The organism is Embleya sp. AB8 (genome assembly GCF_049739465.1).
Lineage (GTDB): Bacteria > Actinomycetota > Actinomycetes > Streptomycetales > Streptomycetaceae > Embleya.
This window is the reverse complement of the sequence record NZ_JBMHHY010000026.1, coordinates 1-55,193: the sequence shown is the minus strand read 5'-3', so window position 1 is coordinate 55,193 and position 55,193 is coordinate 1. Positions and strand designations below refer to the sequence as shown.

Sequence of the window (55,193 nt, the reverse complement as noted above, 5' to 3'; positions counted from 1 at the left end):
AGCCGCCCGGCTGCGTCGCGCCGTTGCCGGCGGCGTCGGAGCCCGGTGGTTGCGGGGCGAGCGGCGTGGTGCCGGCGCCGGGGTGGGTCCCGGGAGCGGCCGGCGAGCCGCCGGGGTGACCACCCTCGGTGGGGGCGGACGACGTCTTGCCGGCGGTGCCCGCGATCGGCGCGACCTGCTCGTTGATCGCGGTGAGCAGGGTGCGGACCCGGTCCCGCTCGGAGGACAGCTGCGGGGGCAGCCGGTCGCCGATCCGCTCCATCCGCTCGTTGCCGGAGCGGGCGAAGTCGGCCAGGTTGCGCATCGAGCCGTCGCTGCCGCTTCTGCGGAAGTGGTCGGTGAGCAGCGCGCGACCCTTGTCGGCCTCGTCGCGCCAGTCGTCGAGCACCTGCCGCAGATGCCGCACGGTCGCCTTGTCGGCGGGAGTGCGGCCGGCCCGCTTGAGCAGTGCCTCGGCCTCGCCCATCCGGGTCTCGGCCTGCTGGAGATAACGCTCGCCGCGTTCGTGGTCGTTGTCCGCGAGCGAGATCTTGAAGTCTTCGACCGTGCGCTTGACGCCGTACGTCATATCGCCCGGCAGCGCGTCGGAACTGGCGTACGCCACGCCGCCGAGGCCGCCGCCGGTGACCACCACGAAGGCGCCGGCGATCGCCGCGCGGCGCTTCCAGCGCACGGTGCGCGGGGGGCTCGCCGTCTCCTTGCGGCGATGCGCGCCGCGCGGGGCGGGCACGGTGACCGCGCCGGTCGCGGGCAGCGCCGCGGCCTCGTCGAGCAGTCGTTGCCGTAGCGCGGTTCGAAAGTCCGGGCTCGGCGCGGGTGCCGACGCGGACCGGTCGCGCAGCAGCTCGGCGGTCCGCAACAGCGGGACCAGCGCGGGCAGCGGTTCCGCCGATCGGTTGTTGCGGTCGTTCTCGTCGAGGGCTCGCGCGAAGGCGTTCGCGGGTCGCCGATCCAGGGCCGCAATGCTCACAGGCCGCACCTCCTCTCCCCGGATGTACGTCCAGGGAAGTCTCCGGGTCGGGGGCCACAGGGCGGCTCCCCGCCGCAGCGATCCCCGAAGGGGGTCGCTATCGGGAAGAACGAGCCGCGGCCCCCGAAGGTTACGGAAGTGTGATTCACCGCACGTCCTCGGGCAAGAGCCGGGCGAGAGTCCGTACGGCGCGGTATTGCAACGTCTTGATCGCCCCCTCGTTCTTACCCATGATCTGTGCGGTCTCGGCGACCGAGAGTCCCTGGAGGAAGCGCAGGGTCACGCACTCCTGCTGCTGGGGGTTGAGCTTGTGTACTGCGTCCAGGAGGGCCGCGTTGGACAACGATTCGAGCACGCAGTCCTCGGGGCTGGCCTCGACCTCGTTCGCGTCGAGCATCTCCCCGGTGGTCACCTCCAGGCGGAACCGGCTGGACTTGAAGTGGTCGGCGACCAGGTTGCGGGCGATGGTCACCAGCCAGGCGCCGAAGTCGCGGCCCTGCCAGGTGAAGGTGCCGATCCGGCGCAGCGCGCGCAGGAAGGTCTCGCTGGTCAGGTCCTCGGCCACGGCACGGCCGCCGACCCGGTAGTAGATGTACCGGTAGACGGTGTCGAAATAGTTGTCGTAGAGCTGGGCGAAGGCGTCGCCGTCGCCGTCCTGGGCGAGTTCGACGAGGGCCATGATGCGGCGGGCCTCGCCGTCCGGACCCGGGCCCCGGGTGTAGCCGGAGCCTCGGGTGGGACGGGTCGGCTCGGTGGTGCCGGCGCGCGACGCGCGGGCCAGGCCCACGGGTTGGGTCGGGGTCGCGTAGCAGACCCCGGCGCCGTAACCGGCGGTGGTGGCGAGGCCGACGGACGGGGGGGCAAAGCTCGCGCACACCGCCGCACGCAGTGTCGCCAGCCCGGACACGTCAACCCGGACGATTCGGTGCACGGGACTCCCTGTTGCTTCAGCGGTAATTACGTTCGGTGCGGAATCGATCACCCATAGTAGGGAACTTGGATACCGCTGTGCGCCGATCGAGAGTAACGCTCAGTAAAGGAAGGGATACCAAGTGTGCCCATCGGCGTTGTGAAGCTACCGGGATGGACCGCTGTTGTGTGCTCTTTGCGTGTTTGTCGGGTTGCCGCGTGTCAGGTGTGCTATATGCGGACAACTCGCCGCTCGGCGGGTGTCATGGCCGGCCGAAAATCGCCCCCTTGCCGCAGGTCGCGGGGGGTGTGCGGGTGATCGGGCGGGCGGCTCAGGCCCGGTGCGGGGTGCGCCGTCGAACGGCGGTGCCGGCGGCCAGGGCGCCGGCGAGCGCACCGAGTCCGGCGGCGGCCGGCAGGCCGATCCGGGCGGCCCTGCGACCGGTGCGATAGTCCTTGATCCGCCACCCGTGCGCCCGGGCGTGGCGGCGCAGCCGGGCGTCCGGATTGACCGCGCACGGATCACCCACCAGGGTCAGCATCGGAATGTCGTTGGCCGAATCGCTGTAGGCCGAGCAGTCGGTCAGATCCAGCCCCTCGCGAGCGGCCAGCGCGCGCACCGCCTCGGCCTTGGCCTCACCGTGCAGCAGTTCGCCGACCAGGCGGCCCGTGTACACACCGTCACGGGTCTCGGACACCGTGCCCAGCGCGCCGGACAGGCCCAGCCGGCCGGCGATCGTGTCGGCGATCTCGATCGGCGCGGCGGTGACCAGCCAGACCTGGCGGCCCGCGTCCAGGTGCATCCGGGCCAGTCCGCGGGTCCCGGGCCAGATCTTGTCCGCCATGCACTCGTCGAAGATCTCCTCGCCGATCACCCGGATCTCCTCGACCGTGTGGCCCTTGGCGAAGGTCAGCGCGCTCTCCTGCGCGTCGCCCACATGCCCCATGTGTTCGCCGCCGAGTCGGAATCGGGCCTGCTGCCAACCGAACCGGGCGATGTCGCGGGTGCTCAGGAACCGGCGCGTGTACAGGCCGCGGGCCAGGTGGAAGATCGACGCGCCGCGCATCACGGTGTTGTCCAGGTCGAAGAACGCGGCGCCGATCCGGTCGGGCGGGGCGTCGTCGGCGGCGCCGTGCTCGCCGTGCTCGTCGGGGGTGCGGATCGGCCCGTTCGGGTGCGCCGCCGCCGCGGCTGCCGCGCCCGCGCGTACGGCGTCGTCGTCGGTGTTCTCGGTCGTCGCTCGCCGGCGCTTGAGAACCATGGTGTCGAGCCTAATCGCCGGGTATGGCGGGTGTGTGGCGCGAGCCTTGCCACGGCGCGCCCCGGCGGTGAAGTCGGCCCGCGCCCGGCGCGGCGCGGCTCGCCGACGGCGGGTGCGCGCAGCCGTCGGGGGAGCGCTCTTCTGACCGGGTCGGTGGTGGGGCGACAATCGAGGACGTGACTCTCTTTCGCCGCCGCCCCGACCCCGCGACCCGCACCGTGACGCTGCTCGGCAAGCCCGGTTGCCATCTGTGTGACGACGCCCGGACCATCATCGACCGGGTGACCGGGGAGCTGGGGGTGACCTGGACGGAGGTCGACATCACCGGGGACGCCGAGCTGCAACACAAGTATTGGGAGCAGATCCCGGTGATCTTCGTGGACGGCAAACAGCACGATTTCTGGCGAGTGGACGAAAAGCGGCTGCGTCGCGCCCTCGGCGGCTGAGCCGGCCGCGTCGGCCAACCGACCATCGGGTGTCGGGAGGGGGCCGACGGAGGGAGATCTCGCCGACACGTACGGTAGGGGAGCGTGCGCGAACGGACACCACGACTACTCATGGACCACACGAGGGTCACCTCATGTGATCGAGTTCACGCCCACGGCCGGAACCAAGGCGTGACGAGCATCACGACAGGCGCGCAAATCGGACACCTACTTTGTGCGTACGTTCACAAAAGCCTAACCTGGCAATCGAAATCCCAGGTCCCACCCACAGGAGCAGCGTGGCTACAGGGCGTACCGAGCGACCGACGCAGCGGGGACGTGGCATCCCCGAGGCGACGGTGGCGCGGCTTCCGCTGTACCTCCGGGCGCTCAGTGCGCTGTCGGAGCGGGGTGTTCCCACGGTCTCGTCCGAGGAACTCGCCGCTGCCGCCGGGGTGAATTCGGCGAAGCTGCGCAAGGACCTGTCGTATCTCGGCTCCTACGGCACCCGTGGTGTCGGTTACGACGTCGAGTATCTCGTGTACCAAATCTCGCGTGAACTCGGGCTCACCCAAGACTGGCCGGTCGCCATCATCGGCATAGGAAATCTGGGTCACGCCCTGGCCAACTACGGCGGCTTCGCCTCGCGCGGCTTCCGGGTCGCCGCTCTCCTGGACGCCGATCGGGCGGTCACCGGGCAGCGGATCGCGGGCATGGCGGTGCGGCACATGGACGACCTCGAGCAGATCGTGCGCGAGGACCACGTGTCGATCGGCGTGATCACCACGCCGGCGCCGGCCGCACAGGAGGTGGCCGATCGACTGGTCGCCGCCGGCATCACGAGCATCCTGAACTTCGCGCCGACCGTCCTCTCGGTGCCCGAAGGTGTGGACGTGCGCAAGGTGGATCTGTCCATCGAGTTGCAGATCCTGGCCTTCCACGAACAGCGCAAGTCCGGTCTCGACCCCGTCGCGGGGCCGGTCCCGGCGCGACCCTCGAAGCCCGGGGAACGCGGCGACCTCCCCGAGGTGATGCCCGCGTGACCGGCCGGCGCACGGGTGCCGCGCCCGCGAAATCGGCGAACAACGGTAGGAAGACACCATGAGTGTCCTGGCGGTCGGCCTCAGTCACCGGACGGCCGAGATCAGCCTCCTGGAACGGGTCTCGGTCACCGGGGCCGCCCAGGAGGCGCTCCTGCACGACCTGATCGCGGCCGAACCGGTCGGCGAGGCCGTGCTGCTCTCCACCTGCAACCGGGTCGAGGTCTACGCGGACGTGGACCGCTTCCACGGCGGCGTCACCGAGCTGGGCAACCTGCTGTCGCGACACACCGGCGTGCCGGTGTCCGAGCTGACCCCGTGCCTTTACGTGCACTACGAGGACCGCGCAGTCCAGCACCTGTTCTCGTTGGCCTGCGGGCTCGACTCGATGGTGGTCGGCGAGGGCCAGATCCTCGGCCAGATAAAGGCCGCGCTCGCGCTCGCGCAGACCCACGGCACCGCCGGGCGGGTCCTCAACGAGCTGACCCAGCAGGCGCTTCGGGTCGGCAAGCGGGCGCACACCGAGACCGGCATCGACCGGGCCGGCCGGTCGCTGATGACCGTCGCCCTCGACCGGGCCGAGCAGTCGATCGGCTCGATCGCGGGCGCCCGGGCGCTGGTGGTGGGCGCGGGCTCGATGAGCGCGCTGGCCGCCAAGACACTGCACCGCGAGGGCGTCGGGCACATCGTGGTGGCGAACCGGACCTACGAGCGCGCCGAGCACCTGGCCGAGTCGGTGTCCGGGCGGGCGGTGCCGATGTCCGCGCTGTCGGACGCGCTGGCCTCGGTCGACCTGGTGGTCTCCTGTACCGGCGCGGCCGGCCTGGTGATCGGCCGGGCCGAGATCGAGGCGGTGCTCGCGGCGCGGGCCGAGCGCGGGGTCGAGCAGCCGTTGGTGCTGATCGACCTGGCGCTGCCGCGCGATGTCGAGCCGAGCGTGCGCGAGCTGCCCGGTGTGGTGCTGATCGACCTGGAACTGCTCGCCGAGGTCTCCGCCGGTTCGGCCGTCGAGGCCGACGTGGAGCTGGTGCGCAAGATCGTCTGCGAGGAGGTGGCCGCGTTCGCGGCCGGCCGGCAGGCGCAGCAGGTGGCGCCGACCGTGGTGGCGCTGCGCAGCATGGGCTCGGACGTGGTCCGGACCGAGCTGGACCGGCTCGCCGGACGGCTCCCGGAGCTGGACGAGCGGGTGCGCGCCGAGGTCGAGCAGACCGTGCGGCGCGTGGTGGACAAGCTGCTGCACGCGCCGACCGTGCGGGTCAAGCAGTTGGCCGGCGAGCCCGGCGGCTCGTCGTACGCCGACGCGCTGCGGATGTTGTTCGACCTCGACCCGGGGACACCCGAGGTGGTCCGCCGGGCCGACGGCCCCGATGTTGTGGATGGTGCGGCGTGAGTGGCGCGAGTGGGATTGCCGGCGCGCCGTTGCGGCTGGGCACCCGGCGGAGCAAGTTGGCGATGGCCCAGTCGGGGCAGGTCGCCGAGGCCGTCACGCGGTTGACCGGCCGGGCCGTCGAGCTGGTGGAGATCACCACGCAGGGCGACACCTCGCGCGAGCGGCTCTCGCAGATCGGCGGCACCGGCGTCTTCGTCGGCGCGCTGCGCGAGGCGCTGCTCGCCGGCGAGGTCGACTTCGTCGTGCACTCGCTCAAGGACCTGCCGACCGGCGCCGCCGAGGGCATCACGCTGGTCGCGATCCCGCCCCGGCACGACCCGCGCGACGCGCTGGTGGCCCGGGACGGACTGGCGCTCGCCGAACTGCCCGCCGGGTCCCGGATCGGCACCGGTTCGCCGCGCCGCGCCGCGCAGTTGTTGCTGCTCGGGCTCGGCCACGAGATCGTGCCGATCCGCGGCAACGTCGACACCCGGATCGGCTTCGTGACGTCCGGCGAACTCGACGCCGTCGTTCTGGCCAGGGCCGGCCTCGGCCGACTCGGCCGTGCGGAGGAGGTCACCGAGACCTTCGATCCGCTCCACATGTTGCCTGCCCCCGGTCAAGGGGCATTGGCCGTCGAGTGCGCGGCTCACGATGCCGCCCTCGTCGAACTGCTCGCCGGTTTGGACGACTCGGACACCCGAGCCGCCGTACTGGCCGAGCGCACGCTGCTCGCCGTGTTGGAAGCCGGATGTTCGGCTCCGGTCGGCGCCCTCTGTGAGGTCGCCGAGGGCGAGCAGGTCACCGAGCTGTACCTGCGGGCCGTAGTCGTGAATGTCGACGGCACCGAAAGCGTACGGTTGTCCGCCACCGGAACCCTCGACGAGGCGGAGAAGATCGGTCGCGAACTCGCGACCGAACTGCTCGCCCGAGGGGCCTCCGGTTTGATGGGGGAGCGCGTCCCTTGAGCCCCAGAGCGAAGAAGAAGCCCAGCGGCATCGTGACCTTTGTGGGTGCCGGTCCCGGCGACCCACGACTGCTCACACTGCGGGCCATCGAGGTGCTGGCCGAGGCCGATGTGGTGGTCGCCGACGAGGCGACCCTGCGCCAGGTCCTGTTCCACTGCAAGAGCGGCGTCGAGGTCCTCGACCCGGTGACCGGTGACGACGGGGAACTCCTGTCGGCCGTTGCCCGGGCCAAGGTCGTCGTGGCCGCCGCGCGGTCGGGCAAGCAGGTGGTCCGGGCCGTGGCGGGTGACCCGTGCGTGGACCAGTCGGTCACGGACGAGGTCACCGCGGTCGCGAAGGCGAAGATCGTCTTCGAGGTCGTCCCGGGCGTCCCGGTCAGCACGGCCGTTCCCACGTACGCGGGCATCCCGCTGCACGCGGCCAAGGGCAGCGGTGGCGTGCGTGTCCTCGACATGGCCGAGGCGTCGATCGACTGGGCCACGGTCGGCTCCGTCGACGGCACCCTGGTGCTGCGCGGCGCGCTCGACTCGATCGCCGAGATCGCCCAGGAACTGGTCGCGGGCGGCCGCAAGCCGGCCACGCCGGTCGCGGTCACGGTCAATGGCACCACCACCGAGCAGCGCACCCTGGTGAGCACGCTCGCGCAGGTGGCCTCCGACGTGCGGACGGCGAAGATCACCCTGCCGGCCGTCGTGGTGGTGGGCGAAGTGGTGGCCCAGCGCGACACGTTGTCGTGGTTCGAGACCAAACCCTTGTTCGGCTGGAAGGTGCTGGTCCCGCGCACCAAGGAGCAGGCGGTCACGCTGTCCGAGCAACTGCGCTCGTACGGCGCGGTCCCGCACGAGGTGCCGACCATCGCGGTCGAGCCGCCGCGTACGCCGCAGCAGATGGAGCGGGCGATCAAGGGCCTGGTCACCGGGCGCTACGAGTGGATCGCGTTCACCTCGGTCAACGCGGTGCGGGCGGTGCGCGAGCGGTTCGAGGACTACGGCCTGGACGCGCGCGCGTTCGCGGGCATCAAGGTCGCGGCCGTCGGCGAGGCGACCGCGCGGGCGCTGATCGAGTTCGGCGTCAAGCCGGACCTGGTGCCCTCGGGCGAGCAGTCGGCCGCCGGGCTGCTGGAGGACTGGCCGCCGTACGACCCGGTCTTCGACCCGATCGACCGGGTGTTCCTGCCGCGTGCCGACATCGCCACGGAGACGTTGGTGGCGGGCCTGGTCGAGCTGGGCTGGGAGGTCGACGACGTCACGGCGTACCGCACGGTGCGCGCGGCGCCGCCGCCGGCGGACACCCGCGAGGCGATCAAGGGCGGCGGCTTCGACGCGGTCCTGTTCACGTCGTCCTCGACGGTGCGCAACCTGGTCGGCATCGCGGGCAAGCCGCACGCGGTCACGGTGATCGCGTGTATCGGCTCGGCCACGGCGAAGACGGCCGAGGAGCACGGGCTGCGGGTGGACGTACTCGCGCCGGAGCCCTCGGTGTCCGCCCTGGCCGAGGCACTCGCGGAGTTCGGTACGGCGCGGCGCGCGGCGATGGTCGAGGCGGGCGACCCGGTCACCCGGCCGAGCGAACGGCGGCCGGGGTCGCGGCGGAAGGCCAAGTAGGGCACGGCAGGCGGTTTTTGGTTCCGGTGTTTGTTCCGGTGTCTGATGTGCGGTGCGGTTCAGTTCAGTTCGGTTCGTGAGGAAGGCCGAGTAGCTCATGTCGTACCAGGCTGACGCGTCGTCAGGGTTTCCCGCGCACCGCCCCAGGCGGTTGCGCACGTCCCCGGCGATGCGCCGGCTGGTCGCGGAGACTCGGCTGCATCCCGCGGATCTGATCCTGCCGATGTTCGTGCGCGAGGGCGCGGGCGAGCCGGTGCCGATCTCGTCCATGCCGGGCGTGGTCCAGCACACCCGCGATTCGCTGCGCAAGGCCGCGCACGACGCGGTCGCGGCGGGGGTCGGCGGGCTGATGTTGTACGGCATCCCGACGGCCAAGGACGCGGTCGGCTCGGCCGGGTTCGACCCCGACGGCGTGCTCCAGGTGGCGATTCGCGACGTGCTGGCCGAGGTGGGCGCGGACACCGTGGTGATGTCCGACCTGTGCCTGGACGAGTTCACCGATCACGGGCACTGCGGCGTGTTGGCCGCGGACGGTTCGGTGGACAACGACGCGACCCTCGAGGCGTACGCGCGGATGGCCGTGGTGCAGGCCGACGCGGGTGTGCACATGGTCGGGCCGAGCGGGATGATGGACGGTCAAGTCGGGGCGATCCGGCGGGCGTTGGATGGCGCGGGCTATCAGGACGTGGCGATCCTGGCGTACAGCGCGAAGTACGCGTCGGCCTTCTTCGGGCCGTTCCGCGAGGCGGTCGAGTCGACGCTGCAGGGCGACCGGACGACGTACCAGCAGGACTCGGCCAACGCCGAGGAGTCGGTGCGCGAGGTGCTGTTGGACGTCGCCGAGGGTGCGGACCTGGTGATGGTCAAGCCGGCGATGTCGTACCTGGACATCGTCCGGCGGATCGCCGACGAGGTGCATGTGCCGGTGGCGGCGTACCAGGTGAGCGGCGAGTACGCGATGGTCGAGGCGGCGGCGGCGAACGGCTGGATCGACCGGGACCGGGTGATCCTGGAGACGCTGACGTCGATCAAGCGTGCGGGGGCCTCGTCGATCCTGACGTATTGGGCGACCGAGGTGGCGCGGAAGTTGCGGTAGTGGATCACTCGTTCGGGTGGTGGTGGGCCGAGTCGGATTTGTTCGACTGCGGTGCCGCATACGGTCGTCGGGAAGTTGTCCGCTACCGGCGACCGTGACCCACGCTTGGGTGAGGAGGTGTTCCCGATGGCGATTGCGACGCCTGAGCCGATGGTGACGACTGCACCATTCGATGAGCTCGATGGCTTCCTGTGGCAGACCCGCAATGCGATGACTCTGCCCGAGGGATTCCGCGCCGAGATCATCGAAGGAGCCATCGAGGTGTCTCCCACCGGCGCGCGACCGCTGAAGGGTTTCACGATCGGTCCGGACATCACTGCAAGGTGACGCCGGGCCATGGGTGGCGGGGTGCTGGGGGTCGGTGTCGGTGTGCCGGCAAGCCGCCGACCAAGCCGGTGAATCCTCGGCCGCCTCGGCCGCCGGCCACCAAGCCGCCGAAGCCGCCTGCGCCGAAGCCGCCGGTGTTGGGGGCTTGACGGCTAACGCCGTTAGCCGCACTCTGGATGCATGGGGCTAACGCTGTTAGCCTCGGGCGGACGGAGGCGGCGATATGGGCGGGATTGCGTATACCGGAAGCGGCGGCGGCTCGGCTGTGGGGCGGCGGGTTCGGCGCGGGGCGTGGGGCGCGTTGACGCTGTTCCTGGCGGCGTTCGCGGTGTTCGAGAGTGTGAAGTATGGCTTTGCCACCTCTGCGGCCGCGTTGGTCTTCTTCGTGTTGCCCGATCTGACGATGTTCGTCGGGGTGAAGGACGCGCTGCGGGACGGCGCCTCGCATGAGCCCGGGCGGCTTCAGGTGCGGGCGGTGCCGTACTACAACGCGATGCATCGGGCCTGGGTGCCGTTGGTGGTGTTGGTCGGATATGCCGTTTCGCCGATCGAGTGGCCGCCGTTGTTCGCCGCGGGCCTTGGCTGGCTTACGCATATCGCGCTGGACCGGGCCGCCGGGTATGGGCTGCGCACTCGGGAGGGGATCCGACGGGATGTCTGACGTTTCGTTGCCGCGCAGCGGTGCCAGGGCTCGGGAGATTGTTGCCGCCGCGCGTGAACTCCTGGAAGGGGAAGGGCCGGAGGCGTTGTCGATGCGGCGGATCGCGGAGCGGGTCGGGATCAAGGCGCCGTCGTTGTACAAGCACTTCTCGGATAAGTCGGCGGTCGAGAGTGCGCTTGTCGCGGCGGCGATGACGGAGCTCGCGGAGGCGCTGGAGGCCGTTGAGGCGGCCGGCGCGGCGGAGGCGGCGGGGGCGGGGTCGGGTGCCGGGGTGGGGTTGGGTGGGGATTTGATCGGTGCGTTGGCCGGGGCGTATCGGGCTTATGCGCTTGCGCATCCGCACCTGTATCGGCTGATGAGTGGGCAGCCGTTGGATCGGGCCGCGTTGCCGGAGGGGTTGGAGGAGCGCACGGCGGGGCCGCTGGTGCGGGCGGTTGGCGGGGATGGTGACGCTGCGCGGGCCGTGTGGGGGTTTGCGCACGGCATGGTCGTGTTGGAGTTGGCGGGGCGGTTTCCGCCGGACGCGGACGTCGCCGGGACGTGGGCTCGGGGGTGTGCGGCCTTTGGGGTTGGCCTTGGTGGCCTCAAGCGTCGGCCGGGCTGATTGGCCTCAAACGCCGGCCGGGCTGGTGGACCCGGCCTTCGGCCGAGGTGGCCTCAAACGCCGGCCGGGCTGATGTTTCGGTCGGCTGTGGTGGGGGTTGCGTCGCCTCGGGTTTTGGCGTGGCTGGGGTGGCCTCAGGCGCCTGCCCGGCTGAGTTTGGTCGCTGGGCGTGTTCGGCTTGCGTTGGGTGTTGGTGGCGCTGGGGTGGCCTCAAGCGCCGGCCGGGGTGAAGTGGGTTGGGTGGGGTGCTTGCGTTGCCTTGGGAGTTGGTTCCGTTGGAGTGGCCTCGGGCGCCGGATGGGCTGTTGGTCGGGCTGGGGTGGTCTTGAGTGTCGGGTGGGGTCAGTGGGGTTTGTGGGTGGGGGTTGGGGTTATGTAGATCAGGCCGTTTTGGAGCCAGGCCTTGTAGGTGCGTAGCTTTCGGCAGTTGAGGGTGCCGACGGAGCGGCCCGTGGCTACGTCGAAGGTGGCTTTGTGGGCCGGGCAGGTCAGGTGTTCGCCGGTCAGGGTGCCTCTGGAGAGGATTGCGCCGGCGTGGGGGCAGCGGTCTTCGAAGACGTGGATCGTGTCGCCGTGGCGGAGTGCGGCGATGGGTGGGCTGGTGCTCACTCGTTTGGGGATGGAATCGGGGAAGTTCTCCACCGGGCCGAGGCACACTGGTGGGCGCTGTCGGCGGAATGGCGACATGTTGCCCCCGTGGGGTAGGCGGTAGCGCCCCAGGTTAGGCAGTCCTGCCTTGCTTGGCCAGGGTGGTTGTGATGCGCGTGACCGTGTGAAGGGTTTCTTTCGGCAGCGATTCTGACGTACCGTCAGGTCAGCGTCTGGGCTTGGCTTCGCCGTGCCCCGGTGCGGCATTCTCGCCCCGGCTTCCCGCGCGGAGGACACGTGTCTGACCCGATCTACGACGCCACCACTCTCTGGGAGCTGGTGGAGCGCCGCGCGGCGGCAACTCCCGATGTACCCATGTTGCTCGACCCGGAGGACCGCAGGGTCACCTTCGGTGAGTTCAAGGCGTGGGCGGAGCGGGTGGCCGCGGGCTATCACGCGCTCGGCGTCACCGCAGGCACCCGGGTGACCTGGCAGTTGACCACGCGGATCGAGTCCATCGTGGTGTCGTTCGCGCTGGCGCGGTTGGGTGCGGTGCAGAATCCGATCATTCCCTTCTATCGGGAGAAGGAGGTCGGGTTTTGTTTGCGGCAGACCGAGGCGGAGTTCTTTTTGTGTCCGCGTAGTTGGAAGGGCTTTGATTTTCTGGGGATGGGGGAGGCGCTGGCGAAGGATTCGGCCGCTCCGCCGACGGTTCTGGTGGCGTACGACGAGTTGCCGGAGGGGGATCCGGCCGGGTTGCCGGCGGCGCCGACGGATGGGGACGAGGTGCGTTGGCTTTACTACACCTCGGGTACGACGTCCGATCCGAAGGGTGTTCAGCACAGCGACTCGACCCTGCTCGCGGGGGGCAAGGGCCTGGCCGTCGCGCTTGACATGTCGCAGTCCGATGTCGGGTCCATAGCGTTTCCGTACGCGCATATTGCCGGGCCGGATTATATTGTCACGGTGCTCGCCTCCGGATTTCCGGCGGTGATTGTGGAGAACTTCGATCCGGCTGGGGTGGTGCCGGTTTATCGGCGCCTTGGTGTCACGATGGTGGGTGGGTCCACCGCGTTTTATGTGGCGTTTTTGAATGAGCAGCGGAAGCAGCCGGGGGAGAAGATCATTCCGACGCTGCGGATTGTTTCCGGTGGGGGTGCGCCCAAGCCGCCGGAGTTGGTTGCCGAGGTGCGGGACGAGATGCGGGCGATTTTGTGCCACGGGTACGGGATGACCGAGGTGCCGATGATCGCCCAGGGCGGGCCGCACGACTCGGAGGATCAGCGCTCGTTCACCGAGGGCAAGCCGGTCAGTGGCATCGAGGTGCGGATCGCCCGGGCCGACGGGACCGTCGCCGACACCGGTGAGGAGGGCGAGGTACGGCTGCGTGGGCCGATGGTGTTCAAGGGGTACACCGACCCGGCGCTCACCGCCGAGGCGTTCGACGAGGACGGCTTCTTCCGGACCGGCGACCTGGGCCGACTGCGCGCCGATGGGCATCTCTCGCTGACCGGGCGGCTCAAGGATGTGATCATCCGCAAGGGGGAGAACATCTCCGCGCGGGAGATCGAGGACCTGTTGTTCGCCCATCCGAAGGTCGCCGACGCGGCGGTGATCGGGTTGGTCGATCGGGAGCGTGGCGAGCGGGTGTGCGCCGTGGTGGAGCGGCAACCGGGGGAAGCGGACCTGGAGTTCGTCGAGCTGGTCGAGTATCTGCGGGCCGCCGGGTTGATGACGCAGAAGATTCCCGAGCAGTTGGAACTGGTCGACGCACTGCCGCGGAACGAGACCTTGCGGAAGGTGTTGAAGTTCAAGCTGCGGGAGGAGTACGACCGGAAGCCCTGGGCTCCGTACGGGCACTGACGGTTGGTCAGTTGGAATACGCTTGTTGTTTAGGCTTGTTGACGCCCCATCACCTCGTTGGTGACGGGGCGTCAGGGTTTAGGTCCAGGCGGTCAGTACGTCGTCCACCGTGGTGAGTGTGGCGATGGCGTTGAAGGTGTTCGCGAGGACCGCTTCGGCGTATTCGGGAGGGAATCCGGCCACCGCCTCTCGTGGCATGACGAACCGGAAGCCGGCGTTGACCGCGTCCATCGCGAAGTTGAGCATCCCGACGTTGAGCGAGACGCCGACGCCGACGATCGTGCGTACGCCCAGGTTGCGCAGGATGGCGGCCAGTCCGGTGTCGGCCATCGGACCGAGCCCGTGATAGCGGGAAAGCACCAGGTCGGAGGGCTCGACGGTGATTCCGTCGGCCACCGCGGCGGCGGGTGAGCCGGGGGTCAGGAGGACCGGTGCCTTGGCCGCGGCGCCGAACATCCGGGCGTTGGTATTCGCGCCCAGGCCGTCCGGACGGCGGACGGCGAGGCAGTGCACGACCGGGAGTTCGGCCCGACGGGCGGCCTTGGCGAGGCGGTCGACGGCCGGAATCAGGTCCCTGGTGTGCGCGGCGAGTGCGGGGAATACCGCGTCCGGGCCGATCACTCCGTTCTGGCATTCCTGGGTGATCAGCGCGGTGTGTCCGGGGGCGATCAGTTCTTCGAGACGTGGGGCCATCCGTGATTCTCCTGACGTTGAGTCAGCTTGTGGTTCCCTCGACCCAGAGATTACGCTAAATCTGACGGTCCATCAGATTTCAGTGAGCGGGAGGGGCCGATGAGCACCAACCAGCCCGGACAGGCTGCCACGCGGTCCGGAAACTCCTTCGGCGAACTGCCGAAGATCATCAGCGTGGACGACCATGTCATCGAACCGGCACACCTGTTCGAGCGCTGGTTGCCGAAGAAGTACCACGAGCGTGGCCCGAAGCCGGTCACCACGGGCATCGGCACGCTGGAGTACACCGGGGCGAGCTACAAGATCACCACCGACCCGGACGGCCCGCTCGCCGACTGGTGGTTCTACGAGGATCTGCGCTTTCCGTACAAGCGCAACATCGCCGCCGTCGGATTCAGCCGCGACGAGATGACGCTCGAGGGCATCACCCGCGGCGAGATGCGCCCCGGGCTGTACGACCCGGCCGAGCGGCTCAAGGACATGGACGTCAACCATGTCGAGGCCTCGCTGTGCTTCCCGACCTTCCCGCGTTTCTGCGGCCAGACCTTCTCGGAGGCCGCGGACAAGGAGGTCGCGCTCGCGTGCGTGCGCGCGTACAACGACTGGATGGTCGAGGAGTGGTGCGGCGACTCCGGTGGGCGGCTCATCCCGTTGATCATCATCCCGCTGTGGGATGTCCGGCTCGCGGTCGAGGAGGTCGAGCGCAATCGTGCGCGCGGGGTCACCGCCGTGTGCTTCTCCGAGATTCCGGCGTTTCTGGGGCTGCCCAGTATTCATACCGGGTATTGGGATCCGTTCTTCGAGATCTGCGCCGACTTGGGCGTGACGATCAATATGCACATCGGGTCCTCGTCGACGATGCCGGCCGCGTCGCCCGATGCGCCGGCGGCGGTACAGGCGTCGCTGAGCTTCAACAATGCGATGGCCTCGATGGCCGACTTCATCTTCGCGGGGATTCCGGCTCGGTTCCCGAAGATCAAACTGGCCTACTCCGAGGGGCAGATGGGCTGGATTCCGTACGCCCTGGAGCGAATGGACGACGTCTGGCTGGAGCACCGCGCGTGGGCGGTCACGGGTGAGGTGTTGCCCGAGGCACCGTCGTACTACTTCCGGCGGAACATGTTCGCGTGTTTCTTCCGGGATCGGCACGGGGTGAACTCGCTGGACGTGATCGGCGAGGACAACGTGACGTTCGAGACGGATTATCCGCACGTGGATTCGACGTGGCCGGATACGAAGAAGATTGCCGAGGAGCATCTCGCGGGGCTGAGTGCGGAGACGGTCTACAAGATCATCCGGGGGAATGCGATTCGGATGCTCGATGTGGATTTCGATCGGGATCGGGTCGGTGCGTGAGCACACCGCGCCGGCACTGAAGCCTGCATGCACGCCGGGTGGCTGATCGTTTGGCGATTGCGGGCATGGCGCTCCGCTCTCGGAGCCGGCTCCCGATCGGTACGGACGCGGCGCGGGGCCACGGTGGTGGTTTGCGCGGTGCGGTGGCACGGAGCGGCTCGTCGACATCTCGGCGGGCCGCTTCCAAGGTATTTCGACTCGTCGGCAGCACACCGGAGGGGCCTGGAATGAGTGGGATCTGCGAGGGGCGCGTGGTCGTCGTCACCGGTGCCGGCGGCGGTATCGGGCGTGAACACGCGCTGGCATTCGCCCGGGAGGGCGCATACGTGGTGGTCAACGACATCGGCGCCTCGCGCCAGGGCGACGGGCGCTCGCTCGGCCCGGCCCAGCAGGTGGTGGCCGACATCGAGGCGCTCGGCGGCCGGGCGGTGCTCAACGCGGACGACGTCGCGGACTGGGCGGGCGCGGAGCGCCTGGTACGGACGGCCGTTGAGGCGTTCGGCCGGTTGGACGTGGTGGTGAACAACGCGGGCTTCCTGCGCGACCGGATGCTGGTCTCGTTGGGTGAGGACGAGTTCGACGCCGTCGTGCGAGTGCATCTGAAGGGGCACTTCGCGGTGATGCGGCACGCGGGCGCGTACTGGCGCGCGCAGGCCAAGGCGGGCCACACGGTCGACGCGCGGCTGATCAACACCACGTCGGGCGCGGGGCTGATGGGCTCGGTCGGGCAGGGGAACTATGCCGCGGCCAAGGCCGGCATCACGTGTCTGACCCAGATCGCGGCGGTGGAGATGGGCCGCTACGGGGTCACGGCCAATGCGATCGCGCCGGCCGCGCGTACGCGGATGACCGAGGAGGCGATGCCCGACCTGGTGAAGAAGCCCGAGGACGGCGGCTTCGACTTCTACGACCCGGCGAACGTCTCGCCGCTGGTGGTCTGGCTCGGCTCGGCCGAGTCGCGCGCGGTGACCGGGCGGGTGTTCGAGGTCGAGGGGGACAAGGTCTCGGTCGCGACGGGGTGGCAACACGGCCCGGAGGCGACGGCGGGGCGGCGCTGGGAGCCGAGTGAGTTGGGGCCGGTGGTGGCGAAGTTGCTCGATCAGGCTCCTGCGCCGACCCCGGTGTACGGGGCCGGGGGTTGAGCCGGACGGGTGGTTGATTTTTCGGCCGGTTGGTTTGTCTGTTCGCCGGTTGGTTCGTTTCCGGCTTTGGCCCTTCGACAGGGAGTCGAGAACCATGGATCTGCGGTACACCGAGGCCGAGGAGGGCTTTCGCGCGGAGTTGCGCGCGTGGCTCGATCAGGCCATCCCGCTGTTGCCCGCCAAGCCCGATCGCAACGATTGGCCGGGGCGGCGTGCCTATGACACGGCGTGGCAGCGGCTGCTGTTCGACGCCGGGTACGCGGGCCTGCACTGGTCGATCGAGGCCGGCGGCAAGGGGGCCACGCCGACCGAGCATCTGATCTTCCTGGAGGAGACCGAGCGGGCCGGTGCGCCCTACGTGGGCGCCAACTTCGTGGGTCTGCTGCACGCGGGTCCGACCATCGACGCGGCCGGGACGCAGGAGCAGCGGCGGCGGTATCTGCCGGGCATCCTGCGTGGGGACGACGTGTGGTGCCAGGGCTTTTCCGAGCCGGGTGCGGGTAGCGACCTGGCGTCGTTGCGGACCCGGGCGGTGCGGGACGGCGACGACTACGTGATCAACGGGTCCAAGATCTGGACCTCGCACGCCGAAGTGGCCGACTACTGCGAGATGTTGGTACGTACCGACCCGGACGCCCCCAAGCACAAGGGGATCACCTGGTTGATCGTGCCGATGGACGTGCCGGGGATCACGATCCGGCCGCTGGAGACGGTGATGGGCACCTCGGAGTTCGCCGAGGTGTTCTTCGACGATGTGCGGGTGCCGGTGGCGAACCGGGTCGGCGAGGAGAACGACGGCTGGCGGGTCACCATGGTGACGCTGTCGTTCGAGCGCGGTACCGCGTTCGTCAGCGAAGTGGTGGCCTGCCAGCGGTTGTTGCGCGAACTCGCGGCGCTGGCGAAGAAGATGAATCGGCGGCCTCGGGCAAGTGCGAGTGCCTGGGACGACGTTGCGTTGCGGCGCGAACTCGGCCATTTGACCGCAGAGTTCGAGGCGCTTTGGGCGTTGACGAAGTGGAACGTGTCCGAGGCGCAGCGGTCCGGGGTGCCGGGGGTCGGCGGCTCGGTGTTCAAGCTGCGGTTCTCGGAGACGAAGCAGAAGGTGTACGACCTGGCGCATCGGTTGCTGGGGCGGGCGGCTTTGGCCGTGGACGACGTTGCGGGCTTGCCGAGTGGGGCGTTGATGGACGAGCGGCTTTCGTCGTTGTCGTACACGATCGCGGCGGGGACGTCGCAGATTCAGCGCAACATCGTGGGGGAGCGGATTCTCGGGCTGCCGAAGGAGCGGTGATGGGGGGCTTGGGGCTTGGGGGTTCGGGCTGCGGTGGGGGTTCGGGGTGTTGGGCTTCGGGTGGGCCTCCGGGTGTTGAGCTTCCGGGCGTTGGACTTCCGGGCGTTGGACTTCCGGGCGTTGGACTTCCGGGCTTTTGGCTCCCGGATGTTGGGCTTCGGGCCATGGGTTTTCGGCTGAGTGAGGGCGGCGGGCATGGATTTTCAGTTGAGTGAGGATCAGCGCGATCTGCGGGCCGGCGTAAGGGAGTTCTGCGAGGGGCGGTTCGGCCGGGAGCGGATGCGGGTGTTGGTGGACGGTGCGCCGGGGGTGGCGCGGGTGCCTGGCATGGTGGATCGGGGGCTTTGGCGAGAGCTGGCCGATACCGGCTTCTTTGCGCTGCGGGTCGCGGAGGAAGCGGGCGGGGTCGGGCTCGGGGTGGCCGAGGCGGCGCTGGTGTACGAGGAGGCCGGGCGGGTGTTGTTGCCCGGGCCGTTGGTGGCCACGCATCTGGCGGCTTCGTTGCCGGCGGCGGTCGGGGCCGCGGCGGCTTCGGGTGACGCGGTGGTCGGGCTGGTCGAGGGTGACTCGTGGCCGTTGCTGGTGGAGCATCTGGATGCGCTGGATTGGTTGTTGGTGCTGACGGGTGAGGGTGTTCGGCTGGTTGATCCGGCGGAGGTGCGGGGTGAGCGGGTCGCGCATCCCGTGGATCCGTTTACGCCGGTGACGGCGGTGGACGAGCTGCCGGTGGGTGAGTTGGTGGCCGATGCTCTCGTTGCGGAGCAGTGGCGACGAATCGGAGCGGTGCTCACGGGGGCGCTTCAGCTGGGGATCGCCGGGCGGCTTACCGAGTTGGCCACGCATTATGCCAAGGAGCGGGAGCAGTTCGGGCGGGTGATCGGTGGGTTCCAGGCGGTCAAGCACCTGTGCGCGGAGATGTTGGTACGGACCGAGATCGCCCGGGCGGCGGTGTATGCGGCGGCCGTGACGCTGGATGATCCGGCGGTGGGGGACGCGGAGGTCGCGGTGCTGACGGCGAAGGTGATGGGGGACGACGCGGCTACGCGGAATGGGAAGGACGCGACTCAGGTGCACGGGGGGATGGGCTTCACCTGGGAGGTGGATGTGCATCTGTTCTTGAAGCGGGCCTGGGTGCACTCGACGCAGTTCGGGTTTGCGGAGGAGAACGAGGAGGCGTTGGCGGGGAGCCTGTAGCGGGTCGCCCCACCCGCTGTGGCCACGCCCGGTGCGGGCGGCTTTCCGGACCGCAAGCGCCCGCACCGGCTCAGGGGTGCGCGGACCGCCGGATACGCATGATGTCGTGGTCGTGCCCGATGGCGAAGCCGGCGCCGTCCGGGTCGGCGAAGTGGGTCACTACGTACTGTTCGAGGTCCTTTCGGCTCGGCCGGGCAGTCCGCTCGGCCAGGTCCGGGACGTTCACCATGAACTCGGCCACCGCGAGGGTGTCGGCCGGGTTGTCGGCGCGGAAGCGGACGGGCAGGGTCTCGACCTCGCAGTGCTCGACGAGGTCCTCGTTGCCCGCCCGCAGCGCGTCCGCCGTCGCCGACAGATCGAAGCGAACGTCGTGGAAGTGCCGCACCATGCGCATGCACTCGTTGTTCGGATTCTGTAGTGCCAGGACGAGTTCGCCGCCCGGCCGGACCCAGCCCAGCAGACGTCGCACCGTGGGCAGCCACCGCGACTGCGGCAGGTAGTAGAGCATGTGCGAGCACAGCGCGAAATCGGCGAGGGCACCCGGGGTCGCCGTCTCGACGGGATCGCTCAGCACCTCCGCCTCCGGACAGGCGAGGCGGAGCGCGCGGCGCATGTAGGCGCTGGGCTCGATGGCGATCGTGCGCTCGAAGTAGCCGCCCACGTGCCGCGTGGTCGCCCCGGACCCGGCCCCGACGTCGAGGAACACCGCACGACGGGGCAACTGTTCGACCAGGGCGGTCAGTCGGGCGTGGGTCACCGCCTTTTCGTCGGAGCCGGCGAGGAAGAGTTCGAAGGCTCGGCGGTAGTCGTCGCCGGCGACGTCCAGGATCGGGATGGGGCCGGAGGGGTCCGACGGGTCGGTTTCGGCTGGTGGCAACGCCATGTCGGTTCGGCCTCCCGGCGAGGAACGTCTCCGCTGATCGTCGTGTCCGGCGGACCCCACGCTACGTGATCCTTGTCCCGCTCAGCCGGACACCGGGATCTTCGTGCGGGTCGTGGTCGGGACTCGGGGGCGGGTCGGCCACCAGAAGGTGTTGCCCGTGTCGAGGGCCAGGGCCGGCACCAGGATCGAGCGGACCAGGAAGGTGTCGATCAGCACGCCGATGGCTACCAGGGCGCCGATTTGGATGAAGGCGACCTGGGGGGCTCCGGTCAGGGCGGCGAACGTGGCGGCCAGGACCGCGCCGGCGCTGGTGATCACGCCGCCGGTGGCGGTCAGGCCGGCGAGTACCGCCTGGGTGTGGGTGCGGTGTTCGGATTCCTCGCGGATTCGGGAGATGAGGAAGATGTTGTAGTCGGCGCCCAAGGCGACCAGGAACAGGAAGCCGACCAGCATGATTTGCACGTCCATGGCCGGGAAGTCGAGGACGTGTTCGAAGAGTTGTCGGCTCAGGCCGAGGGCGGCGAGGTAGGAGAGCAGGACGGTCGCGGTCAGGAGCAGCGGGGCGACGAGGGCGCCGCGGAGGAGTAGGACGAGGGTCAGGAATACGACGGCGATCACGAGTGGGATGACCGTGCGTCGGTCGTGGGCTTGGGCCTTGTCTTTGTCCGCGCCGGTTGCGGTGGGGCCGCCGACCAGGGCGTGGGCGCCCGGGACGGCGTGTACGGCGGATTTGATCGCGGTCAAGCGGGTGTTGGCGGCGTCGCTGTCGGAGGGGACGTCGAGTATCGCGCGTACCTCGACGAGTGTGCCGTCTGCGGAGTGGTTCGGGGGCTTGGACACCGGGGTTACGCCGGGGACGCGTTGCAGGGCCGTGGTGATTGCGTCGGCTGCTCCGGCGTCGGCGATGACGCGTACCGGGCGACTTTGCCCTGCCGGGAAGTGGGCGGCCAGGAGCCGTTGGCCGGCGATCGAGTCGGGCTTGCCGACGACGGTGTGCGCGTCGTCCAGGCCGGTCTTGACGCCGAGTGCGCCGAGGGCCAGTACGCCGAGCGCCAGGCTCGCGCCGACCCAGACCAGGCGCGGCCGACCGGCGATCCCGCGACCGAGGCGCGGCCAGATCGAGTGGCGGGCGGGCGGCTCGGCGCCGTGGCGCGGTACGACCGGCCAGAACACCCAGCGGCCGAGCACCACGAGCAGCGCCGGGAACAGGGTGGCGATCACCACGAAGCCACAGCCGACCGCGATCGCGCCGGCTGGGCCGAGCGTGTGGTTGAAGCCCATGTCGGCGGCGAGCAGGCACAACAATGCGACGGCGACCGTCGCGGCGGACCCGGCGATCGACGGCAGCGCGCGACGCAGCGCGACCCGCATCGCGGTGTACGGGCCGGCGTGCCGCAGCAGTTCCTCGCGGTAGCGGGCGAGCAGGAGCATCGCATAGTCCGTGCCGACGCCGAAGAGCAGCGCGGTGACGGTGATGGTGTTGCCGTCGTCGGCGGTCAGGTGGGCGAAGCGTTCCAGGAGGTGGCCGACGGCTCGGCTGAGCAGTAGGGCGACGCCGACGCAGAGCAGCGGTAGCAGCCACAGAACCGGGCTGCGGTAGGTGAACAGGAGCAGGACGGCGACCACGATTACGGTCACCAGGGTCAGCGTGTGGCCGGTGCTTTCGAGGGCGTCCGAGGCGTCGAGGGCGTTCCCGGCCGGGCCGGTCAGTCGTACGGTCAGCCCGTCCGGGAGGTCGGTGCGGGCCCGGTCGCGGACCTTGCGGGCCTCGTCGGCGGGTGTACGGCCGTCCCGGGCCTTGTTGTCGAGCGGTACGACCAGGGTGACCGCGGCGCCGTCGGTGGACCGGCCGGGGGCGGCGATCGGGCCGCGCGCGACGTCGGCGAGCGCGGCGCGGTCGGCCTCGACCTTGGCCAGGTCGGCGGGGCCGAGGCCGCCGGGGCGGGCGTAGACCAGGATGCCGTCCGCGAGCTTGCCGTCGGGGAAGCGGTCGGTCAGCTCGGCGACCTTCGTGGACTCGGCGCCGCGCGGGAGTTCGACGGTCGCGTCGTCGTGGGCCCGAGCCGAGCGTTGCGCCGACAGTGGGACGGCGATGGCGATCAGGATCAGCCAGCCGAGCAGTACCAGCCAGGCGCGGCGGTTGCCGCTCGCGGGCCCGGCCGATCGGCCGCGGGCATGGTCGATCGACTTGCCTGTACGGAACACGGGATGTTCTCCTCGTGGATGGATGGGCGCGCGCGTGAAGACACGTCCTCGCGGACGTGGGGTGCGGCCTCCGCCATCCGGGCCGTCGAGCTGCAACTCGACGGCCCGGAGTCGTTGGTGGGGCCGGGGTGGTGCCGGGGTGGCGCTGGGGTGGCGCTGGGTGGGGTTCGGTTCGGTCGGTTCGGTTCGGTTCGGTCAGGTGTTGGTAGGGGGCTCGTCCTGGGCGGACGGGGTCTCTGGTGCGGCTTTTGGTGCGCGCTCCGGTGCGGGCTCGGAGGGCTCCGGGTAGGCGAAGAAGCGGGTCAGTACGGTGCGGGCCTCGGGTGGGGTGTCCTCGGAGGCGCGTTTGTAGCGGTAGAGCAGGGCGATGTACTCCTCGAAGAATTCGAGGAGTTCGTCGAAGGTCACGTTGATCTCGCTGTGCGAGAACGGCACCGCGTCGGCCCAATCGCCGGGCAGGTCGGTGCCCTCGATCCGTAGCCGGGCCAGTTGTTCGAGGTCGGCGGCGAGGTCGAGGCGGGTCATCTCGTCGAAGACGGCCCGCATTTCGGTGGTCTGTGCACTGCGCGGCGGAAAGCGGCGGTCCGTTTTGATCGCGCGCCACCAGCGTTCGCGGCCCTTGGCGAGTTCGGGCGCCTCCTCGATGAAGCCGTGCTGGGCCAACTGCCGCAGGTGGTAGCTCGCCAGCCCGCTGCTCAGGCCCAGGGCGCGGCCCAGGGTGGTCGAGGTGGCGGGGCCGTCGCGCAGCGCCCTGGCGATCCGGTAGCGCAGGGGGTGCGCGAGTAGGCGCAGCGCGTCCAGGTCGGTGATCTCCTGGCGCTCGGGCTGTGGCGTGGTCACGTATCGAGCTTATGGGGCTGGGGGGAAGTTGCAAAGAAGCTTTGCAAAGGGATTTTGCATGGGAGGGGGGATGGAGGGGGTCGGTTCGACGGGCGGGCCGGCGGGCGGGCGGGCGGGTGAGTGGGTGTGCGTGCCTGCTGTGGGCTGCGCGGTTCGGGGGTGGCCGGACTGGCCGGAGCGGCGGGCCGAGATTCAGGGGGGCTTCGGGTTCGCGCGTTGTGGCGATGACCTGGGCGGATCCATTGACAGGTGTGGGGTCTGCGGATATTCCTGACTGATCGTCAGATCAGTGTGGGTCGCACAGCAGGGAGCCAGTCGTGGAACACGATTTCGCGGGTCGAGCCGGGGCGGTCGTGGTCGTCGGGGCCGGGGGCGGGATCGGTGCGGCGATCTGTCGGATGTTCGCCGCGCGCGGGGCGGACCTGGCGGTGACGTATCGGAACGGGGCCGCGGCGACCGAGGCGGTGGCCGAGGAGGCGCGGACCGAGTACGGCCGGCGGGCGCGCGCGTGGCGGGTCGATCTGACGGACGCGGGCGCCGTGGCCGAGTTCGTGGCTGCGGCGGCGGTGGAGTTCGGCGGGGTGCATACCGTGGTGTACGCGTCCGGGCCGCATGTACCGATGCTGCATCTGAGTCGAGTGACGCCGGCCCAGTATCGCGAGCAACTCGACGGCGACGCCGCCGCGTTCTTCAACCTGGTGCACCCGGCGCTGCCGCATCTGCGCGCGGCGGGCAACGGCAGCCTGGTCGCGGTCACCACGGCGGCCACGAGTCGGTTTCCGGTGCGGGACGGCTTGTCGTCCTGTACGAAGAGCGCGGTCGAGGCGATCGTGCGCGGGATCGCGGCGGAGGAGGGGCGGTTCGGGGTGCGGGCGAACAGCGTCGGGCCCGGGATGCTCACCGACGGGATGGCGGCGCGGCTGATCGACAGCGGCGACCTGGACGAGCGCGCGTTGGACGTGGCGCGCGGCAACATCCCGTTGCGGCGGTTCGGGCGCGCGGCGGACATCGCCGAGGCGGTCTGCTTCCTGGCTTCCGACCGGGCGGGTTTCATCAGCGGGCAGAAGTTGGATGTGGATGGTGGGTACGGGGTTTGACGGATCGTCATATCCGGGAACCCGGATTGCGACGCGCCGTGCGAAGCGCTTTGCGAGGCGCTTTCCACTCGGCCAGTACCGACCCGGCATCGCGGGCAGGCTGAGCACGATCGGGTTCCGCGCGCACGTCCAGCCGGGCGATCGAGTGGCTGAAAGCGCCCGTGATGTGGGCTGCTTCGCACCGTGGCGTAGGTCGGGTCGGCGGCGCGTGCGGAGGTGGGGGCGGGCGCCGGTCTCGGTGGAATTGACCCATCGAAATGGCAGTGGAATGCACCCCTTGGTGGGTCTATCGCGGGCTTAGATTTGTCCTTGTCAGCACGACGGCGACCGGCACGAAGCCGGTGAACCGGTAGGCCGGTGAGCCGGTGAGCCGGTAGGCCGGTAGGCCGGTAGCCACAGTCAAGGAGAGCCCGCATGAACGCCAGCACCCAGCAGCCGCAGAGCCCCGTTCTCGTCCGCGCCGCGAACGCCGAGAACATCCAGGACGGTGCGCTCAGCCTGATCACCCTGCTCGCCGACTCCGGCGCCACCGGCGGCGCGCTGACCGCGAACAAGGCCACCTTCAAGAAGGGCTCGCCCGGGGCGCCGGCGCACTTCCACACCAAGGCGACCGAGATGTTCCTGGTGCTGGAGGGCGAGATGCGGATCCTGCTCGACGACAAGATCGTGAACCTGGGTACCGGCGACTTCCTGACCGTCCCGCCGACCGTGCCGCACGCGTTCGCGCCGGCTCCGGGCGTCGAGGCCGAGATGCTCGTGGTGTTCACCCCCGGCATGGACCGCTTCGACTACTACCGCCTGCTGGAGCGTGTGTACCGCGGCGAGGCCACCATCCAGGACATCCGGGACAGCTCCGAGCAGTACGACAACCACTACTTCGACAGCCCGGTCTGGAAGCAGGCGCTGGCGGAGGGCTGATTGCCGAGGATGGCCCGGCCCTGGTGGTGCGGCCGGGCTTCCGCGTGGCGGACGAGGAACCGGGCGCGGGGGTGGTACGGATTCGGCCGCGTGGCGGACTTGCCTCCCGGCTGTGGAGCCGCCGGGCCGCCCGGGCCACCGGCCGCCGGTGCGACCTTGCGGTGGCGCTGTGGCCGACTTGCGGATGGCTTGCGTGCGTGTGCGCTTGGCGGTTGAGGTCGGCTTGTCGTCCCGAGACTGCCGCGCGGGTATCCGCGGTGGTTGGGCTTCGATGTGGTCGGTATCGGGCGAACTGTTGTGTGCTCGAGTCCAGTTGGGCTGTCTTGGGCTTCAGGGTGATGTGTCCGATGCGCCGACTTGATGGGTCGGATGGCGAGATGGATGGTGACCGGTTCGAGGGTGGGTCAGAGGGCTCGGGCCGCTTCTTGGATCGCGCGCCGGACGCAGCGCAGGGTGCATGGGGTTCGGGTGTCGTCGTCGGGTGGTGCCACGAGCCAGATGAGGGGGTCGCCGGGGAGGGCGTTCGGTTGGGGGATGGTGATCCAGGAGCCGTGGCCGTGATGGCGGGGGCCGGTTCGGCGTTCGCGGGTCGGGAGGGTGTGGGTGGCGTCGGGCGGTACGAGGAAGCCGATTCGGCGGTGGCGGCGGTCGAAGATGACCGGGCCGGGGTCGATGCCGCGTGCGCGCAGGACGTCGAGGGTGGCGCGGCCGAGGCGTTCGTCGACTTCGATCACGTCGAACGTTTCGCCGGCGGCGGCGAGGTAGGGGGCGTAAGGATTGCGGTTGGGGGGATCGGCGGCTGCGACCCGGGTGGGCTTCAGCAGGTAGTGCATGGCGAATGAACTCCTTTTTGCATGAAGGGAGTTGGGGTGTGAGTTGGGACTGCCCTGCTCCCGTGTCGGCAGGGAGTGAGCCCGGTCCCGTGTGTGGCGTGTGGTTCAGAAGAGTGACGGCTGCTCGCCGATGGGCACCTGGGTCGGGCATTCGGCGGCGACCTCGATCCAGGCGGAGACGAGCTTGCCGGTGGCCGTGCGAGACCAGGTGAATCCGGCCGCGTCGGTCTGTACGAGGGCGAGGCCCCGGCCGCTTCGGGCGTCGAGCGGAACGTCCGCGAGCGCCCGCAGTTTGGGGCAGGGCGAGGGCAGGTAGTCCCACACCGCGATGTCGAGTTGCCGGCCGCAGAGGGTCAGGATCACCGTGAACTCGGCGCGCGTGGCGGCCCGTTGCGCGTGTCGCACCGCGTTGGTCGCCAACTCGGTGGCAATCAGCGCGGCCGAGTCGGTGGCATGAGCGGGGATCCGCCGATCCGCACAAAACCGCCGCACGCAATCACGCGCGAGCTTCACGGAGATGTCGGTCAGCGGGAAGTCCCGTTTGAGGGTGGTCGGCAGCATGGTGACTCCCATGTGACGCCGGGATGGTGGATGCAGTTTTCTGGTGGCGGGTGGGCGGGCTCTTGGCGGCCGAACCCGGCGAAGGGATTGCGGTACGCCAGTCGTGCGCCGTCCCGGCAGGGCGCTGGGCTGCGTGGAGAGCGGCGTGAGCATGCCCACTGAGTGGGTTAGTAGAATCACTGTAGGTGATCTGCCAGATACCGTCCTCTCTTTCTGGCAATTTGGCAAGTCTGCTTGGTAGGCCCGCTGGGCGCCTCGCGGTACGAGGGTGTGCCGTAGCAGACTGGGGCCGGGAGGTTCGATGTTGCTGACGCTGGAGAAGCGCCAACTTGCCGACGAGCTCAAGATGTTGCGGAAGAAGTCGGCGCTCACCGGGAAGCAGGTGGCTGAGGCGCTCGGAGTGTCGGAGCCGTTGGTGAACCGCATGGAGAATGCCAAGCGGGCCGTCAACAACGACAACCTGACGAAGCTGCTCGACCTGTACCGAGTCCAGGGGGATGAGCGGAAACGGCTCGTCGACCTGTTCGAGCGCAGTGTTCGGGACGAGCCTGGCGATGGGCATTGGTGGAGTGAGTTCGAGAACGAGATCAGCGCTTCGTATCGCGATTACATCGAGTTGGAGCATGCCGCTGCGGCCGTCGTCGAGTACCAGCCTCAGGGACTGAACGGTCTCGTGCAGACCGAAGAGTATGCGTACGCTTTGACTGCGGCTTGGGGTATGCAGGACGAAGATCGTCTGGAAGCTCATGCCACGGTGCGTGTGAAGCGAAGCCAGAGCAGGATTTTTGGTCCCGAACGGCTGCACTTCACGGGCTTCTTCACCGAGTCGGCCCTGCATATGCATGTCAAAAGCAGGGCCACCATGATCGAGCAGTTCGATCACCTTGTGCGGATCGGGCGGTTCGAAAATGTGGAGCTACATATGATCCCTTTCGAAACGCTGGCTACGGCAACGCTGGGATCCGGGTTCACGGTGTTCCAGTTCGACGCCATCAACGCTCCGAAGATCTTGGTTCAGGATGCGGTCGTCGGTCGGCGGTCCATCAGTGAAGAGCCTCGTGATCTGCGGGAAATCGATCGTCACGTCAAGCGTCTGAAGCGAGCCGCGCTCTCGGCTCAAGACACCTTGGCATTCGTTGAGAAGCACATCCGAAAACTGGAGAGCAGATGAGCGTCGCGCGCAAATCCGAGTCGATAGGCGCTTTCAGGAAGGCTTCTTACTCCAATGCGGATCACGCCTGCGTGGAGGCTGCCCTGGCTGGGCGCTACGTTGTCGCACGCGACTCGAAGTTTGTCCGGGGCCCTGTCTTCGCGTTCAGCGGAAGTGCATGGGAGACGTTTCTCGGTGCGTTTAAGTAGCGTGAACTGAATGCTTCTATTTCGAAGGGATTTCTACTCTCCGGCTGCATGCTCCGGCAACGTTTCGAAGCCTCCCGTGTGGGTCTATATGTGATCTTGGTTTAAGGGTCCCCAAGGATCTTCGGTAGCGGTATCGTCACGTACGGAACAAACTTGGCGTGGCCATCGACGTGAGTGAAGCGTGATGAGGACGTTCAGTCGGGCGCCTGCCGGGGCTTTCGTCCATGTGCGTGAGTGATGGCAATGCGGCGAGTTGCACTTCATCGGTGCGCAGGATTTTGGGGGAACCGTGGCCAAAAAAGCCGGGAAGCTTCAGTGGCGCAAGTCCAGCCGAAGTGTGGATGACGGGTCGTGTGTCGAGATCGCGCCGGCCGCTGCGGAGGTTGCGGCGCGGGACTCGAAGGTTCCTGAGGGGTCGAACATCGGCTTTGGCAAAGGACAATGGGCTGACTTCTTGGCTTCGCTGCGATAGCTCCGCGGCCAGTCAGGTACCCGGCTCGTGGGTCTGGGCTTGCCACTCGACTCGTACGGCGTCGATGAGACGGATGACCTGTACATCACGCGCGCGAAGCGTGTCGTTCAGCGTGTTCGCCACGCGGGGCTGGACGCCCAGCAATCGCTTCGAAAGAGCCGGTGAGCGAAGTGCTCGCCACCCGTTGGCTTGGACCGTAACTTGCCGGCCTCGGCCTCCGGTGTGGGCTGCATGCCGGGCGCTGTCGGTTCAAGGAACCCGGACACCAGTCGATAGGCACAGCCGCGCGCACAGTCCAAGGCATCCTCGGGGGGCTCGCGAAGCCGCCGGTGGGCCGGCTCCTGTCCTCGAACGGGTCGGAGCCGGCCGGGTAGTGGGCGCGGAAGTGTCAGGCGTTGGTCGAGTCGACGTGGTTGATGGGCGCGCCCAGTAGTTCACTCGCCGACCGGTGGATCTTCGCCAGCGCGCTCAAGAGGGCCTCTCGTTCGGTTTCGGTGAGGTTCGCGGTGACCTTCTCCTCCATGAATCGCCGTTCCGCCTCGACCGGTTCCTGCAGCGCACGCCCCGCGTCGGTGAGCCAGAGCCGTACGAGGCGGTTGTCCCGGTCGTCGCGGCTGCGCGTCAGCAGTCCGGCGGTGGTCATCCGAGTGGCCATCTTGACGACGGTGGGCGTCGTGACGTTCAGGGCGGCGGCGACCTCGCCTGGTGTGCTTCCGTCCTGTTCCCACAGAGCCGCGAGCAGGAGGTTCTGTCCCAGGTGCAGCCCATGGCGCCGCATGGCGCCCTCGGCCAGGGCCCGGAGCACCTTGGACGTTCGGCCGTGCAGGTCCAGGAACTCGGGCATCGCGGCCTCCGGTGGATGTGCGGAACCAGCCGATCAGGCCGCCGGCAAGGTCGATTGACGGCTAATCATTTACTGGCTAACGTCTTCAAGGCAATCGTTAGACGGCTAACGTCTCTAGGGAGTCTGATGATACTGGTCACCGGAGCCACCGGAAACATCGGCCGCGAGCTCGTCCGCGAGCTCGACGCGAAGGGCGCCAAGCTCCGCATCCTCGTCCGCGACCCCGCCCGTGCCGCCACACTGCCCGAGCGCGCCGAACGCGTCGTCGGCGACCTGGGGGAGCCTGCGACACTGACGCCCGCCTTCGACGGCGTCGACGAACTGTTCCTGCTCACACCGGGCATCGGAACCGCCCATACCGCCCATGCCGTCTCCGCCGCGAAAGCAGCCGGGGTGAGCCACATCGTGCACCTGTCGTCCATCAACGTCATCGGCGACCCGATGCCCGCGATGGGCCGCTGGCACCACCAGCGCGAAGAGATCGTCTGCGGCTCCGGCATACCCGCCACGATCCTGCGACCCGGCGGTTTCACGACCAACGCCCTCGAATGGGCGCCCACCATCCGCGCGGAAGGCTATGTCCTCGACCCTGTCGGCCCGGGCCGTTTCGCGCCGATCGACCCCGCCGACATCGCCGCCGTCGCCGCCCTCGTCCTCACCGAAAACGGCCACCAAGGTGAGGAGTACGCCCTCACCGGCAACGAGGCGCTCACCGTCACCGAGCAGGTTCGGATCATCGCCGAGGCGGTGGGCCGCGACATCGAGGTCCGTGCGGCGGCCACACCGGCTCAAGCCGTCCGGTCCCGCTTCCCCGACGGAGCACCCCAGGCGCTTGCCGACGCCATCACGGAGGGGTTCACGCTCATGCGCGCCGACACCGTCGGGTTTCGCACCGACACCGTGGAGCGGCTGCTCGGACGCGGGCCACGAACGTTCGCCGACTGGTGCGCGCGCAACGCCGACGCCTTCCGGCGGCCGACCACCGCCTGAACGGGCCGACGACGCGGGGCAATCGCCACTTTCGTGTCGGCTTCCACCGTGCGCAGCCGGCCGGCCGAGGACGCGCCCAAGCCCCGGCAGCACCGCTCCCGGATCTTCATCACCGACCCCGGCTTCAAGGCCGAAGCCGAGCGCGTGCCGGACCTGTCCGCCCGTACCTGGCAGGGCCGGCCGCCAGGCGAGGACGAGTACGTCGTCAGCGTGGACGCGAAGACGTCCATCCAGGCCCGCTGCCACCCCACTCTCGCCCCCGGAAGGGCGGTCGCCCACGGGCTGCGGCTCAGGCGGGGTCGCCTGCGACCGTAATTTCGAGATTTCTGAAGGCACGAATCAGGTGCAGCGGATCGTGATGGCGCGGAACCTGCCGAAGTAGGGTTTCGCAGGTCAGCGTCCATTTTCGATGGCTCGCGGACGGTGATCGGCTTCCAGCCCGTCCGGGTCCGTTTCGGGCCGATCAGGGGTGTCATGCTGGGGAAATCCTGGGCCGGCACTGGGCAGGAAACCGCCTCCCACCTGCACAAACGCAACGGCCCCCGGCGCTGCACGCCGGTCGGTCGCTTCCGGCCCGTCCGGTGCGCGAACAGGCCAACCAGCAAAGGGACGTTCCGGCAGGTCCCTTGGTGTACGGACCTTGAGGGGCCGCCGTCACGCGTTGCTCGGTGGCAGGAATGCCGGGTCAGAGACCCACCGCGCGGACGAACATCGTGCCTGCGGTCCTGCCCTCTGGCGGATCGATGACGGACGCCGACACATCAGTGAATCCGTGGTCCGCGAGAAGACGCTCCCACTCGCCTGGGCTGTGGTCGTGCCGCATTCCTGCATGGCCTGGCTGCGGGCCCTGGCTCCCGGCAGGGAGGTGTGAAAATGCCAAGATGCCGCCCGATGCCATGCGGGCTCGGATCAGCGGGAGCAGCGTCTCCGGATCGATGAACCACACGGCACCGAAGATCGAGAGCACGATGTCGAATATCTCGCTCGTCTCGCTCAGGAACGCCGTCGCTTCCGCCGTACGAAACTCAAGACCGTCCAGATCACCCCAGCGTTCTCGTGCCACAACTTCACGCGCGGGGGAAACGTCTACTCCGATACCTGTCGCGCCGAGAGTCACCAAATGTGCCAGGTTGCTACCACTCCCCGAGCCGAGTTCCAGCACCCGGTGCCCGACGACGGCACCCAGAACGCTCTCGTTCGGCCCGTGATCGGCGTACTGAGTCCAGTTCAGCCAGGTCGTATCTCCATTGGCATTCGCGGTCCTACGCGGCGTGCTCCCGACCGCGTACCTGTCCCAGGACTCGGCCAATGACATGCGGTGATCCTTCCGGCAGGCGGGGCCCACCCCCAACGTACGGGGGTGAGCCCCAACTCACGCGCTGTTCAGTCCTACTTGGGCGAGTCGTGGCACCCGGCGTGGCACTGGTTGCAGTCGGCCGTGCTCTTCATGTCCCACACGTCGGGCTCGATCTCGAACCCGGCTGCCTTGATGGCTTCGATCGTCTGCTCCAAGACCAGCGGGCCGCCGTTCTTCGAGTCGTGCCCGTCCTCCAGCTTGGGGACATGGTGGATGTACCGGCCGAAGTGCCGGTCGGTGAAGTGGTGGTACGGGATCGAGTCGAGCAGGAACGAGTGCCATGCCTCGTCCACCTGCTCGGACGGACCCATGAGAAGGTCCGGGTTCTCGCCGCACGTCACCAGGTAGGCGATGGCCTGGCCGAACTTGGCCAGGATGAGTTTGCCCAGGGCCTACGCGGCGCAGGTAAGGAGCTGGGCGAACCGAACGACGCTTCCAAGCGACTCGTGCAGCGCTGGGAATCCGGGCAGACCAGGACGTGTCGCCCGCTGTATGCGCGAGCGCTGAAGAAGTTCACCGGCCGCACACCCGAGTCGCTGGGGTTCGCAATCCCCATGACACGCGTCCACTCGGACGGCGCAGGAGGTCACGACATGGAAGCCGGGGAAGTCGGCACGGCTGATGCCGTCGCAAGCCCGGAGCCGGAGACTCAAGGGGAGTACGCAGGCATCTGGCTGTCCCGATATGAGCTCTACTCGTCCAGCCGTGACAAGACGTACGACTGCAAGCACCACGTCGTGATCGTCCAACACGGCAACCGGCTGACGGCCCAGAGCCTACCCGGAGCGTCGACCAATCCGGACAGCCCGTTGTCTCTGGACCTCACCATAGACCGGAACGTCATCGCGGGTACGTGGACGGAACAGACAGCGGCCGACGGCTACTACCAGGGTGCGCGGTATTACGGCGCCATCCAGATGCTGATCGAGCCGACAAGCCGACGCATGGCGGGCAAGTGGGTCGGGTTTGGGAAGGACTTCGATGTCAACACGGGGCCGTGGGAACTGCGCCTACTCGATCGATCCACCGGGCGGGCGAGCATCGAACGGTACTCGGCTTTCCCGTCGTGAGCGGGACGGTTGGTCACGTGACCCAACCCATGACCAACAGCGGTCTGAAGCGCCCGGACGCGGGGACCTTCTGATGATCATGGGGAAATGCTGGGGATACCTCCCCGTGAGGGGTGTTCGCGCAGGTCAGAGCGATGTATGCGGTAAAGCACCCAGATCTACGGGGCCGTGTCGGTCGTGGCGCTGCGGCTCGGGCGCCGGGGGCGGCTACGACGTTTACGTTCGCGCCGATCGACGTTTTGGGTTGCCGATGGGGTCTTCCTGGCCGCGCTCGACCTATCGGGCGCCCCGGATGGTGCGTTCGCCTGCGGCGGGCAACGCGGCCAGGAGGCAGGCGAAGCCAGCGCGTAGGTTGGGGAGTTCAGGTGGTCGTGGGTCAGAGAGGCGTGCCCAGGGCGACGATGGAGCGCTCGATGTCGCGGCTGGGGAAGAGCCTTCGGGCAGGCAGTCGGTGTGAAGTCGGGCCATCCCCATGCTGGGCGGGCGCGGTCGTCGGGGCTTGATTCATGTGATGGTCACGGCCCGGTCGTCACGGGTCGAGTAGCGTCGCCCACCGTTTGATGCCGGGGGCGGCGTCGTTGTTCGTCTTGCACACCGGGATCGCCTGGGAACAGCTGCCGCAGGAACTCGGCTTCGGCCCGGGCACGACCTGCCGGCGCCGCCTGGCCGAGCACCGACGCCGTGGGTATCCTGCTCGCCGCCACCTTGGCCGGCGGCAACCGCAACGAGGTCACCCAGCTGATCCCGCTACTTCAGGTGATACCGCCGGTGTGGGGCAAGCGAGGCTGGCCCCGGCCCCGCCCGGAGGTGGTGTTGGGCGGCCGCGCTGCAATGACCACGGCAAGTCCGCCACCTCGTTCGGGATCTCGGCGTGAAGCCGCCTATCGCCCGCCGGAGAACCGAGCATGGCTCCGGACTCGGCACCCAACGCTGGGTCGTTGAGCGAGCATTCGCCCAGCTGCACTGGCTCCGCCGCTTGCGGATCCGCTGGGAAGTACGCGACGACATCCACGAAGCCTTCCGCACCCTCGGATGCGCACTGATCTGCCGGCGACGCCTGGACTCCCGGTAAGAGATTCAGGACAGGCACGGCTTACGCTGACGGCCCGGTGTCCGACCTCAGGTTGGCTTGCGCCATACGGAGATGTGCTTTGCGGAGTCCTGGGTGAACGGCGCCCCGTCCCAGTCTCCGACGCGACGCTCCAGCTCGAGCCCAGCGATTCGTGCCATCAGGTCGAGCTCTGCCGGCCAGGCGTACCGATGCCGGGAGTTGCCGCGGCGGTAGCGGCCGTCGTCGCCGTCGCGGGTGAAGTGGTGCGAGACGAGAATCTGCTTGACCAGGTCGAAGGTGTCGAAGCCGAGATGTTGTGCAGAGACGTCGAACGGCACCGCGACCTGGCCCGGCGGCAGGAGCCGCAGCGGTGGCACCTCCAACTCGATGACGAATCGGCCGCCGGGCGCCAGATGATGTGCGGCGTTGCGGAAGCATTCGACCTGCTCGTCCTGCGTGAGCAGGTTCGTGATGGTGTTGTAGACGAGATAGACCAGGGTGAACTCGCCGGGGACGATGGTGGTGGCCATGTCCCCGATGGCTACCGGGAGGGTGTCCTCGTCGGTCTTGCGCCGTAGGGCCGCTGCCATGTGCTCGGACAGTTCGATGCCCACTACCTGCACGCCGCGTTCCCGGAGCGGGACGCCCACTCGTCCGGTTCCGATGGCGAACTCCAGAGCCCGGCCATCTCCGGCGAGCTCGGCGAGGAAGGCGAGAGTCGGTCCAAGAACGGCGGCCGAGAACATCTCGGTCTCTTCGGTGTCGTAGCGGTCGGCGGTTGCCCGGGTCCACAGCTCACTGCTCGTCACGGGCGGCCACTTTGCCGGGTGCCGAGCGCCGCTGTCGACGCATTTTCCTGCCACTGGCTCCGACCACCGGGCTCGGGGCGGGTGGGTACAGACCTTCGGCTGTTCGTCGCGCTGTTTGTAGCAACTCCCGAAGCGGAACGACGGGTTGCCCGAGGGTGTGGCCGAAGGCCGTCGAGCGGGGACGGTTGATCGTCAAGCCCAGGTTGTGGCGGCGAGTTCGGCTTTGTGCGGGGCGCCCAACGTGTTGAGGATCTGATGATGGTTCACGGGCTCACCCTGACATGACCGATTCGTAGGCGCCTCTCGCAAGAGCGTGCGCTGCAACCCATCGGGCAGCCGAAGGCCGCGGCTACCTCTCCTGAGCTTCCTGAGCTCGGGTCAGGTCGTGGCCGGTTCCACCGGGATCCATAGGGCTGCCGTGGCGTGGGTGCCGTCGTCGGAGACGCGGACGCGGAGGATTTCCGGGCCGGGGCGGCTTTGGTAGGGGTTGGAGGGGAACCACTGGGTGAAGATGTCGCGCCATAGGTATTGGAGGGCCTGGGGGAAGCGGCCCTCGTTTTCGAAGACCGCCCAGGTGCCCGCTGGGACGGGCCGGGTGTCGAGGTCTTCTGGGGACTGAGTGTGCGTCAGGACACCGTGGTAGTAGTCGAGTTCGGTGCCTTCGGCGCGGCTGGGGTCCAGGTTGTCGGTGACTGCGACGATGCCCTCCGGGTCCTGGTCGGACAGGGCGGTGATGCGGGTGAGGGTTTCCGGGGGGATGGCTCGGATGAAATCGGCGATGGCCGGGTTCACGCCCTCGTGGATCAGGGGGACTCGGGCCTTCTTGCCGACGATGTGGAATGCGTCCTTGTGGATGATTCGGTAGCGCATGGTGCTGCTCCCTTCGACGGTGAGGCGGAAGGACATCCTCGGCTGGGAGTACAGGGCCGCGCCGGTGCGCCGGGCCTCGCTCGGGCCCACGCCGTGCATGGCGCGGAACGCTCGGGCGAAGGCCTCGCCCGAGGTGTAGCCGTAGCGGACCGCGATCGCCAGCAGGGTTTGCTTCCCGGCGAGTACCTCGGCGCCGGCGAGGGTGAGTCGGCGGCTGCGGATGTACTCCGAGAGGGGTATCCCGGCAAGGGCGGAGCACAGGCGGCGGAAGTGGTACTCCGACGTCGCGGCGATCCGGGCCAACTCGGCTGCGTCGAGTGGGCGATCGAGGTGTGACTCGATGTGGTCCAGCGCCTGGTTCAGCCGCTCCAGCACTGCGGGCTCCTTCCTTCCTTCCTTTCTTCCTTTGCTTTCGGGCACCACGTTAGGAAGGAGAGTGTGTTGTGGGCCCGACATTTTGTGCCCGGTTCGGTCGGGTGGCCTTGGGCCTACCTCGGGGTCGCCATGTTCAGCTGCGGCGGGCCGGGGATGGGGATAGAGGGCGATCGTCGGTCCGGTCGACGTGGAGCCGAGCCGGCGGCGGCGAACCGCCATCCACAACTGGCTGGTGCTGCTGCTGGTGCTGCGGGTTGCCGGTTGCGGGTGTGCTTCGGCAGTGGGCAGGAGGGGTGGTGCCGTTGGCATAACCGACGCGGGCTGTGGGGACTCGGGTTGGGGTAGGCGACCGGGGTCGGACGAGTTTGGTGAGGTGTGTGTGCGATGCGGAAGATCGTTTATTGGATGGGGATGTCGCTGGACGGCTTTATCGAGGGGCCACAGCGGGAGATCGGGTGGCATCGGGTGGACGACGAGTTGCATCGGCATATGAATGAGCAGCTCGCGGGGATGGGCGCGCTCCTGAGTGGGCGGGTTACCCACGAGTTGATGGCCGGGTTCTGGCCCACTGCGGATGCGGATCCGGCAAGTAGTGGGACGGTCAGGGAGTTTGCCGGGATCTGGCGGGACATGCCGAAGGTCGTGTACTCCCGGACGCTGGAGCGGGCGGACTGGAACACCACGATCAAGCGGGACGTGGTGGTGGCGGAGATTCGGGCGTTGCAAGACGAGGCGGGTGGGGATCTGGCGCTTGGTGGGGCCGACCTGGCCGCGACGTTTCGGCGGCTGGGATTGATCGACGAGTATCGGGTCTATGTACATCCGGTCCTGATCGGGCGCGGGAAGCCGATGTTCGGGCCGACGGACGCTACGACCGACCTGCGGCTCGTGGAGACGCGGGCCTTCGGTAATGGGGTCGTGTTGCTGCACTACCGGGTGGAATGAGGCGGGGGCGGGTGTCGGACCTGGTGGCTACCCTCCGCCCATGAACGATCCGACAGCGAATGGGCCGGAGACGACTGCCGGGCGTGGGACATCGCCGTTCGAGGTCGTCGTGACCGATGCCCCGGATGCGGGTGACGTTGCGCTGATCTCGGATGCGCTGGATGCGTTCAACGTCGAGGCGACCGGGGTCGAGGATCGTCGGGCGCCGGCCGTGCCGGTCCGGGATGCGGGGACCGGTCGTGTTGTGGGTGGGCTGGTCGGTCGGACCTCGCTCGGGTTGCTCTTCGTGGATCTGCTGCATCTGCCTCGTGAGCTGCGCGGCAGCGGGCTGGGTGGCGAGATTTTGGGTCGGGCGGAGGCCGAGGGGTTGCGTCGTGGTTGTCGGCAGGCCGTGCTCTACACGATCAGCTTCCAGGCACCCGAGTTCTACCGGCGGCACGGCTGGCGGGTGTTCGGGGAGGTGCCCTGCGATCCGCCCGGCACCAGTCGGGTGTTCATGAGCAAGGAACTGGGCTGACCCCACGCCGGTCAGGTCAGGGTTTGCCCCTGGAGACGAAGATCGTCACGCCCGAGTAGTCGTCCGCCCGAGCCGCCGCCCCGCCTTTACCGCGCAGCCTCACCGGCCGCCCACCGCCTTGCGCACGCTTCCTCCCTCGCCGTCGTCCCGCATCCATGACGGCGGGTGGCGGCGGGCTGCTGCACGGAGTCACCAACGGCCGCCCGGTTCGGAGACCGCGTGCCCGTGTGGTCGGACACGGGCGGACCGTCAGAGCGTTCCCGCCGGGGCGATCCAGCGGGTGGGTTGGCCGGTTACCTTCGCGATCGCGTCGAAGTCGGCGTCGTGGTGCTCAGGTTGCGGGGTCGGTGGGTTTGTCCTCGATGGGCAACGAGAGATCGCTCAGGTGCGCGCGTAGTACGTCGATGCACGTCTGTGGGCTCACGATGTCCGGGTGCAGTACCGCGCTGAGGCCGAGCCCGTCCAGAAGTGCGGTGAGGCGCTCGGTTTCGATGTCGATGTCGCGGCCGGGGCGCAGGGTTCCGGCTTCGTCGAGCCGGGTGAGGACGCGGTGTGCCAGCCTTCTCGCGCCGGCGGCGGCCCGGCGTGCCAGGTCGCCGAAGTCCGGGTTGGTGCGCGCGGCGGCGTTGAAATCCAGGAAGACGGTGACCTCGGCGCGGCGGCGTTCGTCGAGCGGGAGCAACTCGGCCAGCAGGTCGGCGGCGAGTCGTACCTGTTCGGGGCGAGGGTGCCGACTCAGCTCCCCGATTTGCTCGACGTGCTGGAGCAGCCGACTGCCGAGTCGGTCGAGCATCGACTGCATTGCGAAGTCCATCAGTTCCTGCTGACTGGCGAAGTAGTGGCGCAGCGAGCCGATGTTGAGCGCTGCCTCGTCCGCCACGGCGCGCAGCGACGTGCGCTGCAGGCCGTCGCGGACGACGACTCGGAACAGGGCGTCCACGACGTCCCGGCGGCGGGCTTCCGGATCCACGTACTTCGGCATGGGACCTTTCTATCACGGCTGTGATACAAAGGTTGATATCACAAGCGTGATAGAACGTGATGGAGGCTTCTTCGTGGAGACGATCCTCAATCTCATGCTGATCAGATTCGGCCTGATCACGGGCGGCCTCGTGGTGCTGGCGCTGGTGCTGTTCACCGTCGCGCTGATCCTCAAGCGCCGGGGCAGGCTCGACCAGGCGCGCCGGCATGCGGATCCGCTGGTGCGAGCCGGGCTGCGCGCCTTGGCTCGACGGCTGGAGGGCGGGGCTTCCCGGACTCGGCGACGGGACCGTTGGTGATGACGGGCATCACGGCGGAGTCGTCCAACCTCGCCCACCACCTGCTGATGGACACCGTGATCAAGGTCGTCCTTGTGGTCGTGGCTCTGGTCGTGCTGGCGATCGGGATGGTGGTGATCTGGCGGAGGGCGGGGCGTCCGAATGACCGGTCCGGTGGGACCGATGACCGATGACCGATGACCGACGCCTGACGCCCGACGCGTAACGCCCGAGGCCCGATGAGTGGTGACCCGGGTGTGTGGTGAGGTACGTGCATCCGGGTGCGGAACGGCCGGGTGGCCGGGGTGACTTGGCTGTGGCGCGGTCGGATTGCGGAGGCGGGGCGCGATCCGCCGGCCGCCCGGTCCGAGGAGGAGCGGGCGGCCGTTTGGAAGCCGGTGTCCGGCGTCAGCCCCTGTCGAGGACGTCCGCCGCGATCAGGTCCTCCAGGTAGCGGTCGTCCCACCAGTTGAGTTGCAGGGACTTGGCGCGGCGGAAGTACAGCTGTACGTCGCATTCCAGGGTGAAGCCCATGCCGCCGTGCACGTGTACCGCCAGATCGGTGACCTCGCGGTAGGTGCGGGCCGCGAAGAGCTTCGCCATCGGGGCCAGGCGGGCGGTGTCGCGGCCCTGGTCGCGGGACCAGGCGGCCTCCCAGACCAGGGTTTCCGCGCCGTCGACGGCGGTCGAGGCGTCGGCCAGGTTGTGCGCGATCGCCTGGAACGCGCCGAGCGGCTTGTCGAACTGCTTGCGCTGCTTGGCGTATTCGACGGTGATCTCCAGGGCCCGCTTGGCCCCGCCGACCGCCTGGGCGGCGAGCAGGATCAGGCCGTCGTGCAGGACGTCCGACCAGATCGACCAGCCGGCGTCGAGCGCCCCGACCAACTCGCCGCGCGCATCCGCGAGTTCGACTCGGTACTGGGTGTCCGAGGCGATCGTCTGCTGCTGGGTGAGGGTGACCCCGGTCGCCTTCGGGTCGACCAGGAAGAGGGATACGCCGCCGGCCGTCCGGGCCGGGACGAGCAGTACGTCGGCCGCCGCGGCGTACGCGACATGGCGCTTGGTACCGGAGAGCACGTACCCGTCGCCGTCCGCGCGCGCCGGCAGCGCGACGCCCTTGGCGCCGTAGCCGCGGTCCGGCTCCAGCCACGCGACGCTCGCGATCGTGGTGCCGGCCGCGATGCCCGGCAGGTACCGCTGCCGTTGCTCGTCGGACCCGGCCGCGGCCAGTACGCCGCCGACCAGGACCGAGCTGACGAAGTGCGGAGTCGGCGCCAGCGAACGGCCGAACTCCTCGTAGACCACGGCCGCATCGAGCGTGGTCATCTCCGACCCGCCCCACTTCTCGGGCAGCGTCAGACCGGTCAGCCCGGACTCGCCGAGCTTCTTCCAGAAATCCTTGGGATATCCGACCGGGTCGTTCTCCAACTCGCGAACGACCCCGAGGTCGGCGTGACGGGCCGTCAGGCCGCGCACGGTCTCTCGGAGGATGTCCTGTTCCTGGGTGAAATCGAGGTCCATCGCGCGTCTCCTCTGGGCTTCCGGCTAGGGCTGCCAGCGCTCGCCGCGCCGGTCCCACGGGTTGTCGTCGGGGGTGGTGGGCAACGCGATGCGCGCGGTGGCCGTGGTGCGGATCTCGCCGGCCACGGTCAACGAGATCTCGGCGCGGACCCAGCCGCAACCGGTCTCGTCCACCGAGACGTCGTCGACCGTGCCGGTGAGCAACATGTGGTCACCGGGGAAGACCGGCTTGGTCATCCGGAACACCATCCGGCCGATCCGGCCGCGTGCGCCGGTCCAGTCGTTGAGGTAGCGCTCGAACCAGGCGGCCTGGTTCGGGGTGTTCAGGAAGATGTCCTGGACGCCCTGGCGCTCCACCGCGAACTTGTAGTCGTGGTGCATCGGCCGCCAGTCGCGACTGGCCAGCGCGCCCAAGATGACCGTGGTCGCGGTGACGTCCACCCCGAAGGTGGGCAGTGCGTCGCCCTTGGTCAGTCGATCGAGGGTCAAATCGCTCATGCCGTGGCCTCCCGCCGGTAGCCGTAGCCGGTGTAGGACTCGGTGCCGAGGAGCGCGCCGTCCTGGTTGTGGTACTCGACGTCGATCACCCAGAAGCGACCGATCCCGAGCTTGGTGCGCTTTTCCGGGCTGACCGAGCGGAGGATCTGACGCGACGTCACAAGGTCGCCCAGGCGCACCGGTTCGAAGAACACGTTGGTGTTGTCGGTCATGATCGCCTCGGGCAGCGCGAAGCGGATCTTGAGGTCGAAGTGCACCTGGAGGGAGAGTTGCTCGCCGTCCGCGCCGGGCGCCCAGTAGTGCGGGCGCGCCCACGCGGAGAGCAGGCTCAGCGGGGCGATTCGACCCCCCGTCAGTTCGTCCGCGACCGTGTCGTCCCAGAACAGCGGATTGCCGTTCTGCACCGATGCGCACGAGGTCCAGATGTAGCCGCGTTCGGCGGGGAAGTCACCCCGCTTCTCGTATTGGACCTTGCCGATCAGCGCCGCCACGTCCTCGGGCAGCTCGGTGTCCAGTGCCGTCATGCCACCACTCCTGATGCGCGAAGCTCGGCGATCCGGTCCGGGGTCAGCCCGGCGGCGGCGAGCAGTTCGTCGGTGTCGGTGATCCCGGATTCGCGGACCGGGTACGGGTCGGTGGGCGGCTGCTGGCCGGCCAATACCGGGCCCACCTGGCGGAATTCGCCCCGGGCCGGGTGCTTGGCGGTGGTGAACGCGCCGCGCGAGAGATATTGCGGGTCGGCCAGCAGCTCGGGTACCGACAACACCGCCGATACGCATGTGTCGGCGGGGGCCAGCTCGGCCACCCAGTCGTCCCGGTCGCGCGTGGCGAACACCGAGGCCAGATCGGCTCGGATGGCGTCCTGCGCGTCGTCGTCGAGTTGCCGCGGGGCCCACTTGTCCAGGCCGGTCAGCCGGCACAGGTTGGCCCAGAAGCGGCCCTCGATCGCGGCCACCGCGAGCCATTTGCCGTCCCGCGCGCGGTAGGTGTCGTAGCACGCGTAGCGGCCGGTGAGGATGCCGTGCCGGGGTTCGGGTTCGACGCCCGTGGCCAGGTACTCGTCCACGCCGAGCGCCATCAGGGCGAGCATCCCGTCGGCCACCGAGACGTCCAACCGGGCGCCCTCGCCGGTTTGTTGCCGGCGGAACAGCGCGCCCATGATGGCGATCACCGCATGCATCCCGCCGCCCGCGCTGTCCGCCACGGTCGCACCGGGGATCGGCGGGCCGCCGTCCGGGCCGGGCCCGGACATGTGCAGGAAGCCGCCCACGCCGAGGTAGTTCAGGTCGTGCCCGGCCTGTTGGGCATGCGGGCCGGCCTGGCCGAAGCCGGACGTCGAGCAGTAGACGATCGACGGGTTGCGCGCCGAGGCCGCCGCCGGGCCGATGCCGAGTCGGTCCACCACGCCCGGGCGGAAGCTCTCGATCACCACGTCGGCGCGCTCGACCAGGGTCAGGAACGCCTCGCGGCCCTCGGGTGCCTTCAGGTCGACCAGCACGCGCCGCATCCGCCGATGCGCGCTGTACGAGTAGTAGGGCGGCGCGATCTGCACGCCGCTCTTGGCCGGGACCGGGCCGACCTTGATCACGTCGGCCCCGTAGTCCGCCAGCCAGCGCGAGGCGCGGGCGGCGGGGCCCACGCTCGCCAGATCCAATACGGTGACGCCTGCCAGGAACTCTCCGGACATGGACATGATCCGATGCCCCGTCAGAAGTTCTTGGGAAGGCCGAGACCGCGGCGGGCGATGATGTTCTTCTGCACCTCGGAGGTGCCGCCGCCGATGGTGTCGAGCACGGTGTAGCGGTAGGTGGAGTCGGCCCGACCGGTCATCGGCGCGTCCTCCGTGCCCACCCGCAGCTGGGTGCCCGGCGAGGCGATGTCCATCGACGCGTTGGCGAGTCGCTTGGACAGCTCGGTGGCGTAGAGCTTGTAGCCGGACGCCTCGACCGTGGGCGGTTTTCCGCCATCCGCCGCGGCGGCGACCACGCGCAGACCGAGCAGGCGGGCCACGGCCGCCTCGGTGACGAGTGTGGCGAGCTGTTTGCGCACGATCGGGTCCGCGCGCAGTGGTTCGTCGTCGCGGGTGGCCTCCTTGACGTACTCGGTGAGCACGTTCAGCCGCTGCTGGATCGGGGCGAACGAGAACATCGTGAAGCGCTCCAGGTCGAGCGCCTGGGAGATGTACTGGAAGCCCTTGTTCAGCTCGCCGACCACATATTCGTCGGAGACCCACACGTCGTCGAAGAAGACGTCGTTGGTGCGCTCGTCGCCCATCGTCCAGATGCCCCGGACGGTGATCCCCGGGTGGTCCATCGGCACCAGGAACAGCGTGATGCCGTGGTGCTTGGGCGCGTCGGGGTCGGTGCGCGCGCCGACCCAGTACCACTCGGCGAAGTGCGCGGAGGTGGTCCAGGTCTTCTGGCCGTTGAGCCGCCAGCCCGCGCCGTCGCGGACCGCGCGCAGCTTCATCGACGCGGCGTCGGAGCCGGCTTCGGGCTCGCTGTAGCCGACCGCGAACTCGACCTCGTTGGTCAAGATTTTCGGCAGGAACTCGGCCTTGAGCTGGTCGCTGCCGTGCGCGAGCAGGGTCTTGCCGATGATGCCGACGCCCTTGCCGATCTGCGGTCCACCGCGCCCGGCCAGGGCCTCGTTGAGCAGGTATTCGTAGACCCCGTCGCCGTCCTGGCCGCCCCACTCTTCGGGCCAGGTGATGCCGAGCCAGCCTTGGTCGGCCATCTTGCGCATGTACGCGCGGCGGGCGGGGGTGTCGACGACCTGGGCCATGTTCTCCCGGGTGACATCGAACACTTCAGGGTCGGGATTGGCGTCGAGAAACCGCTCGACCGTCTCGCTGAATGCGGTCTGGTCGGGGGAGAAGTCGAAGTCCACGGGTCGCCTTTCGGGGCGCGCCCATGCCGGCAGCCTCACCTGTGTACGTGCAGGTGAGGCAGCCGGCACAGAACCTGACGGATAGTCAGATCAAGGTAACACCGGCCTGGGATCATTTCGAGTGGCGGTCGGCAATAGATGTGTGGGCCCCGTCTCGCTCGCGGTTCGGGCCCGGCTCGGACGCGCCTTGCCCCGCGACCCGGGTGCGAGCCGTGCTCCCGCGTACGCGCCGGGCATGGCCGGGGCGCGACCGACGCATCGGTTCTGGACAAGTCCGGAAAAGTTACGGCGCGTCCGCGATCAAGCACCTATCGTGGGTGGACATGAGCGGAAATGCTTGCCCGCAATGCGGTCGGGAGCACCCGTGGTGCGAGGTCGAGTGGTCGGCGGGGGAGCCGGCCGACTCGGCCGACCCGGCCGACGACCCGGCCGCCGGTCTCGATTCGGACGGGGCGGACGCCGACGGACCGCCGTATCGGGTCGCCGAACTGCTGCCCGATCTCCTCGACTTCCTCGCCCGCGGCAGCCGCGGACCGGACTGGGCGAGCGCGCGCGAGCGCCCGGGTCGGTCCCTGCGGGGACTGATACCCGGGCCCAGGCGCGGTTTTTGACGGTGAGTCAGGACGGTTCGTGAGGTTGCTCAGGCGCGTTGCGAGCTGACCGAGACGACCTCGCCGGTCATATACGAGGAGTAGTCCGACGCGAGGAACACCATCACGTTGGCCACCTCCCACGGTTCGGCCGCGCGGCCGAACGCCTCGCGGGAGGACAACTCGTCGAGCAGTTCCTCGGACGACGCCTTCGCGAGGAACGCGTGCATCGCGATGCTCGGCGCGACCGCGTTGACCCGGACGCCGAACTCGGCCGCCTCCACGGCGGAGCAGCGGGTCAGCGCCATCACGCCGGCCTTGGCCGCGGCGTAGTGCGCCTGTCCCTTCTGCGCGCGCCAGCCGAGTACCGAGGCGTTGTTGACGATCACGCCCTTGCCGCGCGGCCGCATGTGCCGAAGTGCCGCGCGGGTGCAGCGGAACGTGCCGTTGAGGGTCACGTCCATGACCAGATCCCATTGCGCGTCGGTCATGTCGACCAGGTCGGCCTGGCCGCCGAGGCCGGCGTTGTTGATCAGTACGTCGATGCCGCCGAGTTCGCGTGCGGCGGTGTCGATCAGGTTTTGTACGTCCGCCTCGACCGTGACATCGCACGGGACGGCGAGCGGCCGTGCGCCGATCAGCTTGGCGAGTTCGTCGGCGGCCTCGCCGAGTCGGCGCTCGTGCTTGTCGCTGATCGCGATCACGGCACCCTCCTCGGCGGCGCGCTTGGCCGCCGCGAAGCCGATGCCGGTGCCCGCGGCGGCGGTGATCAGCACGGTCTTCCCGGCCAGCAGGCCGTGGCCCTCGACGTAGGCGGGGGTGGGTGCGGGCGTGGATGCAGGGGTGGGTGCGGGGGTGGGTGCGGGGCTGGGGCTCACTTGGCGTCTCCTCGCGGTTCACGGGGCAGGCCGAGGACACGCTCGGCGATGATGTTGCGCTGTACCTCGTTCGACCCGCCGTAGATGGTGTCGGACTTGGTGAACAGGAACAGGCGTTGCGCGGCGGACAGTTCGTAGGGAGCCTCGGCGGCCAGGGTGCCTTCGACGCCGGCCACGTCGAGCGCTAGGGTGCCGAGCCGCTGATGCCAACCGGCCCACACCAGCTTGGCCACGGAGGCCGCGCCGGGGTCGGGCGAGCCGAGCGTGCGCAGCGCGTTGCAGCGCAGCACCTTCAGGTCGATCCAGCTCTGGAGGAGGCGGTCGCGCAGTACGGGGTCCTCGATCGCGCCGGTGGCCCTGGCCTCGACGAGCACCTTGTTCAGCTCGATCTCGAAGCCGATCTGCTGGGCCAGCGTGGACACCCCGCGCTCGAACGCGAGCAGGCCCATCGCCACGCCCCAGCCCGCGCCGATCTCGCCGACCACGTGGTTTGCGTCGGCCCGCGCGTTGTCGAAGAACACCTCGTTGAACTCGCTGGTGCCGGTGAGCTGGACGATCGGGCGGATCTCGATGCCCGGCCGGTCCATCGGCACCAGCAGGAAGGTGATCCCCCGGTGCCGTTGGGAGGTGGGGTCGGTGCGGGCCAGCACGAAGCACCAGTTCGCCTCCCGGGCCAGCGAGGTCCACACCTTCTGACCGGTGATCAGCCAGTCGCCGGTCTCCGGGTCGACGGTCGCGGTGGTACGCAGGTTGGCCAGGTCGGAGCCGGCGCCCGGCTCGGAGTAGCCCTGGCACCACAGTTCCTCGCCGCGCGCGATGGCGGGCAGGAAGCGGGCCTTCTGCTCGTCGGTGCCGAACGCGAGTACGGTCGCGCCGAGCAGGTTCTCGCCGATGTGGTTGACCCGGCCGGGCGCCTGGGCGCGCGCGTACTCCTCGCCGAAGATCACCTGCTGCAGCAGCGACGCCTCGCGGCCCCCGTACTGCTTCGGCCAGGCCAGACCGATCCAGCCGCCCTGGCCCAGGCGGGTCTCCCAGGCCCGGCGGATCTCGAAGTGCTCGTGCTCGCTGCCGGGACCGCCGGTACCGACGGCGGCGGCGAACTCACCGGAGAGGTTCTCCCGGAGCCAGTCGCGGACCTCGGCCCGGAACTCCTCGTCCTCGGCGCTGTACCGGAAATCCACAGCGTGTCCAATCTTGTTTTCCGGGGGAGGGGGGACGGGCGCGCGCGGAGTGCGGGGTGCCGCGCGGGGTGCGAGGTGCGGGGTGCGGGGTCCGGGGTGTGGGGGACGCCCGACCCCCCCGCGCGCGCCGTGGTCCGGGGTAGGTCAGTTGCCGGCTTCGGCGGCTGCGGCAGTGGCAGCGGCTTCGGCTTCGGCGGCCTTCTTCTTGGCCGCGGCGGCCGCGTACTCCTTGAGCTGCGCGAGTACCGGCATCGGGTCCTGGCCGATCTGGGTGGGCAACTTCTCGGCGATCTCCTCGGCCGTCCAGCGGTCGGCCGCGTACATCGTCTTGATCTCGTGCGGCTGGTCCCACAGCGCGATCTTGGGGCCGGCGGTCGTGTACACCTGACCGGTGATGTTCTTGGCGTGGTCGGAGAGCAGGAACACCACCAGCTCGGCGACGTCCTCGGGGTCGCCGATCTCCTTGAGCGTCTGCGGGACACCCTCGGACATCCGGGTCCGGGCCACCGGCGCGACGCAGTTCGCGTTGACGCCGTACTTGTTCAGGCCGAGCGCGGCGGAGCGGACGAAGGAGACGATGCCGCCCTTGGCCGCGGCGTAGTTCGCCTGGGCGACCGAACCCAGCGCGTACACACCGGAGGTGAAGCCGACGATCGAGCCGAAGCCCTGGGTCTTCATCACCTTGGACGCGGCCTGTACGACGGTGAAGGTGCCCTTGAGGTGGGTGGCGATGACGCTGTCCCACTCGTCCTCGGTCATGTTGAACAACATCCGCTCGCGCAGGTTGCCCGCGACCGTGACGACGCCGTCGATCCGGCCCCACTTCTCGACGCCGGCCCGCACGATGCGCGCGCCGCCCTCCATCGTGGCCACGGAGTCGGCGACCGCGACGGCCTCGCCGCCGAGCGCCTCGATCTCCTTCACCACGGCGTCGGCGACCTCGCTGGTCGGCGCGCTGCCGTCCATCGCCACGCCGTAGTCGTTGACCACGACCTTGGCGCCGTGCGCGGCGGCGGCGAGTGCGACGGCCCGGCCGATGCCCCGGCCGGCGCCGGTGACCGCGATTACCTTGCCCGTGAGGAAGTCACCCATGTGTTGTCCGCTCCTTGTCGGTGGCCTCGCCAGTAGGCCCCGGAAGTCGAGGGCCGAGGCCCAGGTGGGGTCGGTCTTGGCGCGCTCGGCAGCCGTCGCGGTCTGGACCGCGGCGACCGCTGCGCAGGCGTGCGCGGCCTTGCGGACGCAAGGTGTGCGGCCTGTGAGAACGCCCTCCCGAGATTATCTGACGATCCGTTAGTTTTCCTGGGTAGAGTGCCGCAGCACACAGCACCACGCGCAGTTCCTGCCCATCGGCACGTGTCACCACCGCCTGGAGGAGGCTCCCCAATGTCGTTGCCCCCCGAGTTCCATGAACTGGCCGCACGCGTGAACAACTGGGGCCGTTGGGGCCGGGAGGACGAGATCGGGACGCTGAACCTGATCACGGCCGACGTGGTCAAGGCGGCGGCGGCCTGTGTGCGCACCGGCAAGCGCTTCTCGCTGGCGGTGGAGCTGCGCGAGGACGGCATCCAGAACGGGATGATCCCGGGCCGGGACAACCCCAAGCGCACCACGTTCCTGGTCAACCACGAGGTCTTCGGCCCGGGAACGGTGGCCACCAGCGACGACTCGGTGGTGATGGGCATCCAGGCGGGCACGCACTGGGACGGGCTGACCCACGCGTCGTACGACGACCGGCTGTACAACGGCCACTCGGCGAAGGAGACGATCACGGCCGAGGAGGGTGCGCGCAAGCTGGGCATCCACAACGTCCGGACGCTGGTCTCACGCGGAGTGCTGCTCGATGTGGCGCGGGCGAAGGGGCTGGAGATCCTGCCGCCGGAGTACGCGGTGACGCCTGCCGACCTGGAGGCGGCGGAGGAGTTCGGCAACGTGCGGGTGCGGGCGGGCGACATCGTGCTGGTGCGTACCGGGCAGATCCGGCAGTACTTCGCGGGCGAGAAGGACATGTACTTCTACGGCCCGGGGCTGTCGGTGCGTACGCCCGAGTGGTTCCACGCGCGCGATGTCGCGGCGGTGGCCAACGACACCGTGACGTTCGAGGTCTTCCCGCCGGAGATCGAGGACTGCTTCATGGCGGTGCACGCGCTGCACCTGGTCGAGATGGGCATGTTGCAGGGGCAGAACTGGAACCTGGAGGAGCTGTCCGAGGATTGCGCGGCGGACGGCGTGTACGAGTTCCTGCTGGCGGCCTCGCCGGAACCGTTCGTCGGCGGGGTCGGCACGCCGGTGAACCCGGTGGCGATCAAGTAGGTCCGGTGGGTTGTTGTTCTTTCGTACATGCGTATAGGCGTACAGGCGTACACGCGTAGACGGGTGGACATGCGGGCCCCGGACAGGATCGGCCTGTCCTCGGGGCCCGCATGTGCTCCGGGCACCGCGACGAGGCCCGGAACGGTGGCGGTCCCACTTCGTCGAGGAAACCCGGGGCACGTCCCGGGCGCCTCGTCGTCCCCTCGCGAACGACCGCCACACTCAGGGTGATCAGTGTCGGACGGCCCGTCAACACCCGCAAGGCATCGATTTCACGCCGCTGATCACGATTCGTCTGCTTCCCGGCTGCTTCGCCGGGGTGGCGTCGCAGCGACAACTCCCGTACCACCGCGCCCATGCGGCGCTGCACACTTGCACTTTGGCGCGTTCGCGCTTCGGTGCGTGGGTGCGTGGGTGCGTCGGCACTTTCGAGAATGCTGGATTCGCGTTACCCCGTGTTGCCCGACGGCAAGCCTTTTGGATTTCGGCCTCGTTTGAGGGGCGCCCCGTGGGGTGATCGGGTTTGGTGTGTGGGGTGTGTGGGGTGTGTGGGGTGTGGGCGGTGTGTGCGGCCTGTGCGGCGGCGAATCCGGTGCTTCCGGTCGAGGTCAGGCACGGGATTCCGGATGCTGCCGGGGTGTCGCGCTCGGGGTGAAGTGGCCACTGTGGCAACGGTGGTGGACTGTTGTGTCGATGCGACACGTGTGTGATGACGCGCTGCTCAGGGGTGGTCTCGGGGTGGTACGAGAGGACTGTCACAACCGGCTGACTGCTCATCAGTTCCGGGCTAGAGTGCCGCGCGGGTACGCGTGCGCGCTCGGGTTCCGGTGGTCGGTTCCGGGCTCCGGTTTCGGTTTCCGGTTTCGGTTTCGGTCCGGTCGGTAAGTCGTCGAGCGCCCCGGCTCGTCAGCCCATTTCCGATGGAGGAGGAACCGGTGAAGGGCGTTCTTTTCGACGGCAAGGAAGCCTCGATCGTCGACGATCTCGAGGTGCGCGCACCCGAGGCCAACGAGGTACTGGTCAAGATCGGCGCGGCCGGACTGTGCCACAGCGACATCTCGGTGCTCAACGGCACCATCCCCTTCCCGCCTCCGGTCGTACTCGGCCACGAGGGCGCGGGTGTCGTGGAGGCCGTCGGCGACCTGGTGACGCACGTCAAGCCCGGCGACCACGTGGCGCTGTCCACGCTCGCCTCGTGCGGCGCGTGCCGGGAGTGCGACCGGGGTCGGCCGACCATGTGTGCCAAGAGCTTCGGCCGGCTGAACCAGCCCTTCACGCGGGCCGGCCGGCCGGTCTACAACTTCGCCGGCCTGTCGGTGTTCGCGGAGCGGATCGTGGTGAAGGGGGTCCAGGCGGTCAAGATCCCCAAGGACATCCCGCTCGCCTCCGCCGCGCTGATCGGCTGTGGTGTGCTGACGGGCGTGGGTGCGGTGCTGAACCGGGCGAAGGTACAGCCGGGCGACACGGTGGCGGTGATCGGTACGGGGGGCATCGGCCTCAATGTGATCCAGGGCGCGAAGCTCGCGGGTGCGGTCTGGATCGTGGCCGTGGACGCGAACCCGGCGAAGGAGGCGGTGGCGCGGGAGTTCGGCGCGACCGACTTCGTGGACGCGCGCGCGGTGGAGGACTCGGTCAAGGCGGTCCAGGCCCTCGTCCCGGGCGGAGTGGACCACGCGTTCGAGTGCGTGGGGCACGTCGGGGTGATCCGGAACGCGATCGACATGCTGGGCCGGGCGGGCCAGGCGATCATCCTGGGCGTCGCGCCGTCGGACGCCGAGGCGTCGTTCCACGTGTCCTCGATGTTCCTGGACAAGTCGATCATGGGCTGCCGCTACGGCTCCTCGCGCCCGCAGTACGACATCGCCCGCTACGCCGACCTGTACCGGACCGGCGCACTCAAGCTCGACGAACTGGTCACCCAGACCTACGCGTTGGAGGACTTCCACCAGGCGGTGGAGGACGCCGAGGCGGGCAAGGTGGCGAGGGGCGTTTTCGTTTTCTGACCGTTGGCCGTATGCCTGACAGAGCGCGCCGCCCACGTCATTGTGGGCGGCGCGTTTTGGCGTGTTCGCTTGGCGTGTCGGTTGGTTTTGGGCGATGCCGGTGCGGCGCACGGATCGGGGGCGGGGCCGGGGGTGCGAAGTCGTGGGAGGGTCGGGTCGTTTCGCTTGTGCGGTGCAGTGCGGTGCAGGAAGTGACGAGGTGTCACGGCCACGGCCACGGACCTGGACCCGGATTTGGAGACCAGCAGCGGGTATGCCACGAGGCCGCCGCTAACATACATACATGCATGTACGCAACCAGCCGGACCCGGACCCGGACCCGGACCCGGACCCGGACCCGGACCCGGACCCGGACCCGGACCCGGACCCGGACCCGCCCGCCGGGCGGGGCTCGGCTGGTCGTCCGCGTGCCAGCCAGGCCGAACGCAGCACGCAGACCCGCAACGCTCTGCTGGAGTCCGCCGCCCGGGGCCTGTCCCGGTACGGCTACGGCAACCTCGTGCTGGAGCAGGTGGCCGCCGACGCCGGATACACCCGGGGTGCCCTCTACCACCAGTTCAAGGACAAGCAGGACCTGACCCTGGCCGCCCTCCAATGGGTCCTCGACACCTGGGAGCAGGAGGTGGGCCCCCTCGTCGGCCGGGAGGCGGAGCCCATCGCGGCGCTGCTGGCCATGGCGCGCGGGCACGCCGTCTTCTGTCGGCGTGACTTCGCCCGCATGGCGATCGCACTGCGGCTGGAGTTCACGGGGCAGAACCATCCCGTCGGGCGTGAGGTGGAGCGGAGCTACGACGAGTTGGTCACCCTCTGCGGCGGGCTCATCGACGCGGGCCGCGCGGCGGGAACGATCCCCGCCGGCCCACCGACCCGTACTCTCGCGCTCGCCCTCGTCGGCGCGCTCGAAGGAGCCGTCGTCGCCCTGGCCGGCCAGGCCCCGTATGACGAACTGCTCGCCGAACGCGCCGTCGCCGGCGTGCTCGGACTCGCCCCTGCCGCCCCCGACCGGACGAAGGACCACCGATGAGAGTCCCGAAGACCGCGCACACGTCCCGTGACTGGCGCATCCACGAGATCGCCCCGGACTTCCGCGTCGAGGACGTCTGGATCCTGCCGACGCCCGGCGGCCCCGACGATCTCCCGCTGCTGGTGAAGTGGTTCGCGACGGACGACGGCCCGAGCGCGTTCTCCGGTGCCGCCGGTGTCCTTCTCGCGATCCGCTGGCGTCTCGGGAAATTGTTCGGCTGGGACAAGGCCGACTCCGGCCTCGGCTCCCGGGTGCAGACGCTGCGTTCCCGGTTGCCGGAGGATCTGCGCGAGGGTCCGCGCGGGCCGGATCTCCAGTCGTTGCCGTTCACCTCGGTCTACCTCACGGATACCGAGTGGGCGGCCGAGAACGCCAACAAGACCGTGCACGCCGTGCTGCACATCGGCTGGGTCCCGGACGGCGCCGGCGGCTACCACGGCCAGATGGCTGTGCTCGTGAAACCGAACGGCCTGCTGGGCAGGATCTACATGGCTGCGATCGTGCCGTTCCGGTACCTGATCATGTACCCGGCGCTGATGCGCATGATCAAACGGGAGTGGCGGGCCGGCACGCCGACCTGAGGTGCGAACACCTCGGCAGGACCGGGACCGTCGTCCCCGGCTTCCTTCCGCCGGCCGATGCAGACGCCGCAACTCGGACTCGTCCGAGGCAAGTTCCCGAGTCAAGTTCCAGAAGTAGGAAGTGCCGATGGCACGGGTCCTCTGCAGGGCGGCGGCGAACACGGCACGGGGAACCGCCGTCCGTCCGTCCGTTCCTGCCCCGGGCCGCGCCCGGGTGTCCATTCGGCTTGCCGCCGTTGTGACGAACGCCGTCGCCTTCCGGGCTCGGGATCGAGGCGCGCTTTGTCGTTCCCGCGCGTCTCGTAGGACTACGTCGTTGCGCTCCGCGACCGCGGAGATACGATCCTCTCATCACACGATCGGGGGATGAGTGATGGCGGAACAGTTCTCGGTCGACTTTGCGTGGCTGGACACGTTGATAGCGGCGTTCGACGGTTCGACCCGGGCAACGGACGCGGCGCTTGGGGCACTTGAGGAGACCGGGCCGATCCGGACCGGGCACAAGGATCTCGACACCGCGTGTGACCACTTCAATTCGAAGTGGGAAAAACGGGTCAAGGACTTTCGCGGTCAGGTCCTTCAGTTCCGGGGTGTGGTCGATGTATCCAAGGCGGCCTACGGCGCCACCGAGCAACATGTGAGTACGTCCATGTCTCGGCTCGCCGGGAGCCCGCCGCCGGTGCCGCCTCGCGTCGCACTTCCGCCGCCGGCCGCCACGGACGTCGACTCTCCGCTTCGATCCATCCTGAACCCCAACGCCGCATCCGCGCCACCGAGCGCACCGCCGTCGCCTCCCGGGCCGAGTCGGATAGGGGAGGCGTTCAAGTGAGTTCGGCGTCGAAGGAGTTTCCCGGGTTGCGGTTCGACCCGGCCCCCGGGCTGCTACCGGCGCTCGGTCAACTGGCCGAGAAGGTTCACCAAGCGGCGGGGCAACTCGGCAACGTGCGTACGGAGTTGGAGAGGACGCTCCGGGACCCCGGGGCGTGGACCGGTTTGGCCGGCGGTAGTTGCCATGACGCGGTGCAACACATCTATCCGGAAGTCTGGATCATGCACGACGCCTTGTCCGGCGTCGAGCACACGCTCGGCGAATGGTCGTATCTCCTGGCGGATTACCAGCGTTCACGCACAACCCTGGAGGCCCAGGCCGTGGCCGTCAGGGCGCGGGTGAAGCAGGCGAAGGCCGATCCGAATATCGATGTGGCGTTCTTCGAGTTGGCCGGCCAGTCGGCGGAGAATCAGGAAGCCCTGCTCAGACGCCATGCCCAGGCAAAGCAGGCGCTGGAGCAGGCACAGGGTGAACTGGACCGCATCATCAAGGCCGCCGAGGGCCTGAAGAAGCAACACGACGAATCGGCCCGAACTTTCGCAAAGCAGATCCGCGACTTCGCCGACCACCTGCCGGACAAGAACACGATGACTCCGGCGGGTTCGAAAATCATCCCACCCTATTTCACGAAGCCGCCGCTGGGTGACGAGGACGTCGGCCCGAAGCGTGAATTCAATGTTGCCGAGCCCACCGCCAAGGACCGCGCGACAAAGTTGGCAGCGATGGGGATGGTGGTCGGACAGAGCGAATACTATGAAAACCCGCGTGCGGCGTCGTATCTGAAGCAGTGGCTCGAAGGGAACGGGGAGGACGTCCAGTTCGAGGCGGTGGACTTCATAAACCAGAATCCTGCGTTCCAGAAGGAATTGAGGAAAACCATGTTGGCCGGCGCGTCGAGCGGTCAATTTGATACAGGATGGAAGAGCGGGAAGATAAGCGAAGACATGAACCTCCCGGGTCCGGATGGAAAGAAACCGAAGTTGTCCGATTGGTACTATTCCATGAATGGATATCAGTACAGGATTGTCGGGTCTGATTTCAGGATGGTCAATGGCGAGCCGGTTGGGCAGGTGCGGGTTGATATTTACAAGCGATACAACTGGGGTAGCCCGGAGGGAGGCACGCACAGGAATGATATCAAGGGAATTCCACAGAACGATCTGGCTCGCCTCAATGAGACCGGCTTGGCGCATGATTTTGACATAGTGGGCAGTACGACGTTCTATGCACCGCCTCGGCAATCCCAATGACTTCTCGCGAGGTAGCGGGTGTGGTGAAGGCCGGTGCCCGGCGAGCCTTGTTTCTGGTCGGCGCCTTCCTGGCTGGCTGGTCGATCCTCGCTCTCCTGGCTTTGGGGGCATTTCGCTTGTACCAATGGCATCCATGGTCACCGACTCCCCCACTGGATTCTCGTGCCGATCCGGGAACCAGTCGGGAAACTTCTCTGAATGGAGCCTTGCGTCAGTTTGAATTCAGGCTTCCGGCGGATGCGATCGATGTTCACTATTTTATCAATGGAAACATGAGAGGCGAGCTGTTTCAGCTCAACTATCGAATTCCGTGTGAGAGGGCGTCGGCTGTACTGGCGCAGGACCGGCTTGCGGTGCCGATTGCTATCAATCCCTCCAGTTCTCTGCAGAATTTTGCTGAACGACATGGGTGGCGCCCTGATATGGGTTCCACATATGTCGTAGCAGATATGCGCGGGCGGAAAAGCTGGGCCATGGTAATGGCGCCGCCGGTGGGAAGTTGCTTCATCTATCTGGAAAGCTCCTACTGAATCCTTGCGGCGGCTGGGGTTCATCGCAGTGATGTGCCGCTTCAGGATCCCGAAGGGCTCGTTCCCTTTCCCTGATTCACCTGACCTGCGGATTCTGTCGCAGTCGGGCCGCATCACCCGCCGGGGTTCGGATTCAGTTCTGTGACGCCTCGTCATCCGGCGCACCACGCACGACGAAGCACCCCGATCTATACGCGAAGTCCCCTGGCGAACCCAGCTACAAGGTCATTTCCTTCGACCGGTGCCGGCGCTCCTTTCGCCGCCAACATGCTCGCTTCAGCGGAGAATGTCCGGTGCCCACGGATACTTGGTGTGCCTCGATGCCTTCGGGCCGAAGGCGCTGCCGGCGGCGGAGTTGTTACCAGGCCACCGCGTGGGCTACAGCAGGTGGTCGGCCTTGCCGGCTTTGATGTCGCGGATCAGGGTGCGGAGGGCGTCCGTCGTGTCGGTGATGTAGGTGTCTTCGTGTCCGGCGACGGCGATGTAGGCGTT

General features: G+C 68.6%; 58 protein-coding genes (1 of these 58 running past the window's edge). 34 read left to right on the top strand and 24 right to left on the bottom strand.

The features are described from left to right. The 3 genes from ABIA38_RS33445 to ABIA38_RS33435 all read right to left on the bottom strand — a co-directional run. Positions 1-970 carry the 5' portion of a DUF5667 domain-containing protein gene (locus ABIA38_RS33445; protein WP_424642665.1) on the bottom strand. 251 nt of this gene lie to the left of the window's left edge, so 970 of the gene's 1,221 nt are visible here — the first part of the coding sequence; it begins with the start codon at positions 968-970; its stop codon lies beyond the left edge, outside the window. Between the two features lie 145 nt (positions 971-1,115). Beyond that, positions 1,116-1,901: an ECF subfamily RNA polymerase sigma factor, BldN family gene (locus tag ABIA38_RS33440; protein ID WP_424642664.1), complete on the bottom strand. Its 786-nt coding sequence runs from the start codon at positions 1,899-1,901 to the stop codon at positions 1,116-1,118. A gap of 310 nt (positions 1,902-2,211) precedes the next feature. After that, positions 2,212-3,141 (bottom strand): HAD family hydrolase, encoded by a 930-nt coding sequence (locus tag ABIA38_RS33435; protein ID WP_424642663.1) that lies wholly within the window; start codon positions 3,139-3,141, stop codon positions 2,212-2,214. A gap of 176 nt (positions 3,142-3,317) precedes the next feature. On the opposite strand from ABIA38_RS33435, the gene ABIA38_RS33430 reads away from it, so the two are divergent. The 9 genes from ABIA38_RS33430 (at position 3,318) to ABIA38_RS33390 (ending at position 11,235) form a co-directional block, all read left to right on the top strand. Next, entirely contained in the window at positions 3,318-3,587 is a 270-nt protein-coding gene (locus tag ABIA38_RS33430) for a glutaredoxin family protein (RefSeq protein WP_424642662.1), read from the top strand. Positions 3,588-3,865: 278 nt separating this feature from the next. Beyond that, positions 3,866-4,609, top strand: coding sequence for a redox-sensing transcriptional repressor Rex (locus ABIA38_RS33425; protein ID WP_424642661.1), 744 nt, complete (start codon positions 3,866-3,868; stop codon positions 4,607-4,609). A 58-nt stretch (positions 4,610-4,667) separates the two neighbouring features. Beyond that, positions 4,668-5,996, top strand: a complete 1,329-nt coding sequence (locus tag ABIA38_RS33420) for a glutamyl-tRNA reductase (protein ID WP_424642660.1) — start codon at positions 4,668-4,670, stop codon at positions 5,994-5,996. Continuing rightward, positions 5,993-6,943, top strand: coding sequence for a hydroxymethylbilane synthase (gene hemC, locus ABIA38_RS33415; RefSeq protein ID WP_424642659.1), 951 nt, complete (start codon positions 5,993-5,995; stop codon positions 6,941-6,943). The genes ABIA38_RS33420 and hemC overlap by 4 nt, the downstream gene beginning before the upstream one ends. After that, entirely contained in the window at positions 6,940-8,547 is a 1,608-nt protein-coding gene (locus ABIA38_RS33410) for a uroporphyrinogen-III synthase (RefSeq protein ID WP_424642658.1), read from the top strand. Before hemC ends, ABIA38_RS33410 begins: the two co-directional genes overlap by 4 nt. A 97-nt stretch (positions 8,548-8,644) precedes the next feature. Next, complete coding sequence (hemB, locus tag ABIA38_RS33405; protein WP_424642657.1) at positions 8,645-9,643, top strand: porphobilinogen synthase; 999 nt, start codon at positions 8,645-8,647, stop codon at positions 9,641-9,643. Positions 9,644-9,769: 126 nt separating this feature from the next. After that, positions 9,770-9,970, top strand: a complete 201-nt coding sequence (locus tag ABIA38_RS33400) for a hypothetical protein (protein ID WP_424642656.1) — start codon at positions 9,770-9,772, stop codon at positions 9,968-9,970. A gap of 223 nt (positions 9,971-10,193) precedes the next feature. Continuing rightward, positions 10,194-10,631, top strand: a complete 438-nt coding sequence (locus ABIA38_RS33395) for a DUF4260 family protein (protein ID WP_424642655.1) — start codon at positions 10,194-10,196, stop codon at positions 10,629-10,631. Further along, entirely contained in the window at positions 10,624-11,235 is a 612-nt protein-coding gene (locus tag ABIA38_RS33390; RefSeq protein WP_424642654.1) for a TetR/AcrR family transcriptional regulator, read from the top strand. Before ABIA38_RS33395 ends, ABIA38_RS33390 begins: the two co-directional genes overlap by 8 nt. Positions 11,236-11,577: 342 nt before the next feature. Here ABIA38_RS33390 and ABIA38_RS33385 read toward each other — a convergent pair whose 3' ends face one another. Then, positions 11,578-11,922 carry a Rieske (2Fe-2S) protein gene (locus tag ABIA38_RS33385; protein ID WP_424642653.1) on the bottom strand — a complete coding sequence of 115 codons (345 nt, stop codon included), beginning with the start codon at positions 11,920-11,922 and terminating at the stop codon, positions 11,578-11,580. 198 nt (positions 11,923-12,120) lie between these two features. Here ABIA38_RS33385 and ABIA38_RS33380 point away from each other — a divergent pair, with 198 nt between their 5' ends. Next, positions 12,121-13,686 carry a class I adenylate-forming enzyme family protein gene (locus tag ABIA38_RS33380; RefSeq protein ID WP_424642652.1) on the top strand — a complete coding sequence of 522 codons (1,566 nt, stop codon included), beginning with the start codon at positions 12,121-12,123 and terminating at the stop codon, positions 13,684-13,686. A 78-nt stretch (positions 13,687-13,764) separates the two neighbouring features. On the opposite strand, the gene ABIA38_RS33375 is transcribed toward ABIA38_RS33380, so the two are convergent. After that, on the bottom strand, positions 13,765-14,379 hold the full coding sequence (locus ABIA38_RS33375) for a cysteine hydrolase (RefSeq protein WP_424642651.1): 615 nt from the start codon (positions 14,377-14,379) through the stop codon (positions 13,765-13,767). A gap of 99 nt (positions 14,380-14,478) precedes the next feature. Between ABIA38_RS33375 and ABIA38_RS33370 the strand changes: the two genes are divergently transcribed. The 4 genes from ABIA38_RS33370 to ABIA38_RS33355 all read left to right on the top strand — a co-directional run bounded on the left by ABIA38_RS33370 (position 14,479) and on the right by ABIA38_RS33355 (position 19,362). Next, complete coding sequence (locus ABIA38_RS33370) at positions 14,479-15,735, top strand: amidohydrolase family protein (protein WP_424642650.1); 1,257 nt, start codon at positions 14,479-14,481, stop codon at positions 15,733-15,735. A 227-nt stretch (positions 15,736-15,962) separates the two neighbouring features. Then, complete coding sequence (locus tag ABIA38_RS33365; RefSeq protein ID WP_424642649.1) at positions 15,963-16,877, top strand: SDR family oxidoreductase; 915 nt, start codon at positions 15,963-15,965, stop codon at positions 16,875-16,877. A 94-nt stretch (positions 16,878-16,971) separates the two neighbouring features. Further along, the gene (locus tag ABIA38_RS33360) at positions 16,972-18,168 is read left to right on the top strand and encodes an acyl-CoA dehydrogenase (RefSeq protein ID WP_424642648.1); all 1,197 of its coding nucleotides are present in this window, start codon (positions 16,972-16,974) and stop codon (positions 18,166-18,168) included. Between the two features lie 207 nt (positions 18,169-18,375). Continuing rightward, complete coding sequence (locus ABIA38_RS33355) at positions 18,376-19,362, top strand: acyl-CoA dehydrogenase family protein (RefSeq protein WP_424642647.1); 987 nt, start codon at positions 18,376-18,378, stop codon at positions 19,360-19,362. A 70-nt stretch (positions 19,363-19,432) separates the two neighbouring features. On the opposite strand, the gene ABIA38_RS33350 is transcribed toward ABIA38_RS33355, so the two are convergent. From ABIA38_RS33350 to ABIA38_RS33340, 3 genes are all read right to left on the bottom strand, one after another. After that, positions 19,433-20,245 carry a class I SAM-dependent methyltransferase gene (locus ABIA38_RS33350; protein ID WP_424642646.1) on the bottom strand — a complete coding sequence of 271 codons (813 nt, stop codon included), beginning with the start codon at positions 20,243-20,245 and terminating at the stop codon, positions 19,433-19,435. Between the two features lie 81 nt (positions 20,246-20,326). Then, positions 20,327-22,450: an MMPL family transporter gene (locus tag ABIA38_RS33345; RefSeq protein WP_424642645.1), complete on the bottom strand. Its 2,124-nt coding sequence runs from the start codon at positions 22,448-22,450 to the stop codon at positions 20,327-20,329. Positions 22,451-22,645: 195 nt separating this feature from the next. Beyond that, the gene (locus ABIA38_RS33340; protein ID WP_424642644.1) at positions 22,646-23,290 is read right to left on the bottom strand and encodes a helix-turn-helix domain-containing protein; all 645 of its coding nucleotides are present in this window, start codon (positions 23,288-23,290) and stop codon (positions 22,646-22,648) included. Positions 23,291-23,607: 317 nt separating this feature from the next. Here ABIA38_RS33340 and ABIA38_RS33335 point away from each other — a divergent pair, with 317 nt between their 5' ends. Further along, on the top strand, positions 23,608-24,387 hold the full coding sequence (locus tag ABIA38_RS33335) for an SDR family NAD(P)-dependent oxidoreductase (RefSeq protein ID WP_424642643.1): 780 nt from the start codon (positions 23,608-23,610) through the stop codon (positions 24,385-24,387). Between the two features lie 414 nt (positions 24,388-24,801). After that, positions 24,802-25,305: a cupin domain-containing protein gene (locus ABIA38_RS33330; RefSeq protein ID WP_424642642.1), complete on the top strand. Its 504-nt coding sequence runs from the start codon at positions 24,802-24,804 to the stop codon at positions 25,303-25,305. Between the two features lie 404 nt (positions 25,306-25,709). Here ABIA38_RS33330 and ABIA38_RS33325 read toward each other — a convergent pair whose 3' ends face one another. Next, complete coding sequence (locus tag ABIA38_RS33325; RefSeq protein WP_424642641.1) at positions 25,710-26,138, bottom strand: hypothetical protein; 429 nt, start codon at positions 26,136-26,138, stop codon at positions 25,710-25,712. Positions 26,139-26,243: 105 nt separating this feature from the next. Continuing rightward, positions 26,244-26,699, bottom strand: a complete 456-nt coding sequence (locus ABIA38_RS33320) for an ATP-binding protein (protein WP_424642640.1) — start codon at positions 26,697-26,699, stop codon at positions 26,244-26,246. Positions 26,700-27,000: 301 nt separating this feature from the next. Here ABIA38_RS33320 and ABIA38_RS33315 point away from each other — a divergent pair, with 301 nt between their 5' ends. The 3 genes from ABIA38_RS33315 to ABIA38_RS33305 all read left to right on the top strand — a co-directional run bounded on the left by ABIA38_RS33315 (position 27,001) and on the right by ABIA38_RS33305 (position 28,530). After that, complete coding sequence (locus tag ABIA38_RS33315) at positions 27,001-27,870, top strand: helix-turn-helix domain-containing protein (RefSeq protein ID WP_424642639.1); 870 nt, start codon at positions 27,001-27,003, stop codon at positions 27,868-27,870. Beyond that, complete coding sequence (locus tag ABIA38_RS33310) at positions 27,867-28,058, top strand: DUF397 domain-containing protein (RefSeq protein ID WP_424642638.1); 192 nt, start codon at positions 27,867-27,869, stop codon at positions 28,056-28,058. The genes ABIA38_RS33315 and ABIA38_RS33310 overlap by 4 nt, the downstream gene beginning before the upstream one ends. Before the next feature lie 289 nt (positions 28,059-28,347). Continuing rightward, positions 28,348-28,530, top strand: a complete 183-nt coding sequence (locus tag ABIA38_RS33305) for a DUF397 domain-containing protein (RefSeq protein ID WP_424642756.1) — start codon at positions 28,348-28,350, stop codon at positions 28,528-28,530. 388 nt (positions 28,531-28,918) lie between these two features. On the opposite strand, the gene ABIA38_RS33300 is transcribed toward ABIA38_RS33305, so the two are convergent. Continuing rightward, entirely contained in the window at positions 28,919-29,374 is a 456-nt protein-coding gene (locus tag ABIA38_RS33300; RefSeq protein WP_424642637.1) for a MarR family winged helix-turn-helix transcriptional regulator, read from the bottom strand. Between the two features lie 126 nt (positions 29,375-29,500). Here ABIA38_RS33300 and ABIA38_RS33295 point away from each other — a divergent pair, with 126 nt between their 5' ends. Continuing rightward, on the top strand, positions 29,501-30,364 hold the full coding sequence (locus ABIA38_RS33295; RefSeq protein ID WP_424642636.1) for an NAD(P)H-binding protein: 864 nt from the start codon (positions 29,501-29,503) through the stop codon (positions 30,362-30,364). A 33-nt stretch (positions 30,365-30,397) separates the two neighbouring features. After that, entirely contained in the window at positions 30,398-30,679 is a 282-nt protein-coding gene (locus ABIA38_RS33290; RefSeq protein WP_424642635.1) for a hypothetical protein, read from the top strand. A gap of 370 nt (positions 30,680-31,049) precedes the next feature. Here ABIA38_RS33290 and ABIA38_RS33285 read toward each other — a convergent pair whose 3' ends face one another. Next, a complete protein-coding gene (locus ABIA38_RS33285) occupies positions 31,050-31,679 on the bottom strand; it encodes a class I SAM-dependent methyltransferase (RefSeq protein WP_424642634.1) in 630 nt (209 codons plus the stop codon). A gap of 74 nt (positions 31,680-31,753) precedes the next feature. After that, the gene (locus ABIA38_RS33280; RefSeq protein ID WP_424642633.1) at positions 31,754-32,032 is read right to left on the bottom strand and encodes a hypothetical protein; all 279 of its coding nucleotides are present in this window, start codon (positions 32,030-32,032) and stop codon (positions 31,754-31,756) included. Positions 32,033-32,077: 45 nt separating this feature from the next. Between ABIA38_RS33280 and ABIA38_RS33275 the strand changes: the two genes are divergently transcribed. Continuing rightward, the gene (locus ABIA38_RS33275) at positions 32,078-32,791 is read left to right on the top strand and encodes an XRE family transcriptional regulator (RefSeq protein WP_424642755.1); all 714 of its coding nucleotides are present in this window, start codon (positions 32,078-32,080) and stop codon (positions 32,789-32,791) included. A gap of 871 nt (positions 32,792-33,662) precedes the next feature. Continuing rightward, a complete protein-coding gene (locus tag ABIA38_RS33270; protein ID WP_424642632.1) occupies positions 33,663-33,863 on the top strand; it encodes a transposase in 201 nt (66 codons plus the stop codon). A 47-nt stretch (positions 33,864-33,910) separates the two neighbouring features. Here ABIA38_RS33270 and ABIA38_RS33265 read toward each other — a convergent pair whose 3' ends face one another. Both ABIA38_RS33265 and ABIA38_RS33260 read right to left on the bottom strand, forming a co-directional pair. After that, a complete protein-coding gene (locus ABIA38_RS33265; protein WP_424642631.1) occupies positions 33,911-34,651 on the bottom strand; it encodes a class I SAM-dependent DNA methyltransferase in 741 nt (246 codons plus the stop codon). Positions 34,652-35,029: 378 nt separating this feature from the next. Next, positions 35,030-35,896, bottom strand: a complete 867-nt coding sequence (locus tag ABIA38_RS33260; RefSeq protein WP_424642630.1) for an AraC family transcriptional regulator — start codon at positions 35,894-35,896, stop codon at positions 35,030-35,032. A gap of 384 nt (positions 35,897-36,280) precedes the next feature. On the opposite strand from ABIA38_RS33260, the gene ABIA38_RS33255 reads away from it, so the two are divergent. Further along, entirely contained in the window at positions 36,281-36,841 is a 561-nt protein-coding gene (locus ABIA38_RS33255; RefSeq protein WP_424642629.1) for a dihydrofolate reductase family protein, read from the top strand. A gap of 40 nt (positions 36,842-36,881) precedes the next feature. Further along, positions 36,882-37,358: a GNAT family N-acetyltransferase gene (locus tag ABIA38_RS33250; RefSeq protein ID WP_424642628.1), complete on the top strand. Its 477-nt coding sequence runs from the start codon at positions 36,882-36,884 to the stop codon at positions 37,356-37,358. A gap of 331 nt (positions 37,359-37,689) precedes the next feature. Here ABIA38_RS33250 and ABIA38_RS33245 read toward each other — a convergent pair whose 3' ends face one another. After that, positions 37,690-38,340, bottom strand: a complete 651-nt coding sequence (locus tag ABIA38_RS33245; protein WP_424642627.1) for a TetR/AcrR family transcriptional regulator — start codon at positions 38,338-38,340, stop codon at positions 37,690-37,692. Between the two features lie 73 nt (positions 38,341-38,413). Here ABIA38_RS33245 and ABIA38_RS33240 point away from each other — a divergent pair, with 73 nt between their 5' ends. Both ABIA38_RS33240 and ABIA38_RS33235 read left to right on the top strand, forming a co-directional pair. After that, positions 38,414-38,638 carry a hypothetical protein gene (locus tag ABIA38_RS33240; protein ID WP_424642626.1) on the top strand — a complete coding sequence of 75 codons (225 nt, stop codon included), beginning with the start codon at positions 38,414-38,416 and terminating at the stop codon, positions 38,636-38,638. Continuing rightward, positions 38,635-38,811 (top strand): hypothetical protein, encoded by a 177-nt coding sequence (locus ABIA38_RS33235; RefSeq protein ID WP_424642625.1) that lies wholly within the window; start codon positions 38,635-38,637, stop codon positions 38,809-38,811. The genes ABIA38_RS33240 and ABIA38_RS33235 overlap by 4 nt, the downstream gene beginning before the upstream one ends. Before the next feature lie 214 nt (positions 38,812-39,025). On the opposite strand, the gene ABIA38_RS33230 is transcribed toward ABIA38_RS33235, so the two are convergent. The 5 genes from ABIA38_RS33230 to ABIA38_RS33210 are packed head-to-tail and all read right to left on the bottom strand — an operon-like array spanning position 39,026 to position 43,525. Next, complete coding sequence (locus ABIA38_RS33230) at positions 39,026-40,138, bottom strand: acyl-CoA dehydrogenase family protein (protein ID WP_424642624.1); 1,113 nt, start codon at positions 40,136-40,138, stop codon at positions 39,026-39,028. 24 nt (positions 40,139-40,162) lie between these two features. Then, a complete protein-coding gene (locus tag ABIA38_RS33225) occupies positions 40,163-40,636 on the bottom strand; it encodes a hypothetical protein (RefSeq protein WP_424642623.1) in 474 nt (157 codons plus the stop codon). Further along, complete coding sequence (locus ABIA38_RS33220; RefSeq protein WP_424642622.1) at positions 40,633-41,160, bottom strand: FAS1-like dehydratase domain-containing protein; 528 nt, start codon at positions 41,158-41,160, stop codon at positions 40,633-40,635. Before ABIA38_RS33220 ends, ABIA38_RS33225 begins: the two co-directional genes overlap by 4 nt. Further along, positions 41,157-42,329 carry a CaiB/BaiF CoA transferase family protein gene (locus ABIA38_RS33215; RefSeq protein WP_424642621.1) on the bottom strand — a complete coding sequence of 391 codons (1,173 nt, stop codon included), beginning with the start codon at positions 42,327-42,329 and terminating at the stop codon, positions 41,157-41,159. Before ABIA38_RS33215 ends, ABIA38_RS33220 begins: the two co-directional genes overlap by 4 nt. Positions 42,330-42,343: 14 nt before the next feature. Then, entirely contained in the window at positions 42,344-43,525 is a 1,182-nt protein-coding gene (locus ABIA38_RS33210) for an acyl-CoA dehydrogenase family protein (protein WP_424642620.1), read from the bottom strand. Between the two features lie 323 nt (positions 43,526-43,848). Here ABIA38_RS33210 and ABIA38_RS33205 point away from each other — a divergent pair, with 323 nt between their 5' ends. Then, positions 43,849-44,136, top strand: coding sequence for a hypothetical protein (locus ABIA38_RS33205; protein ID WP_424642619.1), 288 nt, complete (start codon positions 43,849-43,851; stop codon positions 44,134-44,136). A 29-nt stretch (positions 44,137-44,165) separates the two neighbouring features. Here ABIA38_RS33205 and ABIA38_RS33200 read toward each other — a convergent pair whose 3' ends face one another. The 3 genes from ABIA38_RS33200 to ABIA38_RS33190 all read right to left on the bottom strand — a co-directional run bounded on the left by ABIA38_RS33200 (position 44,166) and on the right by ABIA38_RS33190 (position 47,266). Further along, positions 44,166-44,993 carry an SDR family oxidoreductase gene (locus tag ABIA38_RS33200; RefSeq protein ID WP_424642618.1) on the bottom strand — a complete coding sequence of 276 codons (828 nt, stop codon included), beginning with the start codon at positions 44,991-44,993 and terminating at the stop codon, positions 44,166-44,168. Next, on the bottom strand, positions 44,990-46,174 hold the full coding sequence (locus tag ABIA38_RS33195; RefSeq protein WP_424642617.1) for an acyl-CoA dehydrogenase family protein: 1,185 nt from the start codon (positions 46,172-46,174) through the stop codon (positions 44,990-44,992). The genes ABIA38_RS33200 and ABIA38_RS33195 overlap by 4 nt, the downstream gene beginning before the upstream one ends. Before the next feature lie 144 nt (positions 46,175-46,318). Next, entirely contained in the window at positions 46,319-47,266 is a 948-nt protein-coding gene (locus ABIA38_RS33190; RefSeq protein WP_424642616.1) for an SDR family oxidoreductase, read from the bottom strand. Positions 47,267-47,557: 291 nt separating this feature from the next. Between ABIA38_RS33190 and ABIA38_RS33185 the strand changes: the two genes are divergently transcribed. From ABIA38_RS33185 to ABIA38_RS33160, 6 genes are all read left to right on the top strand, one after another. Next, complete coding sequence (locus ABIA38_RS33185) at positions 47,558-48,484, top strand: cyclase family protein (protein WP_424642615.1); 927 nt, start codon at positions 47,558-47,560, stop codon at positions 48,482-48,484. A 935-nt stretch (positions 48,485-49,419) separates the two neighbouring features. Beyond that, a complete protein-coding gene (locus ABIA38_RS33180; protein ID WP_424642614.1) occupies positions 49,420-50,487 on the top strand; it encodes a Zn-dependent alcohol dehydrogenase in 1,068 nt (355 codons plus the stop codon). A gap of 283 nt (positions 50,488-50,770) precedes the next feature. Then, entirely contained in the window at positions 50,771-51,511 is a 741-nt protein-coding gene (locus ABIA38_RS33175) for a TetR family transcriptional regulator (RefSeq protein ID WP_424642613.1), read from the top strand. Beyond that, positions 51,508-52,092 carry a DUF2867 domain-containing protein gene (locus ABIA38_RS33170; RefSeq protein ID WP_424642612.1) on the top strand — a complete coding sequence of 195 codons (585 nt, stop codon included), beginning with the start codon at positions 51,508-51,510 and terminating at the stop codon, positions 52,090-52,092. Before ABIA38_RS33175 ends, ABIA38_RS33170 begins: the two co-directional genes overlap by 4 nt. An 825-nt stretch (positions 52,093-52,917) precedes the next feature. Further along, complete coding sequence (locus ABIA38_RS33165; protein WP_424642611.1) at positions 52,918-54,171, top strand: hypothetical protein; 1,254 nt, start codon at positions 52,918-52,920, stop codon at positions 54,169-54,171. 20 nt (positions 54,172-54,191) lie between these two features. Then, positions 54,192-54,701 carry a hypothetical protein gene (locus ABIA38_RS33160; RefSeq protein ID WP_424642610.1) on the top strand — a complete coding sequence of 170 codons (510 nt, stop codon included), beginning with the start codon at positions 54,192-54,194 and terminating at the stop codon, positions 54,699-54,701. Positions 54,702-55,193 lie beyond the last annotated feature (492 nt).

Bases quoted from the DNA above. Each gene is read 5' to 3' on its own strand.
- ABIA38_RS33315 (WP_424642639.1), top strand. From the start codon at position 27,001: ATGTTGCTGACGCTGGAGAAGCGCCAACTTGCCGACGAGCTCAAGATG.
- ABIA38_RS33435 (WP_424642663.1), bottom strand. From the start codon at position 3,141: ATGGTTCTCAAGCGCCGGCGAGCGACGACCGAGAACACCGACGACGAC.
- ABIA38_RS33220 (WP_424642622.1), bottom strand. From the start codon at position 41,160: ATGACGGCACTGGACACCGAGCTGCCCGAGGACGTGGCGGCGCTGATC.
- ABIA38_RS33255 (WP_424642629.1), top strand. From the start codon at position 36,281: ATGCGGAAGATCGTTTATTGGATGGGGATGTCGCTGGACGGCTTTATC.
- ABIA38_RS33245 (WP_424642627.1), bottom strand. From the start codon at position 38,340: ATGCCGAAGTACGTGGATCCGGAAGCCCGCCGCCGGGACGTCGTGGAC.
- ABIA38_RS33285 (WP_424642634.1), bottom strand. From the start codon at position 31,679: ATGTCATTGGCCGAGTCCTGGGACAGGTACGCGGTCGGGAGCACGCCG.
- ABIA38_RS33230 (WP_424642624.1), bottom strand. From the start codon at position 40,138: ATGGACCTCGATTTCACCCAGGAACAGGACATCCTCCGAGAGACCGTG.
- ABIA38_RS33350 (WP_424642646.1), bottom strand. From the start codon at position 20,245: ATGGCGTTGCCACCAGCCGAAACCGACCCGTCGGACCCCTCCGGCCCC.
- ABIA38_RS33370 (WP_424642650.1), top strand. From the start codon at position 14,479: ATGAGCACCAACCAGCCCGGACAGGCTGCCACGCGGTCCGGAAACTCC.
- ABIA38_RS33420 (WP_424642660.1), top strand. From the start codon at position 4,668: ATGAGTGTCCTGGCGGTCGGCCTCAGTCACCGGACGGCCGAGATCAGC.
- ABIA38_RS33280 (WP_424642633.1), bottom strand. From the start codon at position 32,032: ATGGGTCCGTCCGAGCAGGTGGACGAGGCATGGCACTCGTTCCTGCTC.
- ABIA38_RS33185 (WP_424642615.1), top strand. From the start codon at position 47,558: ATGTCGTTGCCCCCCGAGTTCCATGAACTGGCCGCACGCGTGAACAAC.
- ABIA38_RS33375 (WP_424642651.1), bottom strand. From the start codon at position 14,379: ATGGCCCCACGTCTCGAAGAACTGATCGCCCCCGGACACACCGCGCTG.
- ABIA38_RS33365 (WP_424642649.1), top strand. From the start codon at position 15,963: ATGAGTGGGATCTGCGAGGGGCGCGTGGTCGTCGTCACCGGTGCCGGC.
- ABIA38_RS33225 (WP_424642623.1), bottom strand. From the start codon at position 40,636: ATGAGCGATTTGACCCTCGATCGACTGACCAAGGGCGACGCACTGCCC.
- ABIA38_RS33390 (WP_424642654.1), top strand. From the start codon at position 10,624: ATGTCTGACGTTTCGTTGCCGCGCAGCGGTGCCAGGGCTCGGGAGATT.
- ABIA38_RS33310 (WP_424642638.1), top strand. From the start codon at position 27,867: ATGAGCGTCGCGCGCAAATCCGAGTCGATAGGCGCTTTCAGGAAGGCT.
- ABIA38_RS33170 (WP_424642612.1), top strand. From the start codon at position 51,508: ATGAGAGTCCCGAAGACCGCGCACACGTCCCGTGACTGGCGCATCCAC.
- hemB (WP_424642657.1), top strand. From the start codon at position 8,645: ATGTCGTACCAGGCTGACGCGTCGTCAGGGTTTCCCGCGCACCGCCCC.
- ABIA38_RS33360 (WP_424642648.1), top strand. From the start codon at position 16,972: ATGGATCTGCGGTACACCGAGGCCGAGGAGGGCTTTCGCGCGGAGTTG.
- ABIA38_RS33295 (WP_424642636.1), top strand. From the start codon at position 29,501: ATGATACTGGTCACCGGAGCCACCGGAAACATCGGCCGCGAGCTCGTC.
- ABIA38_RS33400 (WP_424642656.1), top strand. From the start codon at position 9,770: ATGGCGATTGCGACGCCTGAGCCGATGGTGACGACTGCACCATTCGAT.
- ABIA38_RS33215 (WP_424642621.1), bottom strand. From the start codon at position 42,329: ATGTCCATGTCCGGAGAGTTCCTGGCAGGCGTCACCGTATTGGATCTG.
- ABIA38_RS33385 (WP_424642653.1), bottom strand. From the start codon at position 11,922: ATGTCGCCATTCCGCCGACAGCGCCCACCAGTGTGCCTCGGCCCGGTG.
- ABIA38_RS33250 (WP_424642628.1), top strand. From the start codon at position 36,882: ATGAACGATCCGACAGCGAATGGGCCGGAGACGACTGCCGGGCGTGGG.
- ABIA38_RS33325 (WP_424642641.1), bottom strand. From the start codon at position 26,138: ATGCACTACCTGCTGAAGCCCACCCGGGTCGCAGCCGCCGATCCCCCC.
- ABIA38_RS33320 (WP_424642640.1), bottom strand. From the start codon at position 26,699: ATGCTGCCGACCACCCTCAAACGGGACTTCCCGCTGACCGACATCTCC.
- ABIA38_RS33175 (WP_424642613.1), top strand. From the start codon at position 50,771: ATGCATGTACGCAACCAGCCGGACCCGGACCCGGACCCGGACCCGGAC.
- ABIA38_RS33205 (WP_424642619.1), top strand. From the start codon at position 43,849: ATGAGCGGAAATGCTTGCCCGCAATGCGGTCGGGAGCACCCGTGGTGC.
- ABIA38_RS33395 (WP_424642655.1), top strand. From the start codon at position 10,194: ATGGGCGGGATTGCGTATACCGGAAGCGGCGGCGGCTCGGCTGTGGGG.
- ABIA38_RS33300 (WP_424642637.1), bottom strand. From the start codon at position 29,374: ATGCCCGAGTTCCTGGACCTGCACGGCCGAACGTCCAAGGTGCTCCGG.
- ABIA38_RS33330 (WP_424642642.1), top strand. From the start codon at position 24,802: ATGAACGCCAGCACCCAGCAGCCGCAGAGCCCCGTTCTCGTCCGCGCC.
- ABIA38_RS33190 (WP_424642616.1), bottom strand. From the start codon at position 47,266: ATGGGTGACTTCCTCACGGGCAAGGTAATCGCGGTCACCGGCGCCGGC.